The sequence below is a fragment of the Allobosea sp. P1_A7 genome, from assembly GCF_056406775.1.
On the sequence record NZ_JBFTZN010000014.1, the window covers coordinates 1 to 57,671 of the forward strand.

At 65.3% G+C, this 57,671-nt stretch carries 43 protein-coding genes and 2 pseudogenes; 30 read left to right on the plus strand and 15 right to left on the minus strand.

Annotated elements, in window-relative coordinates; translation table 11 throughout:
- The 5 genes from AC1D34_RS03630 to AC1D34_RS03650 all read right to left on the minus strand — a co-directional run.
- A partial coding sequence (locus tag AC1D34_RS03630; RefSeq protein WP_476823512.1) for a class I SAM-dependent methyltransferase occupies positions 1–630 on the minus strand: 630 nt, incomplete at its 3' end.
- Positions 627–2,903 (minus strand): glycosyltransferase, encoded by a 2,277-nt coding sequence (locus AC1D34_RS03635; protein ID WP_476823513.1) that lies wholly within the window; start codon positions 2,901–2,903, stop codon positions 627–629. The genes AC1D34_RS03630 and AC1D34_RS03635, both read right to left, overlap by 4 nt.
- Before the next feature lie 62 nt (positions 2,904–2,965).
- On the minus strand, positions 2,966–3,760 hold the full coding sequence (locus tag AC1D34_RS03640; protein ID WP_113517019.1) for a calcium-binding protein: 795 nt from the start codon (positions 3,758–3,760) through the stop codon (positions 2,966–2,968).
- Between the two features lie 313 nt (positions 3,761–4,073).
- Positions 4,074–5,429: an HlyD family type I secretion periplasmic adaptor subunit gene (locus AC1D34_RS03645; RefSeq protein ID WP_476775026.1), complete on the minus strand. Its 1,356-nt coding sequence runs from the start codon at positions 5,427–5,429 to the stop codon at positions 4,074–4,076.
- A complete protein-coding gene (locus AC1D34_RS03650; RefSeq protein WP_441490757.1) occupies positions 5,426–7,174 on the minus strand; it encodes a type I secretion system permease/ATPase in 1,749 nt (582 codons plus the stop codon). Before AC1D34_RS03650 ends, AC1D34_RS03645 begins: the two co-directional genes overlap by 4 nt.
- Positions 7,175–7,514: 340 nt before the next feature.
- Here AC1D34_RS03650 and AC1D34_RS03655 point away from each other — a divergent pair, with 340 nt between their 5' ends.
- A complete protein-coding gene (locus AC1D34_RS03655) occupies positions 7,515–8,135 on the plus strand; it encodes a MarR family winged helix-turn-helix transcriptional regulator (protein ID WP_441490756.1) in 621 nt (206 codons plus the stop codon).
- 29 nt (positions 8,136–8,164) lie between these two features.
- Complete coding sequence (locus AC1D34_RS03660; RefSeq protein ID WP_476823514.1) at positions 8,165–9,322, plus strand: glycosyltransferase; 1,158 nt, start codon at positions 8,165–8,167, stop codon at positions 9,320–9,322.
- Positions 9,323–9,329: 7 nt separating this feature from the next.
- On the opposite strand, the gene AC1D34_RS03665 is transcribed toward AC1D34_RS03660, so the two are convergent.
- Together AC1D34_RS03665 and AC1D34_RS03670 are read right to left on the minus strand one after the other, a co-directional pair.
- Positions 9,330–9,638, minus strand: coding sequence for a hypothetical protein (locus tag AC1D34_RS03665; protein ID WP_441490754.1), 309 nt, complete (start codon positions 9,636–9,638; stop codon positions 9,330–9,332).
- Positions 9,639–9,921: 283 nt separating this feature from the next.
- Positions 9,922–11,073, minus strand: a complete 1,152-nt coding sequence (locus AC1D34_RS03670; RefSeq protein WP_476823515.1) for an amidohydrolase/deacetylase family metallohydrolase — start codon at positions 11,071–11,073, stop codon at positions 9,922–9,924.
- Positions 11,074–11,253: 180 nt separating this feature from the next.
- On the opposite strand from AC1D34_RS03670, the gene AC1D34_RS03675 reads away from it, so the two are divergent.
- From AC1D34_RS03675 to AC1D34_RS03700, 6 genes are all read left to right on the plus strand, one after another.
- Complete coding sequence (locus tag AC1D34_RS03675; RefSeq protein WP_476823516.1) at positions 11,254–12,819, plus strand: ABC transporter substrate-binding protein; 1,566 nt, start codon at positions 11,254–11,256, stop codon at positions 12,817–12,819.
- 79 nt (positions 12,820–12,898) lie between these two features.
- Positions 12,899–13,840, plus strand: a complete 942-nt coding sequence (locus AC1D34_RS03680; RefSeq protein WP_069878112.1) for an ABC transporter permease — start codon at positions 12,899–12,901, stop codon at positions 13,838–13,840.
- Entirely contained in the window at positions 13,837–14,697 is an 861-nt protein-coding gene (locus AC1D34_RS03685) for an ABC transporter permease (RefSeq protein ID WP_476823517.1), read from the plus strand. The genes AC1D34_RS03680 and AC1D34_RS03685 overlap by 4 nt, the downstream gene beginning before the upstream one ends.
- 1 nt (position 14,698) lies before the next feature.
- Complete coding sequence (locus AC1D34_RS03690; RefSeq protein ID WP_476823518.1) at positions 14,699–15,691, plus strand: ABC transporter ATP-binding protein; 993 nt, start codon at positions 14,699–14,701, stop codon at positions 15,689–15,691.
- Positions 15,688–16,656, plus strand: coding sequence for an ABC transporter ATP-binding protein (locus AC1D34_RS03695; RefSeq protein ID WP_441490749.1), 969 nt, complete (start codon positions 15,688–15,690; stop codon positions 16,654–16,656). The genes AC1D34_RS03690 and AC1D34_RS03695 overlap by 4 nt, the downstream gene beginning before the upstream one ends.
- A 71-nt stretch (positions 16,657–16,727) precedes the next feature.
- Positions 16,728–17,636 carry a MurR/RpiR family transcriptional regulator gene (locus AC1D34_RS03700; RefSeq protein WP_441490748.1) on the plus strand — a complete coding sequence of 303 codons (909 nt, stop codon included), beginning with the start codon at positions 16,728–16,730 and terminating at the stop codon, positions 17,634–17,636.
- 130 nt (positions 17,637–17,766) lie between these two features.
- On the opposite strand, the gene AC1D34_RS03705 is transcribed toward AC1D34_RS03700, so the two are convergent.
- Entirely contained in the window at positions 17,767–18,051 is a 285-nt protein-coding gene (locus AC1D34_RS03705) for an acylphosphatase (RefSeq protein ID WP_441490747.1), read from the minus strand.
- Between the two features lie 208 nt (positions 18,052–18,259).
- On the opposite strand from AC1D34_RS03705, the gene AC1D34_RS03710 reads away from it, so the two are divergent.
- Genes AC1D34_RS03710 through AC1D34_RS03735 form a run of 6 tightly spaced genes read left to right on the plus strand, consistent with a single transcriptional unit; the run spans position 18,260 to position 24,256 of the window.
- Positions 18,260–19,048 (plus strand): FadR/GntR family transcriptional regulator, encoded by a 789-nt coding sequence (locus AC1D34_RS03710; RefSeq protein WP_441490746.1) that lies wholly within the window; start codon positions 18,260–18,262, stop codon positions 19,046–19,048.
- Positions 19,008–19,553 carry a TRAP transporter small permease gene (locus AC1D34_RS03715; protein ID WP_441490745.1) on the plus strand — a complete coding sequence of 182 codons (546 nt, stop codon included), beginning with the start codon at positions 19,008–19,010 and terminating at the stop codon, positions 19,551–19,553. Before AC1D34_RS03710 ends, AC1D34_RS03715 begins: the two co-directional genes overlap by 41 nt.
- Positions 19,550–20,833 (plus strand): TRAP transporter large permease, encoded by a 1,284-nt coding sequence (locus tag AC1D34_RS03720; protein WP_441490744.1) that lies wholly within the window; start codon positions 19,550–19,552, stop codon positions 20,831–20,833. Before AC1D34_RS03715 ends, AC1D34_RS03720 begins: the two co-directional genes overlap by 4 nt.
- Before the next feature lie 32 nt (positions 20,834–20,865).
- Complete coding sequence (locus AC1D34_RS03725) at positions 20,866–21,879, plus strand: TRAP transporter substrate-binding protein (protein WP_441490743.1); 1,014 nt, start codon at positions 20,866–20,868, stop codon at positions 21,877–21,879.
- 44 nt (positions 21,880–21,923) lie between these two features.
- On the plus strand, positions 21,924–23,042 hold the full coding sequence (locus AC1D34_RS03730; RefSeq protein ID WP_476823519.1) for a mandelate racemase/muconate lactonizing enzyme family protein: 1,119 nt from the start codon (positions 21,924–21,926) through the stop codon (positions 23,040–23,042).
- An 8-nt stretch (positions 23,043–23,050) separates the two neighbouring features.
- Positions 23,051–24,256 carry a mandelate racemase/muconate lactonizing enzyme family protein gene (locus AC1D34_RS03735; protein ID WP_441506397.1) on the plus strand — a complete coding sequence of 402 codons (1,206 nt, stop codon included), beginning with the start codon at positions 23,051–23,053 and terminating at the stop codon, positions 24,254–24,256.
- A 94-nt stretch (positions 24,257–24,350) separates the two neighbouring features.
- Here the strand turns inward: AC1D34_RS03735 and AC1D34_RS03740 are convergent, their stop codons facing one another.
- Complete coding sequence (locus AC1D34_RS03740) at positions 24,351–25,127, minus strand: SDR family oxidoreductase (protein ID WP_441490740.1); 777 nt, start codon at positions 25,125–25,127, stop codon at positions 24,351–24,353.
- Between the two features lie 57 nt (positions 25,128–25,184).
- Entirely contained in the window at positions 25,185–25,949 is a 765-nt protein-coding gene (locus AC1D34_RS03745) for a GntR family transcriptional regulator (RefSeq protein ID WP_441490739.1), read from the minus strand.
- A gap of 118 nt (positions 25,950–26,067) precedes the next feature.
- Between AC1D34_RS03745 and AC1D34_RS03750 the strand changes: the two genes are divergently transcribed.
- From AC1D34_RS03750 to kce, 5 genes are all read left to right on the plus strand, one after another.
- Positions 26,068–27,333, plus strand: coding sequence for an ABC transporter substrate-binding protein (locus AC1D34_RS03750; protein WP_441490738.1), 1,266 nt, complete (start codon positions 26,068–26,070; stop codon positions 27,331–27,333).
- Positions 27,334–27,535: 202 nt separating this feature from the next.
- Complete coding sequence (locus tag AC1D34_RS03755; RefSeq protein WP_476823520.1) at positions 27,536–28,411, plus strand: branched-chain amino acid ABC transporter permease; 876 nt, start codon at positions 27,536–27,538, stop codon at positions 28,409–28,411.
- A gap of 7 nt (positions 28,412–28,418) precedes the next feature.
- The gene (locus AC1D34_RS03760) at positions 28,419–30,944 is read left to right on the plus strand and encodes a branched-chain amino acid ABC transporter ATP-binding protein/permease (RefSeq protein WP_476823521.1); all 2,526 of its coding nucleotides are present in this window, start codon (positions 28,419–28,421) and stop codon (positions 30,942–30,944) included.
- 55 nt (positions 30,945–30,999) lie between these two features.
- The gene (locus tag AC1D34_RS03765; protein WP_476823522.1) at positions 31,000–31,938 is read left to right on the plus strand and encodes a 3-hydroxyacyl-CoA dehydrogenase; all 939 of its coding nucleotides are present in this window, start codon (positions 31,000–31,002) and stop codon (positions 31,936–31,938) included.
- A gap of 33 nt (positions 31,939–31,971) precedes the next feature.
- Complete coding sequence (gene kce / locus AC1D34_RS03770) at positions 31,972–32,904, plus strand: 3,5-dioxohexanoate:acetyl-CoA acetone transferase (protein WP_441490734.1); 933 nt, start codon at positions 31,972–31,974, stop codon at positions 32,902–32,904.
- 226 nt (positions 32,905–33,130) lie between these two features.
- Here kce and AC1D34_RS03775 read toward each other — a convergent pair whose 3' ends face one another.
- From AC1D34_RS03775 to AC1D34_RS03790, 4 genes and pseudogenes are all read right to left on the minus strand, one after another.
- Entirely contained in the window at positions 33,131–34,348 is a 1,218-nt protein-coding gene (locus AC1D34_RS03775; RefSeq protein ID WP_476823523.1) for an MFS transporter, read from the minus strand.
- Between the two features lie 941 nt (positions 34,349–35,289).
- Complete coding sequence (locus AC1D34_RS03780; RefSeq protein ID WP_441490732.1) at positions 35,290–37,125, minus strand: SLC13 family permease; 1,836 nt, start codon at positions 37,123–37,125, stop codon at positions 35,290–35,292.
- 100 nt (positions 37,126–37,225) lie between these two features.
- Positions 37,226–38,379: pseudogene (locus tag AC1D34_RS03785) on the minus strand (M20/M25/M40 family metallo-hydrolase).
- A 54-nt stretch (positions 38,380–38,433) separates the two neighbouring features.
- Positions 38,434–39,984, minus strand: coding sequence for an AbgT family transporter (locus AC1D34_RS03790; RefSeq protein ID WP_476823524.1), 1,551 nt, complete (start codon positions 39,982–39,984; stop codon positions 38,434–38,436).
- Positions 39,985–40,339: 355 nt separating this feature from the next.
- On the opposite strand from AC1D34_RS03790, the gene AC1D34_RS03795 reads away from it, so the two are divergent.
- The 11 genes and pseudogenes from AC1D34_RS03795 to AC1D34_RS03845 all read left to right on the plus strand — a co-directional run bounded on the left by AC1D34_RS03795 (position 40,340) and on the right by AC1D34_RS03845 (position 55,563).
- Entirely contained in the window at positions 40,340–41,491 is a 1,152-nt protein-coding gene (locus AC1D34_RS03795; RefSeq protein WP_476823525.1) for an alpha/beta hydrolase, read from the plus strand.
- A gap of 178 nt (positions 41,492–41,669) precedes the next feature.
- The gene (locus AC1D34_RS03800; protein WP_476823526.1) at positions 41,670–42,752 is read left to right on the plus strand and encodes a helix-turn-helix transcriptional regulator; all 1,083 of its coding nucleotides are present in this window, start codon (positions 41,670–41,672) and stop codon (positions 42,750–42,752) included.
- Positions 42,753–42,775: 23 nt separating this feature from the next.
- Positions 42,776–43,984, plus strand: coding sequence for an MFS transporter (locus tag AC1D34_RS03805; RefSeq protein ID WP_441490727.1), 1,209 nt, complete (start codon positions 42,776–42,778; stop codon positions 43,982–43,984).
- 251 nt (positions 43,985–44,235) lie between these two features.
- Positions 44,236–45,342 (plus strand): efflux RND transporter periplasmic adaptor subunit, encoded by a 1,107-nt coding sequence (locus AC1D34_RS03810; protein ID WP_476823527.1) that lies wholly within the window; start codon positions 44,236–44,238, stop codon positions 45,340–45,342.
- Positions 45,339–48,234 (plus strand): annotated as a pseudogene (locus AC1D34_RS03815) (efflux RND transporter permease subunit). The gene AC1D34_RS03810 and the pseudogene AC1D34_RS03815 overlap by 4 nt, the downstream one beginning before the upstream one ends.
- Positions 48,231–49,403, plus strand: coding sequence for an efflux RND transporter periplasmic adaptor subunit (locus AC1D34_RS03820; RefSeq protein ID WP_476823528.1), 1,173 nt, complete (start codon positions 48,231–48,233; stop codon positions 49,401–49,403). Before AC1D34_RS03815 ends, AC1D34_RS03820 begins: the two are co-directional and overlap by 4 nt.
- Positions 49,404–49,516: 113 nt before the next feature.
- Complete coding sequence (locus AC1D34_RS03825) at positions 49,517–51,070, plus strand: leucyl aminopeptidase (RefSeq protein WP_476823529.1); 1,554 nt, start codon at positions 49,517–49,519, stop codon at positions 51,068–51,070.
- On the plus strand, positions 51,067–51,591 hold the full coding sequence (locus tag AC1D34_RS03830) for a DUF1269 domain-containing protein (RefSeq protein WP_441490722.1): 525 nt from the start codon (positions 51,067–51,069) through the stop codon (positions 51,589–51,591). The genes AC1D34_RS03825 and AC1D34_RS03830 overlap by 4 nt, the downstream gene beginning before the upstream one ends.
- Positions 51,588–53,324, plus strand: a complete 1,737-nt coding sequence (locus tag AC1D34_RS03835; RefSeq protein ID WP_441490721.1) for a hypothetical protein — start codon at positions 51,588–51,590, stop codon at positions 53,322–53,324. Before AC1D34_RS03830 ends, AC1D34_RS03835 begins: the two co-directional genes overlap by 4 nt.
- 37 nt (positions 53,325–53,361) lie before the next feature.
- Positions 53,362–54,432 carry a patatin-like phospholipase family protein gene (locus AC1D34_RS03840; protein WP_476823530.1) on the plus strand — a complete coding sequence of 357 codons (1,071 nt, stop codon included), beginning with the start codon at positions 53,362–53,364 and terminating at the stop codon, positions 54,430–54,432.
- Positions 54,433–54,495: 63 nt separating this feature from the next.
- Positions 54,496–55,563, plus strand: coding sequence for an AI-2E family transporter (locus AC1D34_RS03845; RefSeq protein WP_441490720.1), 1,068 nt, complete (start codon positions 54,496–54,498; stop codon positions 55,561–55,563).
- On the opposite strand, the gene AC1D34_RS03850 is transcribed toward AC1D34_RS03845, so the two are convergent.
- On the minus strand, positions 55,553–57,304 hold the full coding sequence (locus AC1D34_RS03850; RefSeq protein WP_476823531.1) for a metallophosphoesterase family protein: 1,752 nt from the start codon (positions 57,302–57,304) through the stop codon (positions 55,553–55,555). The genes AC1D34_RS03845 and AC1D34_RS03850 overlap by 11 nt on opposite strands.
- Positions 57,305–57,671 lie beyond the last annotated feature (367 nt).

A 57,671-nucleotide genomic window follows, 5' to 3' on the forward strand; every position in this document is an offset into this window, starting at 1 on the left:
GAACTTCAGGCGCTCCTGCCCCGTCGGCTGCCCGTCAATGGCGAAGGCGGTCAGGAACAGGCGTCCGCCTGGCGCAAGCAGGCGGCAGGCCTCCTTCAGGTAGACCGTCAGTTCTTCCGGCGGCAGATGCGTCGCCACAGAGACCATCGTGATGAAATCGAAGCTCTGGTTCGCGAAGCCGAAAGCGACTTCGGTGCCGGGCAGCGAACCCTGCGGATTGTAGAGGGGATGGGCGATGTCGAGCCGCTGAAAGCGGAAGCTCGGATAGACCGGCGTGATCGTCTGGGCACACCAGAGGATGCCGTCCATCACGGGGTCGACGCCGTCATAGCTCGCTTTCGACGGATCGAGATACTGCGTCAGCGGCACCGCCATGCGGCCGATGCCGCAGCCGATGTCGAAGACCCGCTCCGTCGGCTTCAGGCGGCCGATCCGGACGTAATGGCCCAGGAATTCCGCGCCGATCTCGCGGTAGTCGCCGTCACCGACAAAAATGTTCTCGGCCGGGGGATGCGGCAGGAAGCGATTGGTACGGATWTGGTCGAGCAGCCAGTCGAATTCCTTGCCGGGGGGGCTGAGGATCGTGCCCGGGCTGGGCTCTATGGGACGCAGTGCCAGGGTCGCCGTCATGCAGCGCTTGCCCTCCTGAGGACGGTACGGGGAAGAATGTCGGCGTCGCGCGCGGGCGCGGCCTTGCGCGGCAGAGCCGATTCATCGGCCATCAGCGCTTCGATCTGGGCGTCCCAGCGGCCCGTCTGCAGCCAGGCATTGTGCTGCGAGGCAACGCCGCGGGTGTAATCCAGGCTCTTGGAGATCGACTGGCGCTCGAGATGGTAGAGCGCGACGGACGGCACATACTTGATACCGAAGCCGGCCTGCCGGATCTTCAGGCAGAGGTCGCTATCCTCGTAGTCGCCGATGACATAGCTGTCGTCGAAGCCACCGACCTCGTTGAAGAGCGCACGCGGCAGCACGATGCAGGCACCGGTGACGCCGGGTACGAGCCGCTCGACATTGGCGGGCCGATAGCTGCCCGGCATGCCCTTGAAGTAATGATGGTTGAGCCAGACGCCGTGACGGTCCCGCTTGAAATGGAGGCCGGCATGCTGCAGCGAGCCGTCGTCATAGAGCAGTTTCGGCCCGACTGCACCGACACGCCCGCGCCGGTCGAGCTTGCGCGCCAGCGCGGGCAGCCACCCGGCCTCGCTCGGGATCACATCCGAATTGACCATGGCGAGCACATCGCCACGCGCCGCCTCGGCCCCGGCATTGCAGGCGGCCGAGAAACCGCCATTGCGGCCCATCACCACGAGCTGGATCGGCAGGCCATAGGCAAGGTGCAGGCCGCCGAGCAGATGCGCGACCTCAGCCTCATGCTCGGGGGAATCGAGCACATAGATCAGCTCGGCCTTCTCGACGAACCAGGGATCGGCCGCAAAGGCTGACACCTGGATCCGCAGAAAGTCATAGACCCGGTAGAGCGGGACCACGACCGAGACGCTCGGCCGGTCCGGCAAGGAGCCGATCGTCCGCACACGTGGCTCCGGCAGGCTGTCGCGCAGCGCGGACTGGCACGCAGCAAGCACGGGAGCGAGGCTCTGCTGCAGGATTTCAGCAGTGAGATGCTGCGGCGGAATCGAGGCCAGGGCCCGGGCGCGGATGGTCGCAATATCGGCGGGCTGCGGCGCCGGGCGCAGGAAAAGCGTGGTACCCGATCGCAGCTTCAGCTCGCACCGCGGCTGCAGGACAGGGGCGCCGCCGGCATAGTCGGGCACGAGACCGAGGAAACCGGTAACTGCTCGGTTGTCGCCACCGGGCTCTGCCATCACGGCCGGGAACCGCGCGATCCGGTCACCGATCGGGCTCGGCGCGCCGGTGCTGCGGTGAATGAGGACCTGATCGAGCAAGCCGTCCAGGTCGCGGTACCAACCACCGAGCAGCAGGCCGGCAGAGGTCGAGACGGCGAGATCGAGCTCGGCCGAGGGCAGGTCGTCGTGACGACGGACGCTCTGGACCGGCAAGGGCAGTCGCCTCTGCATCTCGATCGCGAGCAGGCGCCCCTGTTCGGACTGGCCGGCCAGTTGCTCGACGAGCCAGCTGCGCAGATCGTCGCGCTCACTGGCCTTCCCGGCCCACCAGCGGCCAAGCGTCGGCGCCGTGGCGCGCTCGGGAAGGGCCCGGACGATCAACCCGACATCGCTTTGCAGGACGAGCAGCCCTGCTCCGCGCGGCTGGGGCTCATCAAGGACCAGGTGCAGCGAGCGGCGGGCACTCCGGTCAGGTTTGCCGAGCCTCGGATTCGCAGCGATACGCGTCAGGCTTGCGGGGCCGAGCCAGTATGCCACCTTGATCGCGTCGAGGCGCCCGGGCACCGAGGATTCAAGAAGGATCTTGCCGTCGGGCAGCGCAGCGACCGGCAACACAGGCGTCGGTTTGCGGGAAAGTGCGAGCAGGAACTGGCGCAGGAAGGCGAGATAGGCGGTCGTCTCCCGCAGGTTGAACAGGGTTGGCCAGGTCGCGATCAGGGCGTTTGCCAGCGCAATCCTCGCGGCCGGCGTCAGCTCGCGCAGAATCTCGGGCGCCTCCGCCATTGCATGCACGAATTCGGGATCGAAGGAGACGGCCTGATCCGGACCGAGATTGCCACCGGACAAGGTCGCGACGATCTCGTCATGGCCGGAATGCCGGAAGACAGAGGCGATCCGGGTGCGCCCGTCGCCTAGACCCAGCGTCAGCGAGGCGGAGGAAACGCGCCGCTCCCGGCTTGCCAGCGATACGACCTGCCGATCAGCGAGCGGTCCGTCGAGGCTCCAGCTCAGCAGGAACACGGAACCACAGAGCCGCAGCAACTCGGGATTGGAGTTTTGGTCTCCGACCAACTGGGTCGTCGTGATCGTCAACATGGCTCAACTTCCGACGTGTCAGGGTGCGACGCCGGCCGGGAGTAGCCGGCGTCGCGAGGTCGTTACGCGACGGTGAAGTAGGAGTTCGGATCGCTCTGGACGTCCTCGGCGGTGACGCCGACGAGAGTGAGCGAATCGCCGTTGCCGAGATCGACAACCGCATTGCCGTTGACCGTCGTCGTCCGCGCGGCGAGGTCGTCTGCCGAGGTAACGCCAGTGCCGTTGATGTCGGAGGCGATCTGCAACATGTCGTGACCGGCATCGAAATCGAGCACGAGATCGTTGCCGCCGCCCCCTTCGAAGACGAAGACGTCGTTGCCGGCACCGCCGGACAGGATGTCGTTGCCCTCGCCGCCGAAGAGCAGGTCGTCGCCCGAACCACCCTGGAGGATGTCGTTACCCTCGCCGCCCATCAGGACATCGTTGCCCGAGCCGCCCTGGAGCAGGTCGTTGCCGAGACCACCCTCGAGCACGTCATTGCCGGAGCCGCCCTGGAGGATATCGTTCCCTTCGCCACCGATGAGAACGTCGTTGCCGGAGTCGCCCTGCAGCAGGTCGTTCCCCTCGCCACCCATGAGCACGTCATCCCCCTGGCCGCCGGAGAGCAGATCATTGCCCTCGTCGCCGGAAAGGACATCGTCGCCTTGACCGCCGAAGAGGATATCGCGCCCCTCGCCACCGAAGATGACGTCATCGCCTTGGTCGCCGAAGAGGACATCGTCGCCGTCTTCGCCGAACAGGACGTCTGCTCCATGGCCGCCCTTGACGACGTCGTCGCCGGCACCGGCATGAATCACATCGCTGAACCGTGTCCCGATCAAGAAGTCGTCGAACGCGCTGCCTTCTATCGTGGCCATAGTCACCTCCTGGAAATGAACTGAGGCGCCCCGAGGGTCTCGGCGCGCATTCGCCAAAACACCTCGCAAAACGGCGCCGCCCCAATGACGATCAGATGACTCGTCATTGCTCAACGGAGCTAAGCCTACCGAATATGTGCGATGCAGCAAGAGATTTGTTGTGACAATATTATGGCACGAAAAGATTTACTGGCGTTAATTCTCTAATTGCCAGACGTTATACATTGAATGAATTTCAAAATTCGAAATATAAATCGAAACGTATTCTTACTTTCCTGAATTCACTGCGAAAATTCGCACCGACCGCCCCTGTTCAGTCCTCCCGGAATGCCCGGTTGAAGCTCTCGGCGAAGGGGGCCAGCAGATAGTCCACGGCGCGCCGCGAGCCGTTCACGATCAGGACCTCTGCGGCCATGCCGGCATGAAGGGTGACCTTGTTCTGGGCGAGACTCTCTGGCGTGATCTCGGCCCGGACAATGAAATAGGCGACGCCGGACTTCTCATCGACAAGCTGGTCGGCAGCGACATAGGTCACCTTCGAGATCAGCGGCGGCATCAGCCGCGCATTGAAGGCGGTCAGCCGCACCCGCGTCTCGGCACCGAGCTTGACCGAGTCGATGTCGCGCGGATCGACCTTGGCCTCGACGATCAGGGGCTCGCGCTCGGGCACGATGTCGAGAATGGCCTCCCCGGCGGCAATCGCACTTCCGGCGGTCCGCGCCCGGATATTGGCGACGATACCCTCCTGCGGGGACATGACCACGAGGCGGCGCAGCACGTCCTCAGCCTGGACGATGCGCTCGACCACCTCGGACAAGGCGAGCTGGCTATCCTGCAGATCCTTGGCGATCTCGTTCTGCCGTTCGAGGCCGAGCGAGGTGATCTCGAGCTGCGCGCCTGCGACCGCCTGCTCCGCCTTGGCCTTGCGGGCCGCGGCCTCGCCACTGCGTCCGGCAAGCTCGCTCTGCTTGGTCTGGAGTTCGACAAGCTGGCTGCGCTTGGCATAGCGCTTCTCGTAGAGGTCCCCGACCACGCGGACCTCCTCGTCGATCAGGCTACGCTGAAAGCGCGTCGCCTCGATCTGGGCCTGAAGCGCCTCGGTCTCGGCCTGATGCTGCTCGATGACACGCTTCTGGATGCTGATGCGCCCGTCATAGACCTGGGTGCGCGCCTGGAAGAGCTTGCGTTCCGCTCTGATCACCTCCTGCGCAATCGGCGTTCCGGCCATCTTGAGATCATCGGGAAAGTCGATCTCCGTCGCGTTGTTCTGCTCGGCGCGCAGCCGGGCCAGCCTGGCCTCGAAGCCGACGCGCTTGCCGTGGAGCTGCTGCAGCTCGGCGCGGGCACGTGCATCCTCGAGCCTCAGCAGGGGCTCATCCTTGACGACGCGGTCCCCTTCAAGCTTGAGCAGCATCTTCAGGACGCCGCCTTCGAGATGGCTGACGGTCTTGCGCTTGCTGTCGACCACGACGGTACCGACCGCGACGGCGGCATTGTCGAGCCTTGCCGTCACCGCCCAGGCCCCGAAGCCGCCGAAGCCGATCGCGATCGCGCTGACACCGGCCAGCACGAGATTGCGCAGCGAGGGCATCCGCTCCTCCGGCTCCTCGACGGGAGTGACCGGGATGAGCGCGCGGCTCGTGCTCATGGGGGCTGGGAGCTTGCTCACGCCGTCACCTCGCGGGGCTTGCTCGCACCGGCCTGCGGCTTGGGTTCGATCTCGACGAGGCCACCAGGCGTGATCATGCCGGCGATCGCGGAACGCGGTCCGAACTGGGCGATCCTGCCCTCGCGCAGCACCAGGATCTTGTCGACGATCTGCATCACCGAGGGGCGATGCGCGATCAGGATGACCATGGCACCGCCCTCGCGCGCGGCATTGATGGCGCGGATCAGGCTCTGTTCGCCTTCCGCATCAAGATTGGCATTGGGCTCGTCCAGCACCAGCAGGCGCGGCGCGCCGTATAGCGCCCGGGCAAGGCCGATACGCTGGCGCTGGCCGCCCGAGAGCTTGAAGTCCCCGTCATTGACGTTCGTGTCGTAGCCGAGCGGCATGCGCCCGATCAGCTCATGCACGCCGGCAGTCCGAGCGGCCTCGAGAATGGCCTGCGGCTCCGGAATGCGCATCCGGGCGATATTGTCGGCGATGGTACCGTTCAGCAGCGAAACCGATTGCGGCAGATAGCCCACCATGGCGCCGAAGGACGCGCGCTCCCAGAGATAGACATTGTGACCGTCGAGATAGACGCCGCCGACATTCGGCTTCAGAACTCCGACGAGCAGCCGCGCCAGAGTCGATTTGCCGGCTCCGGACGGGCCGACGATGCCGAGCACTTCGCCCGGCGACAATGAGAACGAGACACTCTTGATGACGGTCTGCTCTGCCCCGGTCGGCGCGTAAACGACGCGGTCGATCACCAGATCGCCCTGGGTCGGTGGATTGGCGGTGGTCTGGCGCCGTGACGAGCCGAGCAGCAGCAGATCGCGCACGCGCTTCCACGCGGCGGCCGCGAGCACCCATTGCCGCCAGTCGGAGATCATCGAATCGAAAGGCGCCAGCAGGCGGCCGAGCAGGATGCTCGCCGCCATCAGCGTGCCCACCGAGACTTCGTTCCTGATGATCAGCGTGGCACCGGTCGCATAGATCGCGAGCTGCATCGTCATGCGCGAGGCGCGGGTCACCGCTGCAATCAGCTTGCCGCGGCGCGTGCCGAGATCGAGCAGCTCGATCATCGCCACCTGTTTGCCGCGCCAGCGCCTGGCCAAAGCCGGCAGCATACCCATGGCCTCGATCGTCTCGGCGTGGCGCAGACTGGCGCCGACATCGTTGATGCTGGCGACGCCTTCTTCGTTGGCCTCCTTCAGCACACGGCGCGTCAGCACGTCGGAGAGCACGCCGAGCATCAGCAATATGATCAGCGAGATCGCGCCGACGAGCCCATAAACCGGGTGGAAGGCAAAGAGCACGGCAAGGAAGATCGGCGACCAGGCCGCCTCAAGCGGCGTCGCAATGGCCGAGCTCGCGATGAAATAACGGATATCGTTCAGGTCGCGAATCGCCTGGGTGGCCTGGGCCGAGCCCTGTTCGAGCGAAGCACTGACCGCCGCTTCCAGCGCCGGCAGATTGAGGCGCCGGGCGAAGCCGCTCGCCATGGTCTGGAAGGTCAGGGAGCGAATGAACTCGATGACACCGTAGAGAACGAGACCAGCGATCGCGATCACCAGCAGCATGGTGAGCGTGTCGAAGCTGCGGCTGACGATGACGCGGTCCTGCACCTGCACCATGAACATCGGCACTGTCAGCAGCAGGATGTTGACGCAGAAACTCAGGAAGGCCGCATAGGCAAGGCCACCGGCAAAGGAGCGCTGCAGTTCACGGATCAAACCATCGGGCGCCGAAGCTGCGACCTTCATTCATATCTCCGTTGCAGAGGGGTCCGGATCGGCCAGGGTGACGGCCAACCATCAACCACAAARTATCGCTAGAAGGGGACACGATCGATTACTAGCATGTTGCGCTAGGAGTGTCGTTATGATGACAGACTAAGAATCGAATATCTTCGATTATTAAAGAGGAATATGGCCAAAAAACGCAATACTTTGAATTTTGAAACAGTTTATACATATCAAAAAATTGCTACAATCTTAGTTTCCACATATCGTCGATGGCATGTGCTTTGCGTATAGGCTATTCCACTCCAGAAGGGGTTTTCTTCGGGCGGGGTGCCCAATTTCAAACCAGGCGGAGTAGAGAATGCATTCGAAACCGCAATACGGCGCCCAGTTTTTGGGTGCCGCAGTCAACGGCCAGCCCGGCCGACCAGAGCGGAAAACTGATTCGGACAATGGAATTTCGAGGAACACCGTCACCCAGCTCGACCTCGCCCGTCTGATCGACAGGGTCCACCGGCGCTTTCTCGACTACCTGCGCCTGGAGTTGACCCGGCTGGGCGTCGATGATGTTTCGCCCTCGCAGGTGATGGTGCTGCTGACGATCGGCACTGGGGAGATCGCGGTGCGCGACCTGCTCGACCGTGGCTATTATCTCGGCTCGAACGCCTCCTATAACCTCAAGCAGCTGGTCGAGAGCGGCTACCTCGAGCGCGGCGCCTCGCCGCGTGACCGGCGGCTAGCCCGAATCTCGCTGTCTCCCAAGGGCCAGCTTCTGGTCGAGCGCCTCAAGCAGCTCGATGAGAGCAATCAGTTCGGCCCGAGCCAGGATCTCGATGTCGAACCGGACATGCGGACGGCCTACGACACCTTGCGGCGTCTCGAGCAACTCTGGAGCGACGCCCTGCGCTATGGAGGGGTTCTGCTGGCGTCATGYGCGTCTTATTCGTTCATCGTTCAGGATCTGGTCAATTCGCTCACCTGATCGGGCGCCTCCTCGGCGACGGCGCCGAGGTGACGCTGGTCACGGAACATGCGGAAGCCGTCCGTCCCGGGCTGCGCCAGATTCTCTACACCGTCAGCGGACCCGTAACGGCGAGCCCCAGCCTCGCCGCGACGGAATATCACGTCAGGACAGGCGAAGCCGTGGCCTCCGTCCTGCGGCGACTGCCGCGCAATGAACGACCCGACGTCATCATCGGTCATACCGGCTGGGGTGGGCTGCTCTTCGCGAAGGACGCGCTGCCAGCCACGCCGGTGATCGGCTATTGCGAGTACTATTACAACGATCGGGACTCGGATTTCGATTTCGAACCCGCGGACGAAGCGACGGACGCGGAGCGCATGCGGCTGAGAATGCGCAATGCCGCGCAACTCCTCACTCTGCAGGCCATCGACGCCGCCTATACCCCGACGCGCTGGCAGCACCGGCAATACCCTGCCAGCATCCGCGACCGGATCGCGATCTGCCATGACGGCATCGATACGCAGCTATGCCGGCCGAATGCGGAGGCCAGTTTCACGCTGCCCGATGGCGAGGTGATTCGCGCCGGCGACAAGATCGTCACCTTCGCCGCCCGTGACCTTGATCCCTATCGCGGCTATCCGCAATTCATGCGCGCCGCCGCGCTGGTCGCACAGGCAAGACCCGATGCCCGCTTCATTGTCGTCGGCGGGGATGGCGCAGGTTATGGCCGGCCGCGTCCGGATGGGCAGCTCTGGCGAGATGCGATGCTGCAGGAAACCCGGCTTGGCGAGCGCCTCGTTCACATTTCCTGGCTGGCACATCAGGAGCTTCGGCGACTGTTCCAGGTCTCCGCGGTTCATGTCTATCTGACTGTGCCCTTCGTGCTCTCCTGGTCCCTGCTGGAAGCGATGGCCTGCGGCTGTCTGGTCGTCGGCTCACGCACACCGCCGGTCCAGGAGGTGATTACCGACCGCCGCAACGGGCTGCTCGCTCCGTTTCACGACGTGCCGGCCCTGGCAGCCACGATCGTGCAGGCACTCGAACGGCGGGGCGAGCTCGAGGGCCTGCGCTGCGCGGCACGGGCGACAGTGCAGGCGAGATTCGAACTGGAAAGCTGCCTCGACCGACATATGCGCCTGATCGAGAGAGTGGCGGCACAGGGCGATCCCACGGGGACGGAGATGCCCTGGGTCGAGGCCGGCTGAAGCCGCGCTATTGCACCATTTGATCAGGGCCGCGCTGGAAGGTCATGGCCTCGGTGATCAGGCGTCCGCGCCGCATCGGCTTCACGCCGGCCTCCTGCCAGCCATCGGCCATCATCAGCCGCGCCACCATCCTGTGAATGCGCTTGAGATGGGTAGCGGGATCGCAGGATAACCAAGTTCCGCAGGTTTCTTCGATGAGTGTGACCAAAGGCTCGAGAGGAGGATCCCCCTGCTCGGCTGCGTATTGCAGGGCCGCATAGCCGGCCGGGGAGGAAATGATCTCCCAGACTTCGAGCGGTTCAGTTCCCCTCATCATGGTTGCCGGCCTTTCCGTCTGCCCGGCAGAACCGGACCTATTACTACCGCGAGTAGAAAATCCTGCGTCCGGCCGCCATCGGATGCAGAATGCAGAACTATACTACCGTTTCATTGAGGAAGGAAAGTGCCGGGCGTCGTTCCGCGAGCTCTTGGGCCGACGAATCCGGAGGGAATGGACCGCCGCGGGCGCGTCGTCCGCGGCATCAGGCCGCCGTCACAGCCGCGCAACAGCATCAAACTCCCCGGAAGCGAGGCCGTGCCGCATCTCGAGGCGTAATGCGTCAGCCCACCTGCCTCGTCTCTTGGCATGCCTCCCAGAGGCGGCCGCCGATCACGATCCCCGCCGCCGTCAGGCGCTCGGCCCCCTGCAGGATCGCGCCGGTCGAATCGACATAGTCGAAGGCCCCGGCCTCAAGCGACAGGATCGAGATGTCGGCGATCGCCCCAGGGGCAAGCGTGCCCAGCTCCGGACGCTCGATCGCCTGCGCTGCATTGACCGTCGTGCGCCTGATCACCTCGTCCAGCGGCATGCCGAGGCAGAGAAACTTTGACATCGTCGTCGTCAGATCAAAGGCCGGCCCCTCGATGCACAAGGCATGGACGTCGCTGGAGATCGTGTCCGGAGCAAAGCCGTTGGCGAGCATGGTGCGGGCGACGTCGAAGGAGAACGAGCCCATGCCATGGCCGATATCGAAGATGATGCCGCGCTCGCGCGCCTCATTGACGGCCGGCAGCACGCCGCCATCGCGCGTCACGGGCGAGTTCGGGAACGGCCGGAAGCAATGGGTCAGCACATCGCCGGGGCGCATCAGGGCGAGCACCTGCTCGAGCGTCGGAGGCGGGTGATCGATATGCACCATCATGCGCATGTCGAGCCGCTCCGCCGTCTGGCGCGCGATTTCGAGCGGGACGAGACCGGCAGTACCTGACGCGTGATGGCCGACGCGCACCTTCAGACCGGCGAGCACATCGCGATTGGCCTCGGCGACCGCGAGGGTGTCGATCGGCGCCAGCAGGCGCTGGTCACCGCTCTCGCCGACCATGATGGTCTTCGAGAACGCATAGATGCCGGCAAAGGAGATGTTGAGATAGGCAACGATTCGCACGGGGCAGGTGTCGATGACATGCCGGCGGAAGCCATCGAAATTTCCGGCACCGGCACTGCCGGTATCGACGAGCGTGGTGCAGCCGCGGCGCGCGAGGATCAGCGGGTCGACACCCAGCGACGTCCCGCCCCAATAGACATGAGTGTGCAGGTCGATCAGGCCGGGCGTGACGATCCTGCCGGAAACATCGTGGATCTGCGGAGCGTCCAGGCGCGGCGCCAGGGCTGCAATGCGTCCGTCCGCGACACCGACATCAAGAACCGCATCGATGCCCTGGCCGGGGTCGACAACCCGCCCGCCGCGCAGAACCAGATCGAGAGAGGACATTGGTTACCCCTGGGTCATATGGAATTTAATTACAGAGCCAGATAGAAATATCAATCACTTCGGCGCAAATTCACCCTTATATTGCTATGCAGCATGAAATTTGGCCATTGACAGATGCCATTTGCGTAATAAATTTTCATCACCCTCACAATAGGCAACGCGAACGGCAGGGAGAGGCCAATGCGGAACCGCGATCACAATCAGAATTCTGTCACCCGGCGCGGACTGGGCGTCCTAGCAGCGGCCCTTGGCGCCTCGGCTGCGCTGATGCCGATGGCGGCCATGGCGCAGAGCGCATCCAGCGCCAATCTTGCCATGGTCGGCGAGCCGCAGTCGCTCGATCCGATGGCGTCGACCGCAGATCTGGTCGGAACGATCATGCAGCACGTCTACGAGCCGCTGTTCACCTTCGATGCGAACTGGGCGACGCAGCCGATGCTGGCGGCAGCACTGCCGACGGTGTCCGCGGACGGCAAGACCTACACGATCGAGCTACGCAAGGGCGTGAAGCTGCATAACGGCCGGGACCTCGATTCCGAGGACGTCGTCGCCTCGCTGAAGCGCTGGCTCGAGATGACGCCGCGCGGCAAGGGTCTGGCGAAGAGCATTACGAGCCTGACCGCCAAGAGCCCGTCGACCGTCGAGATCCAGCTCAGCAAGGTCGAGCCGGCGCTGCTCGCCCATCTGGCGCTGCCCTCCGGCTTCGCCGCGATCATGGCAAAGGAATCGATCGCCACCCCGCTGACCGAATTCGTCGGCACCGGCCCCTACAAGTTCCGCGAGCGCAAGCCGGACCAGTTTGTCGTGCTGGTGAAGCATGATGGCTACGCCTCGCGCAGCGAGCCCGCCTCCGGCTATGCCGGCAAGCGCGAAGCCAAGATCGACGAGCTGCGCTTCATCCCGGTGCCGAGCGCCAATACCCGCGTCGAAGGCGCCATCGCCGGCCAGTATCAATTCGCCGACCAGCTGCCGGTCGAGAGCTACAAGAAGGTCTCCGCCGCGAGCGGCACGCGCCCCGTGCTGACCATGCCCTTCGGCTTCCCGTATTTCCCGACCAACACCAAGCAGGGGTCGATGGCCGACCTGAAGGTCCGTCAGGCCTTCCAGATGGCCCTCGACCTCGAAGAGGTGATGATGGCCGGCTTCGGCGAGCCGAAGTTCTTCGCACTGGCGGCCGAGCATTTCCCGAAGGGCTCGCCGTTCTATTCGGAGGCCGGCAAGGACAAGTACAGCAAGCCGGACGTCGCCGGCGCCAAGAAGCTGCTGGCCGAGGCCAAATATGACGGAGCGCCGATCCGTATCCTCAACTCGAAGCAGTATGATTTCCATCACCGCATGGCGCTGGTGATGGCCGAACAGCTCAAGGCCGCCGGCTTCAAGGTCCAGCTCGATGTCGTCGACTGGGCCACCCTGGTCCAGCGTCGCGGCGACCCGGCGCTGTGGGACATCTACATCACCCACTCGGCCTTCCTTCCCGAGCCGATGCTGTCTCCGCCGCAACTCGGCGAAGGCGCTCCGGGCTGGTGGTCGAGCCCGGCCAAGGAGGCCGCGCTCAGCGCCTTCAACAACGAGCCCGACCCGGCGAAGCGCGGCGCGCTCTGGGGCAAGGTCCAGCAGGTCGTCTATGACGAGGTGCCCTATATCCGCGCCGGCAACTTCGCCGCACTGGCGGGCGCCTCGCCGAAGCTGTCCGGCTATGCGGCAATGCCGTGGCCGTCCTTCTGGAACGTCGCTCTCGCCAAGTAAGGCGCAAGCTTGATGTGGCGGGGTGCGTTCGCGCGCCCCGCCACAGTCGTATCCGCTTCCCGCGAAAGGAGCGCATCCGGTGCTCGCACATATCGGACGTCGCCTCGCCGGCCTGCTGCTGGTCCTCTTCCTCGTTGCCGCGCTGGTCTTCTTCCTGACGCGGCTGGCGCCCGGCGACCCCGCGGCCCTGATGCTCGGCGACCAGGCGACGCCGGAGGATGTGGCGCGCCTGCGCGAGGCTTACGGGCTCGACAAGCCGCTCCTGCTGCAATTCGTGCTCTGGCTGAAGGAATGCGCGACCGGCAATCTCGGCCAGTCGATCTTCCTGCAGCAGCCTGTGACCCAGGCGCTGCTGCAGCGCGCCGAGCCGACCTTCTTCCTCGCGATGTTCTCGCTCGCCATTGCCGCGGCGATCGGCATCCCGGCCGGCATCGCCTCCGCGGTCTGGCGCGGCCGCCCGATCGACCAGGCGGTGAGCGGGCTCGCCATGCTCGCGGCCAATATCCCGAGCTTCTGGCTCGGCCTGATCTTCATCCAGCTCTTTGCCGTGCGTTTCGGCTGGTTCCCCGTCGCTGGCTATGGCGCGCCCGACGCCTCCTTCTTCGAGCGGCTCCAGCACCTGTTTCTGCCATCCGCCGTGCTCGGCGTCGTCAACTCCGCTCTCATCACGCGCTTCACCCGCGCCAGCATGCTCGATGTGCTCGATGCCGATTTCGTACGGACGGCACGGGCGAAGGGCATCTCGGAACTGCGCGTGGTGCTGCGCCACGCCTTCGGCAATGCGCTCGTCCCGATCATCACCGTGCTCGGCCTGACGCTCGCCCTGCTGATCGGCGGCGCGATCGTGACCGAGACCGTGTTCGGCCTGCCCGGCGTCGGCAATCTTGTCGTGTCGGCGGTGCTGCGCCGCGATTATCCCGTGATCCAGGGCGCGCTTCTGGCGGTCGCGGCCATCTACGCACTGATCAACCTGGCGATCGATGTGATCTACACCCTCGTCGACCCACGGGTGCGCCAATGAGCTCCGCCGTGACTTCAGCTCCGACACTTCTGTTCTTGCGCCGGCTCTTCCGCCGCAAGCTGGTGCTCCTTGCAGCCGTGATCCTTGTGATTGCCTTCGCACTCGCCCTGCTGGCGCCCTGGCTCTCCCCGTTCGATCCTGCCTCGATGCGCATGGCAAGGCGCTTGCGCCCGCCCGGCGAGGTGAACTGGTTCGGTACGGACGAACTCGGCCGCGACGTCTTCTCCCGGGTGATCTGGGGAGCCCGCGCCTCGCTGGGAATCGGGCTTGCCRTCGTCGTGATCTCGATCTCGATCGGGGCTGCGCTCGGCCTCGTCGCCGGCTATTTCAAGCGCGCCGACGCCGTGATCATGCGCCTGGTCGATGCGCTGATGTCACTGCCCGATATCCTGCTCGCCATCTTCCTCGTCGCGGTGCTCGGCGCCTCCGCGGGCAATGTCGTGCTGGCGCTCGCCATCGTCTACACGCCGCGAGTCRTCCGCGTGATCCGCGCCTCGACGCTGGTGGTGCGGGAACTGCCCTTCGTCGAGGCGGCACGCGCGCTCGGCGTCTCGATCTGGCGCATCCTCTTCGTGCATGTGCTGCTCAACGTCGCCTCGCCCCTCCTGGTGCAGGCGACCTTCATCTTCGCCTACGCGGTCCTTGSCGAAGCCGGGCTGTCCTTCCTCGGCGCGGGTGTGCCGCCGGAGACGCCGACCTGGRGCACGATGATCGCGTCCGGCCAGCAATATGCCGAGGACGCATTCTGGGTCGTCGGATTTCCCGGTGTCGCGATCGTGCTGGTCGCGCTCTCGCTGCAGATCGTCGGCGATGGCCTGCGCGACATGCTCGACCCCAAGCTCAGAAAGGCGCTGTGAGATGACCGCGCCCCTTCTCGCCATCGAAGATCTCGCCGTTTCCTTCCGCACCGAAGAAGGTGAGGTGACGCCGGTGCGCGGCGTCTCACTGCGGATCTCGGAGAACGAAACCGTCGCGGTGGTTGGCGAGTCCGGCTCCGGCAAGTCAGTGACGAGTTTCGCCACCATGGGCCTGCTGCCACGCCCGTCGGGGCGGGTCTCGCAGGGCCGCATCCTGTTCCGTCGCCGTTCCGGCGATACGATCGACCTCGCCACCGCGCCCCGGGCCACCATGCAGGCGCTGCGCGGCGCCGAGATCGCGATGATCTTCCAGGAGCCGATGACCAGCCTGAACCCCGTGCTGACCGTCGGCGAGCAGATCGCCGAGGCGGTGCGGCTGCATCTCGGCTATGACCGGCGCAAGGCCTGGGCGCACGCCGTCGAGATGCTTGGCCTCGTCGAAATCCCCGATGCGGCGCGCCGCGCCTCGGACTATCCGCATCACATGTCGGGCGGCATGCGTCAGCGCGTCATGATCGCGCTGGCGCTCTCCTGCCGGCCGGCCCTGCTGATCGCCGACGAGCCGACCACGGCGCTCGACGTCACGATCCAGGCGCAGGTGCTGACGCTGCTTGACCGGCTGCGGCGCGAGCTTGGAATGGGCGTGCTCTTCATCACCCATAATCTCGGCGTCGTCGCCGAGATCGCCGACCGCGTGACGGTGATGTATGCGGGCGAGGTGGTCGAAAGCGCGCCGGTTCGGGACCTCTTCAACGCACCGCGCCACCCCTATACGCGCGCCCTGCTGGAGTGCATGCCGTCGCGCGCAATCCAGGACTCAAGCGGTCGGCGCGTCGTGCGCTCGATCCCGGGGCAGGTTTCGCGCGTCGAGCGCGGTTGCGCCTTTGCGCCGCGCTGCGCTGATGCAACGCCTRCCTGCTCCATCGAGGCCCCCATGCTGGAGAATGATGCGGGGCGGCAGACACGCTGCCTGCGCTGGAGGGAACTTGCATGAGCACGGAACCGCTCCTCACGATTGCAGGCCTTTCCAAGAGCTTTGGCAAGGCACCCCACCTGGTGCGCGCCGTCAACGACGTCAGCTTCTCGCTGGCGCGCGGCGAAGCGCTCGGGCTGGTCGGCGAATCCGGATCGGGCAAGAGCACGATCGGCCGGCTTGCGCTGCGCCTGATCGATGCGTCGGCAGGTCAGATCCGTTTCGAAGGACAGGACATCACGGCAGCGCCGGAACGCCGGTTGAGGCTGTTCCGTCGCCAGGCGCAGATGGTGTTCCAGGACCCCTATGCTAGCCTCAATCCGCGGCTGCGCGTCAGCAGCATCGTCGGCGAGGCGCTCGATGCCCATGGCCTTGCGCGCGGGGCGGCACGCAAGGCGCGGATCGCCGAACTGCTCGAACTCGTCGGCCTTCCCGCCGCACATATGGAGCGCTACCCCCATGAGTTCTCCGGCGGTCAGCGGCAACGCATCGGCATCGCGCGGGCTCTCGCCGTCGAACCGAGACTGATCATCGCCGACGAGCCGGTCTCGGCCCTCGATGTCTCGGTGCAGGCACAGGTGCTGAACCTGATGCAGGACCTGCGGCGGCGGCTCGGCCTGGCGATGCTGTTCATCTCGCATGACCTCGATGTCGTCGAGCTGATGTGTGACCGGATCGCCGTGCTCTATCTCGGCCGCATCATGGAGATCGGCTCGACGGAGCAGGTCGCCCGCCATCCGCGCCATCCCTATACGCGGGCGCTGATCGCCGCATCGCCGAGGCCTGACCCGGACGCGCCGCCGCGCGAGCGCATGCTGACCGGCGACATCCCGTCTCCGCTCGCTCCGCCCTCGGGCTGCGTTTTCCGCACCCGCTGCCTGCACGCGACGGAGCGTTGCGCCAAGGAGGCTCCGGTCTTGCGCGGGACGGGATCGGAACATCAGTTTGCCTGTCATTTCGATATCAGCCACAGTCCGAGCGCATGACAGACATCGTCCCTGCTGACGCAGCCGGCCGCCCCAGCGGCCCCGACGATTCGATTGGCGCCTCCGACATCATGAGCTCCATCAGGCAGGGGCTCGGCGCGATGTCCGAGAGCCAGCAGAGGGTGGCGCGCCTGTTCCTCGACGAAGTCGAATGGGTGGTGAAGGCGAATGTCGAGGATATCGCGGCGCGCGCCGGGGTCAGCGCGCCGACAATCGTACGCTTCGCCCGGCTGGTCGGTTGCCAGGGCCTGAGGGACCTCAAGCTGAAGCTCGCCGGAGCGGTGGCGCTCGGCGCGCCGTTCCTGCACCGTTCCGTGCGGATGGGGGAGACCGCGAGCGACGTGCTGCGCAACGTCACGGGCAGCATCACGACCGTGCTCGCCGAATGGCAACGCCGCATCGATCCGCTCGATCTCGATCGCGCCGCGGCTGCGATCAGCAAGGCAAGGCGGATCGATTGCCTCGGCACCGGCGCGACATCGCATTTCCTGGCGCAGGATCTGCAGGCGCGGCTGTTCCGCCTCGGCCTGAACGCCAATGCCTTTTCCGATGCGCATTTTCAGCTCGTCGCAGCGGCAACGCTGACCTCGGAGGATGTGCTGGTCGCGATCTCCTTCGTCGGCCGCATGCCGGCACTGCTGCGCGCCGTCGAGGTCGGCAAGGCCCGTGGTGCGACGATCATCGCGCTGGCCCAGGGCGGAACGCCGCTTGCGCAGCTTGCCGACGTCGCGCTGCCGCTGGATGTTCCGCACGACACCGCAATGCTGGTCGGGACGGATGCATATGTGGTCCAGCTCATCGCCATCGAAGTGCTGATGATCCTTGTCGGCCTGCGTCAGGGCCCGCAGCTGATCGGCCGCATGAACGATGTTCAGCACGTCCTGCGCCATTACAGCGTCGACCGTGAAGACCCGTCGGTGCTGCATGCGGGCTGGCGCCAGATGCTGGACTCCGACCCGAACGCCGATCCAAAGGACTGATCGTGGGGGCCGGTGCGGCTCCGCACAGGCCAACCTCTTCGTGTCCGATCGCGCCACGATGGCGGACAACGCGGGAGACCGGCCCGTCGCGGGACCTCGTTCTCTTCCTGTCGCCGTGCCCATCACCCGTTCAGACGCTGGGCGCGATGACGAAGCCCCGGCCCGGAGCGCCGACGAGCGAGCCATCAACCTCGCTCCGATCGATGTCTTGGACGCCGGCCCCAGGCGGCCCATCGAAGGCATCCGCGGCTAGCGTCTCAATGATGTCGGACGGCCCCGAGACCACGGCCTCCACCGTGCCGTCGGCCCGGTTTCTCACCCAGCCCGCCACGCCTGCAGCGCGTGCGCGCGCACAGAACCACTGCCGATAGCCAACGCCCTGCACGCGGCCCGAGATGATCAGGTGAAGGTTCATGCTCCTTCCCGTCCCTTGGGCACCCGCGAAAACCGCACGCGCACCGCATCGYTCAACGGTCGCTCCCTCGGGCTGGCCATCGCAGCCGGGCGWACGGACATCCCCATACTACCGGACACCCTTCGACGACGCATCCCCGGCAATGCCGATGCGGGCGCGTGACCGACGGCTTGTGCGCCAATCAATCATATGATGATATGATCATACAATGGCGCGCCCCTCCAATTTCCATTCGCATCTGGTCGACCGCCTTGGCCGCATGATCGTCGGAGGCCAGATCGGCAACGACGGCGCATTGCCGCGGGAAGACGAGCTCGCCACCCAATTCGCCGTCAGCCGCACGGTGATCCGCGAAGCGACGAAGACCCTTCAGGCGCTCGGGCTGATCACGACGGGGCCCCGCGTAGGCTCGCGCATCCAGCCGATGTCATCGTGGCGGCTGCTCGACCCTCAGGTGATGGACTGGATCACCGATGCCGGCATGGCGAGCGGGTTCGAACGCGATCTTCTCGAACTGCGCAACATGATCGAGCCCGCGGCAGCAGCCTTCGCCGCCGAGCGCGGCACGCCCGCTCAGATCGGCGCCGTCGCGGCGGCGCTGGAAGGGATGGCCGACGCTCCGGGCAAAGCGGAACACGAGGCGGCGGATTTTCGCTTCCATGAGGCGATTCTGGAGGCGTCCGGGAACAGTCTTCTGCTCCAGCTCAAGCCGATCCTGCACGCCGTGCTGAAAGCCTCGTTCCGGTTGTCGATGCACGACCACGAGCGGGCCCAGGCGTCCGTTGCGATCCACCGCCATGTCGCATCAGCGATCACCGCGCGCAGGCCCGAGCAGGCTCGCGAGAGCATGATCGCGCTTCTGAAAGTGGCCCAGGCCGATATCGACCTCGCCCCCGGACGGACGACCTCCGTCGCGGAAAGGAGCGAGGGAACAAGAAACTCACAGGAAACGCACCATGCTCGCAAAAGCCGAAAGATGGATCCTACGAGGGCTTGAGGCTGTCCTGGTCATCCTGCTCGCCGGGATGGTCGTGATGGTCTTCGGCAATGTCGTCCTGCGCTATGCCTTCAACTCCGGCCTCGATCTGTCCGAGGAGCTGTCGCGCTATTTCTTCGTCTGGCTGACCTATATCGGCGCCGTCGTGGTGATGCGCGAAAACGGGCATCTCGGCGTCGACACGCTGGTTGGCGCGCTTGGCCGCCAAGGCCGTTTGATCTGCATGATCATCAGCGACGCCTTCATCCTGGCCTGCTGCGTGATGCTGCTCGACGGAACCTGGAAGCAGCACGAGATCAACGCCACCGCGGTCGCGCCGGTCACCGGGCTGAGCATGGGCTATGTCTATGGTGTGCTGTACTTCGCCGGGATTGGCATCGGCTTCATCACGCTTGCCCGGCTCGTTCGCGCCCTGACGGGAAAACTCGGCGAATTCGAACTGGCCGAGTTTGCCGGCGACTACAGCGGCAATCCTTCACATGACCTGAAGGGCCACCTCGAATGACGATCACCATCTTCCTCCTCTCGCTCTGCGGGGCGATGGCGCTCGGCATGCCGATCGCGTTTGCGCTGATCGTCTGCGCGGTCGCGTTGATGCTCTGGCTCGGCGTCTTCGACACCCAGATCATCGCCCAGAACATGATCATCGGCGCGGATTCGTTCCAGCTCCTGGCGATCCCGTTCTTCCTGCTCGCCGGCGAGCTGATGAATGCCGGCGGCCTGTCCAAGCGCATCGTCAACTTCGCGCTCTCGCTGGTCGGCCATCTCCATGGCGGCCTAGGTTACGTCGCGATCTTCGCCTCCATCATCATGGCCTCGCTGTCAGGCTCTGCTGCGGCCGATACCGCTGCGCTCGCCTCGATCCTGCTGCCGATGATGCGCCAGGCCGGCTACGATACCGGTCGCTCGGCCGGCCTGATCGCATCCGGCGGCATCATCGCCCCGATCATCCCGCCTTCGATCGGCTTCATCGTCTTCGGCGTCGCCGCCAATCTCTCGATCACCAAGCTCTTTCTCGCGGGTGTCTTTCCCGGGCTGCTCATTGGCCTGTCGCTGGTGATCGCCTGGTTCATCGTCTGCCGCCACGACAAGATCACGGTCCTGCCGCGGCGCAGCGGCGCCGAGCGTTTGAAGGCGACCTGGGACGGTTCGCTTGCCCTGCTGATGCCGCTCGCAATCCTCGGCGGCATCCGCTTCGGCATCGTCACGCCGACCGAAGCGGCCGTGGTCGCGACCGTCTACGCGCTCGTCGTCGGCATGTTCGTCTATCGCGAGCTCAAGCCGCGCGACCTCTACAAGGTGGCGTTGACCGCCGCCAAGACGACGAGCGCAGTCATGCTGCTGGTCGCCGCGGCCGTCGTCTCGGCCTGGCTCATCACCCAGGCCAATATCCCGGCCGAGCTGTCGAGCGTGCTCGAGCCCTTCATGGACAACAAGACGGTCCTGATGATCGTCATCATGCTGCTGGTCATGGTCGTCGGCACTGCGCTCGACTTCACACCGACAGTGCTGATCCTGACACCGGTATTGATGCCGGTGATCAAGCAGGCGGGCATCGACCCGATCTATTTCGGCGTGCTCTTCATCATCAACAACGCCATCGGCCTGATCACGCCGCCGGTCGGTATCGTGCTCAACGTGGTCTGTGGCGTGGCCCGCATCCCGATGTCTCTGGTGATCCGCGGCGTCTGGCCATTCCTCGTCGCCCAGACCGTCGCGATGTTCCTGCTGATCCTGTTCCCGCAGCTCGTGACCGTTCCGCTTGCCTGGCTGAGCGGCCGCTAATCCAAAAACCAAGGCAATCAAGGAGAAAGCCCATGCTGAGCTCACGTCTCGTCTCCATCCTCGCCGGCGTCGCGCTTGCGGCGCTTGCAGGGTCCGCCCAGGCGCAGATCAAGGAACGCAATATCCGCGTTTCCAACGGCATCAACGAGGACCACCCGGTCGGCAACGGCGTCGCCAAGATGCGCGCCTGCATGACTGAAAAGTCCGGCGGCAAGCTGAAGCTCCAGGGTTTCTGGGGCGGCGCGCTCGGCGGCGACCTGCAGGCGACGCAGGCGCTGCGTGCCGGCACGCAGGAGATGGTGATCACCTCCTCCTCGCCGCTGGTCGGCATCATGCCTGCGCTCGGCGTCTTCGACCTGCCCTTCCTCTTCACCAACGAGAAGGAAGCCGATGCAGTCCTCGACGGAGCCTTCGGCAAGTACATCTCCGACAAGCTTCCCGCCTTCGGCGTCGTCAACCTCTCCTACTGGGAAAACGGCTTCCGCAACCTGACCAACTCGAAGCGCGCCGTCTCCAAGGCTGAAGAGCTCACCGGTCTCAAGGTCCGCGTGATGCAGAACAACATCTTCCTCGACAGCTTCAAGAGCATGGGCGCCAATGCCACGCCGATGGCGTTCGGCGAGGTTTTCGCGGCGCTCGAGACGCACGCGATCGACGGCCAGGAGAACCCGCTCGTCACCATCGACACCTCGAAGCTCTACGAGGTGCAGAAGTACCTGACGATGACACGCCACGCCTATACCCCGTTCCTGGTGCTCTATTCCAAGAAGCTCTGGGACCAGCTCTCCAGCGAAGAACAGGCGATCCTGAACGAGTGCTCGACCGTCGGCCGCGATGAGGAGCGCCGCGTCTCGCGCACGCTCAACGACACGTCGATGGCGAACCTGAAGAAGCAGGGCATGCAGGTTTCGGACGTCTCGGCCGACGAACTGACCAAGATGCGCGAGGCCACCGCGGCCGTTTACCAGCGCCACGAGGCCTCGATCGGCAAGGAGACGATCGACCGCCTCAAGGCCGATCTCGCCAAGATCCGCGGCACCAACTGAACAGGAGAGCCCCGGAGCCGCACGACAGCTCCGGGGCTACCGCCATGCGCATCACCCGCATCGAACCCTTCATCCTGCATATCCCGGTGACGGGCGGCTCGATTGCCGACTCGACCCACCGCATCAGCCATTGGGGCGTCGTCGGCGCCAAGATCGTCACCGAGGACGGCCTCGAAGGCTACGGTTTCACCGGCACTCATGCCGACATCGCCTCCGACCGGCTGATCACCTCCTGCATCCGCGACTGCTATGCCCCGTTGCTGATCGGCGAGGATGCTTCCGAGATCACGCGGCTCTGGCTGAAGCTCGCCCGCCACCCGGCCCTGCAATGGGTCGGACGCGCCGGTATCACTCAGCTCGCTCTCGCCGCGGTCGATGTCGCGCTCTGGGACCTCAAGGCGAAGGCGGCCGGGGTACCGCTCTGGCACCTGCTCGGCGGCGCAACCAAGCCGAAGCTCGAAGCCTACAACACCGATATCGGCTGGCTTTCGATCCCGCGGGACGAACTTGTCGAAGGCTGCCGCATGGCGGTCGAACGCGACGGCTTCCGGCGCCTCAAGGTCAAGGTCGGCCATGCCGACCCCGGGATCGACATCGCCCGGCTGGAAGCCGTGCGCCGTGCCATTGGTGACCACGTCTCCCTCGCCATTGACGGCAACGGCAAATGGGATCTGCCGACCTGCAAGCGCTTCTGCGCGCGGGCCGAGGCGCTCGACATTTTCTGGTTCGAGGAGCCGCTCTGGTATGACGATGTCGGCTCGCATGCCGCGCTGGCGAAGGCGACTTCGATACCGATTGCGCTCGGGGAACAGCTCTATTCGCTCGACGCCTTCCGCGCCTTCGTCGCGGCCGACGCCATCCACTACGTCCAGCCCGACGTGACCCGCCTCGGCGGCATCACCGAGTACATCCAGGTCGCGGAGCTTGCACTCGCCAGCCGCCTGCCGGTCGCGCCCCATGCTGGCGAGATGAGCCAGGTCCATGTCCATCTCGCCTATTGGCATCAGGCGACGCCGATCCTCGAATACATTCCCTGGATCAAGGATGCCTTCGTCGAGCCCGCCAATGTCGCCGATGGCTATTTCCTAAGACCCCAGCAACCCGGTGCCGGCACGACGCCGACCGCTGGGGCCCTCACCCGCTACGCCAAGCCTCTCGCTTGAGAAACCTCATGAAAATCACTGCTGTTGAAACCATCCGCCTGACCGAGTTCGGCAACATCATCTGGGTGCGGCTCCACACCGATGCGGGCCTGGTCGGTCTCGGCGAGACCTTCATGGGCGCCGCCGCGGTCGAAGCCTATCTGCACGAGACCGTGGCGCCGAAGCTGCTCGGCAAGGACCCGCTCCAGATCGAGGCGCGCAATGCCAGCCTGAACAACTATCTCGGCTGGCGCGGCTCGGGCGTCGAAACGCGCGGCAACTCGGCCGTCGACATCGCGCTCTGGGACATCTACGGCAAGGCGATCGGCCAGCCGGTCAGCGTCGCGCTCGGCGGCAAGACGCGCGACACGATTCGCACCTACAACACCTGTGCCGGCTACAAATATATTCGCGATGCGCGCTCGCAGGCTGTCGCCAACTGGCATGTCGGCGAGCAAGGCGGCCCCTATGAGGATCTCGAAGGCTTCCTCTATCGCGCCGACGAACTCGCCCATTCCCTGCTCGAGCAGGGCATCACCGGCATGAAGATCTGGCCCTTCGATATCGCGGCAGAACGCGCGGCCGGCTGGGACATCACGCCTCAGGAACTGAACACCGCGCTGGAGCCGTTCCGCAAGATCCGCAAGGCGGTCGGCGACAAGATGGACATCATGGTCGAGTTCCACTCGCTCTGGAGCCTGCCCATGGCGAAGAAGCTGGCGGAGCGCCTGGCCGAATTCGACACCTACTGGCACGAGGACCCGTTCCGGCTCGACAATGTCCACGATCTCGGCGAGTACGCCCGCCACTCCAAGGCCTGGGTCTGCGCCTCGGAAACGCTGGCCTATACCCATTCCTTCCGAGATTATCTCGAGACCGGTGCCGCCGGGGTCGTCATGCTCGACCTGTCATGGTGTGGCGGCCTGTCGGAAGCCCGCAAGATCGCAGGCATGGCCGAGGCCTGGCACACGCCGGTCGCCCCGCATGACTGCACAGGCCCGGTCGTCTACGCGGCATCGTGCCATTTCTCGATGCATGCCCGGAACACGCTGATCCAGGAATCGGTCCGCGCCTTCTATACCGGCTGGTACACCGAGCTGGTCACCGACCTGCCCAAGGCCGAGAACGGGATGATCACCGTATCGGACGCGCCCGGCCTCGGCCTCGAGCTGCTCCCTGGGCTGGAGAAGCGCGCCGACGCTATCGTGCGCTTCAGCCGCCTCTCCGACCTCTGAACTTCGGTATCGGCGCCCGCCGTCGCATTTCCGACCCGGCCTCCGAGCGAAGCCGGGTCGCTGCAAGGATCTCGCGCCCTGCTCTGCTCCCCGCTCAGCTGAGCATGCGCGTGTCGCCGCAGACCGAGATTTCCTGACCGGAGATTGTCTTGGCGAAGGGGGACGCCAGGAAGACGATCTGCTTGGCGATGTCGTTCGGGTCGACGAACTGCTTGATCGAGACGCCCGCGAACAGGCGCTGGGTCATCTCCTCATGCGAGATGTTGAAGCTGCGCGCCTTGTTGGCGATCACGCTCTGGATACGGGCACCGTCGACCAGGCCGGGGCAGATCGCATTGGCCCTGATTCCGAACTCGCCGAGCTCCGCCGAGATCGCCTTGGTGAAGCCGATGACCCCCCATTTCGCCGCGCCATAGGGCGAGCGCAGCGGAAAGCCGTGCTTGCCGGCCTGGCTCGACAGATTGACGATGCTGGCATTGGCGGATTGCTTGAGATGCTGCACGGCGAGCCGGGTGCAGTTGTACTGACCGGTCAGATCGACTGCGACACAGGCATCCCAGTCCGCGGGATCGATTTCGTCGACGCGGCCGGTCGGCCCGGCTATGCCGGCATTGTTGACGAGGCAGTCGAGCCCGCCGAGCGCCGCCAGCGCCTCATTGAACAGATTGGCCACCGCGTCGCGGTCAGAGACGTCGCAGACCGATTGCGTGATCGCCGGATCGCTGGACGCCATCGCTGCCAGGGCCTCGCGATCGACGTCGCAGATATGGACCCTGGCGCCTTCCGCCGCAAAGGCGCGTGCCGTCGCCCGGCCAATGCCGTTGGCGCCCGCCGTAACCAGAACGCGCAATCCCTTGATCTGCAAATCCATTGTCGTCTCCCCCCGATGCCCGCGCCGTAGCGCCTCTCAGATTGCGGCGAACCCTGACTATGGCGCCAGGCCACCGGTGCTTTCGATATGGGCGGCGGCTGCAGCGATATCGGCTTCCAGCGCGGCCCTTGCAGCCTGCGGATCCCGGCGCCGCAGGGCATCGAGCAGGGCGGCATGGGAAACCACGGCGCTGCCACCGTCGAGGCGGCGCGGTTCGTGGCGCATATCGAGATTGAGGATGGGGCCGGCCTTGAGCCAGAGCCGCTCGATCATCTCGACCAAGGTCGGCATGCGCGCCGCCTCATAGAGCGTGAAATGCAGATTGCGGTTGGCTGCGACTGCGCCAGCGGCGTCTGGGGGATCGGCGCTCGCCGCCTGTCGGAACGCGGCCTCGTGCCGGGCAATCTCCTCGATCTCGGCTTCGTTTGCCGCCTTCGCCGCCTCTTCGGCCGCAAAGCCCTCGACGACCAGGCGCAGGCGCGTCAATTCGCGAAACTGTGCCAATCGCAGCAGCGGAACGCGTACGGCACGTCCGGGCAGAACCTCCAACGCGCCATCCGCGGCGAGCCGGCTGACCGCCTCGCGCACCGGCATCATCGAGACACCAAGAGCCTCCGCGACACGCCGCAGCGAGAGCTTCTCACCCGGAGCAAGCCGGCCGGCGACGAGCAGCGCCCGCAATTCCCCGGTGACCCTCTCCCCCAGGGTCTCGCGCGTCAGCGCCCCGACCTCGTCGAGCGCGGATGCATCGCGACCAGCCGAGACATCACCGATCCCATCGTCGGCAGCCGGATTCGCGAAGGACTGGACAGGGGCAACCATGTCTGCCAACCTAACTGTGATCACAGATCACGACAAGTGGATATCAAGCCGCCAGCAGAGCAGACAGCAGGTCGACAATCTCCAGCGCAAAGCGCGGAACCGTTCTGGGAGGAACGCAATGGCAGACCATCAGCAGTCGAAATTTCGTTTGTCACGACGTCAGGCCCTTGCCGGGCTTGGAGCCGGTGCCGCTACCGGATTGATTGCAAGTCCGTCGCTGATCCTGGCGCAGACGCCGGATGCCATCCGCTTCGGCCACCTGACGCCGCGCACCGGTTTCCTCGGTCCGCTCGGCGAGTACGGCGTCATGGCCGTCGACCTCGCCGTCGAGGAGATCAATGCTGCGGGCGGCATCAATGGCCGCAAGCTCGAGGCCCTGAAGGAGGATTCGGTCAATCCGCAGACCGCCTCGACCAAGGCCGAGCGCATGATCGAGCGCGACAAGGTCGCGTGCATTCTCGGCGAGATTTCCTCGGCCTCCTGCCTGACGATCTCGCAGGTCGCAGCGCGCAACAAGATCCTCTTCGTCAACACCGGCGGCAACTCCGATGCCTTGCGCGGCGAAAGCTGCAACCGCTACATGTTCCATGTCGAGCACCAGAACTCGATGTATGTGAAGAGCTGCGGCCGCTCGCTGATGGCGCAGGGGCTGGTCAAGGGCAAGAAGTGGTTCTCGCTGACCGCCGACTACGCCTTCGGCCATGACCTGCTCAAGGTCGCCAAGCGCTTCATGGAGGCCAATGGCGGCCAATTCGCCGCCGACAAGCTGGTGCCGACCGACGCAACCGACTTCTCGGCGCTCCTGATCGAAATCCGCGCCGCCAAGCCCGACATCGTGATCTCGAACCTTGCCGGCAACCAGATCACCAATTTCCTCAAGCAGTATTCCGAATTCGGCCTGACCTTCCCGGTCGCCGGATTCGGCTTCGACACGGCGCTCGCCTGGGCTGCCGGCAAGGACAATTTTGGCGGCGTCTGGCCCTGCGTGTGGCACCACCTGATCGATACGCCGGCGAGCAAGACCTTCGTCTCCGCCTTCACCAAGAAATACGGCAAGCCGCCGGAGAACCAGGCCTGGGGCGATTACATGGCCGTGAAGATCATGGCCCAGTCGATGAACGAGCTGAAGAGCACCGATACCGCCAAGATCCTCGAGCATTGGGAGAAGGGCGCGAAATTCGACGTCATGAAGACGCGCGAAGGCTATTTCCGCGCCTCGGACCACCAGCTGATGAGCGAAATGTACACGATCACGGCGCTGCCGGCAGCGCAGGTCAAGAACCAGTGGGATCTCTTCACCTCCTCGCCGCCCGTGCCGGGACCGAACGAAAGCCTCGAAGTGATCGCGACGACGGGGGACGAGGCGGTCTGCAAGATGAGCTGAGGCGCTCCCCCCCTTGCCAGATCCGCGCCGTCATTCCGGATCGGCCGCGCCAGCGGCGCCGATCCGGAAGCCATCGTAGAGCCCAGCGCCCTGGGATGGTCCCGGCACTCCGCTTCGTTGCGGCTGGGATGAACGAGCCTCCCGAACCTCTCGGGCGCGCCGCGCCCCTGCCCGACCCTGTCGATCAAGCAAAGGCGTCCCCTTGCTCATTCTCTTCATCCAGCAGGTTCTGAACGGACTGCTCGACGGCGTCTATTACCTTCTGATCGCCCTCGGCCTGTCGCTGATCTTCTCGCTCGGCGGCATCGTCAATCTCGCGCATGGCGCCTTCTATGCGATCGGCGCCTATCTCACGATCGTGCTCGCGCCCCATATCGGCTTCGGCGGCGCGATCATCGCGTCGCCGGTGCTGGTGGCGCTGATCGGCATCGTCGTCGAGCGCGGCCTGTTCCAGCGCTTCTACCGCTCGGACCCGATCCTTTCGCTGCTGCTGACCTTCGGGCTCGCGATGGTGGCGGAGCAATCCCTGCGCATGATCTTCGGCGCGCCGCCGCTCTCGTTCTCGATCCCGCCGGCGCTGCGCGGCCAGATCTTCCTCGGCGAGTTCATCTATTCGCGCTATCGCGCGCTTCTGCTCCTGATTGCAGCAGCTTGCGTACTCGGGCTCTGGTTCCTGCTCCAGCGCACGGCCTTTGGTCGCGTCGTCCGGGCCGGCGTGCAGAACCCCGACATGGTCGGTGCGCTCGGCATTTCGCTGCAGCCCTACATGATGGCTGTAGCCGGCATCGGCATCGGGCTTGCCGGCCTGGCCGGCGTCCTGCTCGCGCCGATCTACTCGATCCATCCCGCCATGGGGCAGGAGATCATCACCCCGGCCTTCGTCGTCGTCGTCATCGGCGGCCTCGGCTCCTTCTGGGGCGTGGTCGTGGCGGCGCTGATGGTCGGCGTGGTCAAGGGCATCACCATCGGCCTCGGCTTCACGCAATGGTCGACCGCGGTGATCTACCTGATGATGCTGCTCGTCCTGCTGTTCCGGCYGCGCGGCCTGTTCGGCGAACGCATCCAGCGCTTCGAGTGAGGGCGAAATGACAGCCTCTCAGCGCGACCGCGCGCCTCTCCTGATTGCCGCCATCGGCCTCGCCGCCCTGCCCTTCCTGATGCATTTCATTGGGCTCGGCACCACCTCGGCGACCGAGATCGTCGTCTTCGCCATTGCCTGCATGGCCCTGAACATTCTCGTCGGCACGACCGGACTCGTCTCCTTCGGCCATGGCGCCTGGTTCGGGCTCGCCGCCTATGCCGCGGGCTTGATCCAGCGCAACTGGCTGCCCGGCCAGTTCGCCCTGCCGATCCTGCTCGCGGTGCTCTTCGTGGGCGTGCTCGCCTTCGCGTTCGGCGCCCTGATCCTGCGCCGCAAGGGCGTGTATTTCTCGCTCCTGACCCTGGCGCTCGCCGCCATGACCTATTCGATCGCCTTCCGCTGGACCGCCGTGACCGGCGGGRAGGACGGCCTCGGCGGCATCAGGCGCCCGCTCTTCGCTGGCGTCGATTTCGATCAGGCGCTGCCGTTCTACATCCTCGTCGGGCTGATCGGCATGGCAGTGGTCTACGGGCTCTGGCGCTTCCAGCGCTCTCCGGTCGGCACCGTTCTGGTCGCGATCCGCGAGAACGAACAGCGCGCCCGGTTTCTCGGCTACCAGACGAACCGCTACAAGCTCGTCGCCTTCACCATCTCGGCGGCCCTGACCGGGCTCGCCGGCACGCTGCTGCTGTTCAACAACCGCATGACCTCGGCCGAGCCGATCTCGGTCGCCTTCTCCGGCGAATTGCTGGCGATGGTCGTGATCGGCGGCATGCGCTCCTTCCTGGGCCCGGCTCTCGGCGCGCTCTTCTTCGTGATCTTCCGCGACTATCTCTCCAGCCTCACGCCGAATTGGCTGTTCTGGTTCGGGCTGCTCTTCGTCGGCTTCATCGTCTTCTCACCCATGGGGCTCGTTGGCGTCGGCGAGCGCCTGCTGCGGCCCTTCCGCAAGCAGGCAGCCGAGGACGCGGCAATGTCGGCGCGCAAGGTCGGTGCGGTCACGCTCCCGGATTTCATGAAGCCGCAGAACTGGGTCGAGGGCGCAATCCTTACCGCGACCGGCCTCGCCAAGAGCTTTGGCGGCATCAAGGCGGTCGAGGGTGTCACTCTCGCGATACGCGACCGGTCGCTGCATGCGCTGATCGGCCCGAACGGTGCCGGCAAGACGACCGCCTTCAACCTGATCTCAGGCCAGTTTCGGCCGGATCATGGCGAGGTTCGCCTGCGCGAGCGCGAGATCACGGGGCTCTCGCCCGAAGCGATCACCCGCGCCGGCATCGGCCGCGCCTTCCAGATCACCAATCTGTTCCCGTCGCTTACCGTCGCCGAGAATGTCCGTCTCGCCGTGCAGGCGCGCGCTCCGGAGCGCTTCGGCTTCTGGCGGGCGGCGGAGTCGCTGGGACAGGTTTCGGACGAGACGCGGCAGGTCATCGAGACCATGGGCCTGCGCGGCATCGAGAGCGCCGAGGCGGGCTCGCTCAGCTATGGCGGCCAGCGTCTGCTCGACATGAGTCTCGCCCTTGCCACCAAGCCGCGTGTCCTGCTCCTGGACGAACCACTCGCCGGTCTCGCAGCAGCCGAGCGCGAACGCGTCGGCAACCTGATCAAGTCGATCTCGGCCGACCTGCCGGTGCTGCTGGTCGAGCACGATATCGACCGCGTCTTCCAGATCGCGGACCATGTCACGGTGATGAACGAGGGCAGCGTGCTGGTCGACGGCACGGTCGAGGATGCACGCTCCTCCCCGCAGGTTCAGGCGGTCTATATCGGCTCGGGCGCGCATGCGCTGGCCGAGAAGCCACGCCCCAGTGCGGCAGGGGAGACGGTTCTGCTCGGGCTTTCCGGCGTGGACACCTATTACGGCAAGAGCCACATTCTCCGCGACGTCAGCTTCGACGTCCACGTGAACGAGATCGTGGCGCTGCTCGGCCGCAACGGCGCCGGCAAATCGACCTTGCTGAAGACGATCACCGGCATTGCACCGCCCGCCACGGGAACGATCAATCTTGCCGGTGCCGACATCGCACGCCTGCTGCCGGCCGTGATCGCGCGCGCCGGCCTCGCCTATGTGCCGCAGGGGCGCGGTCTCTTCGCCGGCATGAGCGTCAAGGACAATATGGAGCTCGGCCGCCTCAAGCGCCTGACCGGCAACGGCACGCGCTGGGAGGACGACAAGATCTTCGCCTTCTTCCCACGCATCAAGCAGCGCTGGCATTCCCCGGCCGACTACCTCTCCGGTGGCGAGCAGCAGATGGTGGCCGTGGCGCGGGCGCTCTCCGGTGACACACGTGTCTTGCTGCTGGACGAGCCCTTCGAGGGCCTCGCCCCGGCTGTGGTCGAGGAACTTTTCGAGGCCTTCGACAAGCTGAGACAGGAGATCGCGATCGTGATCGTGGACCACCATCTCGACCTTGCGCTGGCACTTTCGGACCGCACGGTCGTGCTTGAGCGCGGCCAGGTCACTCATGTCGGCCCGTCGAAGGCTCTCAGCCAGGACCTGGCGCTACGCCGGCAGGTGCTCTGGCTGTGAGCGCCCTGCCTCAACCCTATCCCGACCTTCGTCGCTTCCCGCAGGATCAACACGCATGACCAAGATCGCGATCATAGGCTCCGGACTGATCGGCCGTGCCTGGGCCACCATCTTCGCCAGCCATGGTTTCGACGTCGCACTGCATGATGTCGCGCCCGGAGCGGCCGAGGCCGCCCGCACCCATATCGGCAGCAATCTTGAGGAACTCGCCGGCCACGGCCTCGTCGAGGACCCAAGGGGCTCGCTCGCGCGTATCCGCGTCGCCTCGGGCCTGGCGGATGCCTTGAACGGCGCCGACCTCGTGCAGGAGAACGGGCCGGAGGCCGTGGAAACCAAGCGCGCCCTCTTCGCCGAGATGGACAGGCTTGCCGCGCCGGAGACGATTCTCGCCTCCTCGACCTCGTTCATCATGGCCTCGGTGTTCAGCGAGACGCTCCCGGGGCGGGCCCGCTGTGTCGTCGCCCATCCCGTCAATCCTCCGCATCTCGTACCCATCGTCGAACTTGCACCGGCGCCCTGGACGGATCCGGCCGTCCTCGCCCGGGCCAAGGCGATCTATGAACAGGCCGGGCAGGTTCCGATCGTGCTGCGCAAGGAGAAGCCGGGCTTCGTCCTCAACCGCCTGCAGGCCGTGCTGCTGGCGGAAGCCTTTCGCCTCGTCGGCGAGGGCGTCGCGAGTGCGGAAGACGTCGACAAGACGATCCGCGACGGGCTCGGCCTGCGCTGGTCCTTCATGGGGCCGTTCGAGACGATCGAGCTCAACGCGCCCGGCGGTATTCCCGATTACTGCGCCCGTTACGGCGCCTCCATCGCGACCATGGCGGCACAAGCCGTTGGCGGCGACCCGTTTGGCGCGGAAACCGTCGCCACGGTCATGAGCGAATGGCCCGGAACGCAATCGGCCGAGCGGGTGAAGCGCCTGAGCGACTGGCGCKACACGCGGCTGGCCGCACTGCAGGCCCATAAGCGCGCGGCCGCGCGCAAACCCGTCTGAAATCCTTCATCCTGACCGCTGATGGGAGCCGCCATGGCCAAGAACCGCAAAGTCATGATCACCTGCGCCGTGACCGGTGCGATCCACACCCCCTCGATGTCGCCTTACCTGCCGGTGACCGCCGATGAAATCATCGACGCTGCGGTCGGTGCCGCCGAAGCGGGAGCGGCGCTCGTGCATGTCCATGCTCGCGATCCCGTCACCGGCAAGCCGGACCAGTCCCCCGAGGCCTTCGAGCCCTTCCTGAAGGTGATCAAGCAGCGCAGCGATTGCGTCATCAACATCACCACGGGCGGTGCGCCGACCATGGGTATCGAGGAGCGTCTGCGACCCTGCGCCTATTTCAAGCCCGAAGTCGCTTCGCTCAACATGGGCTCGATGAATTTCGGTCTGTATCCGATGCTGAGCCGCTTCAAGGCGTTCAAGCATGATTGGGAGCAGCCCTATCTCGAAGGCTCGAAGGACCGCATCTTCAAGAACACGTTCCAGGACATCGAGAACATCCTGACGACCTGCGCCGAGAACGGCACGCGCTTCGAGATCGAGTGCTACGATATCGGACATCTCTACACGCTGGCGCATTTCGTCGATCGCGGGCTGGTGAAGCCGCCCTTCTTCGTCCAGTCGGTCTTCGGCCTGCTCGGCGGCATCGGGCCGCACCCGGAAGATGTCGCGCATATGAAGCGCACGGCCGATCGGCTCTTCGGCGACCAGTACCATTGGTCGGTGCTTGGCGCCGGGCGTCACCAGCTTCCGATCGCCGCAATGGCTGTCGCGATGGGTGGCAACCTGCGCGTCGGTCTGGAGGATTCGCTCTGGATCGGGCCGGGACAGTTGGCAAAATCCAATGCCGAACAGGTCCGGGCGGCGCGGAAGATCATCGAAGGTCTCGGACTGGAGCTGGCGACTCCGGACGATGCGCGCGAACTGCTGCAGCTCAAGGGGGCAGACAAGGTCGCCTTTTGAACGGCGCCGCTACTAAAGCATCGGCCCGAAAAGTGGATTGCGGTTTTCGGGAAAGCCGACGCAAGGACAAAGGGTTAAATCATCGGACTGGATACGATATCCGGTCCGTTGATCTAACTCCGCCTCGAAATCGCGGCCGACCTACTGCCGGTCATCATGACGGTGCGGAACGCCTCGATCTGCGCGGCAGAAGATGCATCGTCCCTCGCGCCCCCGACGATTCTGTTCAACGGCAGCGTTTGCTGGAATGCATAATTGAGGCGACCGCCGCGGCGCAGAGGCCGAGCAGACATGCCGAGACAAGCAGGGTCGGCATGATACCGGCCCTGTCGAACCCTGCCGCATAGATCAGCGGCATGGCCGACTGCCCGAGCATGGCCGCCATCGAGTGCAACGCCATCATCGCGCCCTGCGTATGCGGGGTGAGCGTCGCCAGATAGGTCTGAAGTGGAATGGCTGCACTGCGATAGGCGAAGCCGAATGCCAGCAATGCGCCGAACTGCAAAGGCCAGGGAAGATGGGCACTCAGACTTGCCATGGCGAGCGTCATGACCAGCCCGCCGGCCAGGGTGAAATGGACTGGCGTTATCCAGCGCAGGGTGCGGCGCAGGCTGACCCCATAGGCAATGCTGCCGATCATGAAGCCTGAGAGCACGATGCCGACGGTGGACGCACTGGCTCCGACGAGAAAGGCAATGTGCGGGAACAAGCCCTGTGTCAGTCCGGTCAGGGCAAGCTGCAGCCCAAGACCGCGGCGGGCGCTCGCCAGCCCGAGAATCCTGCGATAGGCAGAGAACGCCGAGCCGAACCCGGCGCGCGATGACGAGACTTCGCGGGTATCGCGCAGCGCCGCCGTGACGATAGCGAAACAGGTCAGGCCGATCAGGCCGGCCACGAGCAGGCTGCCGCGCCAGCCGAGCGCATCGGCAATGAAGCCGGACCCAACGGCCCCGGCCAGCGACCCTGTGACCGAGGCCGCACTGGCCTTGCCGAAAGCCTCCTGATGCCCCTCAGGCGCGATCCGCTCCGCCAGGATGGCAAAGCACAGCGGGAATGTGCCGGCCGTGAAGAAGCCGACGACGAGCCGGGTGGCGAGCAGCAGCTCGAAACTGGAGGCAAGGCTGCCGAGCAATGTGCCAAGCGCGCTCACCCCGAGGCAGACGCGCATCACCCGCAATTTGCCGAGTTGGTCGCCGAGAGCACCGGCAATCGGCTGTGCCAGGGCATAGGCGAGCGCAAACGCCGTCGCCATGGCCACAACCTGGCTGCGAGGCACCGCAAAATCCCGGCTGAGCATGGGCAGCACCGGGTCGAACAGGAACACACCAAGAGAAGAGCCGAAGCAGGCGAGGCCGAGAATACGCAGCAATGCATGCTGTTGGTCGGGCGGTGGCTTCTGGCATGGGGCGTGTCCCCCTGGCGTGCCGACGGGCAGATTGGTCATCGGCTTGCGCAGACCCCTTTCATCGTCATCGGCTGCCCAAGTTGGCGATAGACCGTCCCGGGCACCGCGAGTAGCAGCACGGGGGCTATGTGATTTGACCCCGCGCCGACCGAACAAGATGCTCGATATCGCCCAATTCCGAGCAGATCAGCCGTTCTGGCCGCTCTTTCGGCAGCATCATTCAGGGAGGGACGTGGCTTAGAAGAGCGGGGTGATGTCTGCTTGGGTTATCGGTGCATCCATCGCGACATCGCTCTCAATGCAAGAGAGCCGGCGACACTGTCATCACACGCGACCGTCTCGGAGGATCGAGCGACGCCCGAAGGCCGGAGGATCCTGGATCGGTGTGGTTCGGAGTTTGAGTCCGGGGTAGCGGCAGCTCCTGCCGATCAGATGTGGTGTGCCGAGAAGCGTGGGAGTTCTTGGCGCTTCTCGGCGTCTGCATCCTGGCCCCAAGGCCAGCTGGACATACGTCACTACGCGGCGTCATCCCTGCGCGGCGACCGCCCGCACTGGTCCGGGGCGCGCCCCGGATTGCCCGGTCAGCGGCGGCAGACTTGCACGCGGCGGACGACCCAGCGGCCACGATGGTCGCGCACGCGACGGTTTTCCCACCAGCAGCGGCCATGGCGTGGCGCGACATGCCGCGGGGGCGAACGGTGCCATTGTGCGAGTTCGACGCCGGGATTGGTGGCAACGCTACCAGCCGATGATACCGGGGCAGCAAAGGCAGTGCCCGAACACAGTGCTCCGATAACCATCCCAGCAGCGAGCGCTGCTCCGCGAATATCAACCAATTGATCCTCCTTGGCCTCAAGCCAAATGTTGACCCGGCGCATCACCACGCCAGGCAATCGATCGGCCGCTGTCACGGCCGATCGTTCCTGCTCCGCCCGCTTTGACCGCGAGCTCGGCGAAAACTCTCGGCAGTCGGACAGAATTCAGAAGCGCCAGATGAGCGGAACGATGAAGACGGCCACCACGAAGAACCAGATCAGCAGCGGCAGGCCGAGCTTCCAGTAATCGCTGAAGGCATAGCCGCCTGGCCCCATCACCATCAGATTGGTCGGCGTCGCGATCGGGGTGAGGAAAGCTCCGGCGGCGGCAACGGCCGTGCTCATCAAGACCGGCCGCGGCGAAATCCCCATGCTGGCGGCAGCGGCCACCCCGATCGGGATGACGATCAGCGCGGTCGCGGTATTGCTGATCAACTGCCCCATGACGGCAGTCAGCACGAACAGACCCGCAAGCAAGGCGACTGGGCCGGCATCGCCAACCATGTAGACGAGCCGCTCCGCCATCAGCTTCGCCGCCCCGGTTTCGACCATCGCGGTCGAGAGCGGCATCATCGCGCCGACGAGGATCACGGTGGTCCAGCCGATCGCGCGGTAGGACTGCTCGACATTCATGATGCCCGACAGGATGATCGCGCCTGCAGCCAGCAAACCTGCGACGGCGGGCGGGACGACGCCTGTGGCAAGCAGCAGAACCATCGCGACGAGAATGATGACAGCCTGCTTCGCGCCGGGGCCCATCGGCACGGCCTGACGGCGCACCAGTTCGGGCGAGCTCACGACGAGGACATCGGGATCGTCGAGATGGACGTCGAGCGCCTTCCAGGTGCCCTGCAGCAGCATGGTATCGCCGGCTTGCAGCACGATGCCACCGGAATCCTTGGTTGCATTCGCGGCGGCGAGTTCCGCCCCCGCGCGCTGCACGGCCAGAACGATCAGATCGCCACTGTCGGTGACCATCCCCGGGAAAACGGTCTGGCCGATCAGGCCGGAGCGCGGCGGGATCACGACTTCGGCCAGACCGGAGCGCTGGTTGAACAGCGTCTCCGCGCCCTGCCCCTGCTTTGCCTCCTCACGGAAGGCGAGATGCATCTCCGCCGCCAGTGTCGCGGCCGCGTCAACCTCACCGCGAACCAAAAGATGATCGCCATCGGCAATGACCGAGCGGCGGATGGGGCTTGCGGTTTCGCCCTCCTGAATGGCGACCAGCTGCAGCCCCGGATAGGCCGACAGGTCGATGCTGGCGGGCGCAGCGCCGAGATAAGGCGAACTGGCACGCACGCGCATCTGATAGATGCCGCTGGCAAGGCCGTATTGCTCGACCAGCGTCTTGGCATGCCGGCTGAAATCGGCGGGCATGGTCGCGCCATTGCGCTCAGGCAGCAGGCGCTGGCCGAACAGGATGATGATCGCCATCGTGCCCGCCAGCAGCGGCACGCCGACCAGAGCGAATTCGAAGAAACCGAAGCTGCCCATCCCTGCATCGCTACTGGCCTCGGAGACCAGCACGTTCACGGGAGTTCCCGTCAGCGCCAGCATCGAACCCGCATGCGCGGCGAAGACCAGCGGCATCAGCAGTTGCGAAGAATTGCGCTTGAGCCGAACCGCGATGACGACAACAACCGGCAGCAATGCAGCGACGGCGCCGTTGAGGCTGATCACCGCGGTCAGCAGCGAAACGAGAATCATGGTGAGAATCAGAAGGCGGGTTCGACTTTCCTCCCCCGCTCCCTTGATCAGGAGTTGGCCTGCCCAGGCGGTGACGCCGGTGACCTCGAGCCCGGAGCTGACGACGAAGAGCGAGGCGATGAAGATGACGGCGGGGTCGCCGAAACCGCCCAGAGCCTGCGGCAGGGTCAGGACCCCGGTCGCCCAAAGGGCAAGCGCTACTCCCATCGCGACCAGAACGACGGGAATCTTGTTCCAGATGAACAAGACCACGGCAACGGCGATGATGGTGCCGGTATAGGCTATCGGGCTCAATCGCTCAGCTCCCTATTGGGCCCTGCCAGGCCGCAGAAATGCGTAGGGCGCAGCATGCCGGCGCAGGCTACGCCCCGGCACACCGCACCCAGCCAAGGCCTCAGTCTTCCAGGGTCGCCATCAGGATACCGATGCGGCAACCCTTTTCGTACTCAGTGAGATTCACATACTCCTTGATGGTATGGATCTCGGCCTGCCCGGCGCCGATGGTGATGGTCGGAACGCCATGCTTGTCAAACCAGTTGGCGTCGAGACCACCATTGGAGAACAGATAGGTCGGCTCGATGCCCAGCAGCTTGAGCGCCTTGGTGGCACGCTTCACGACCGGAGCATCCTGGCCCAGTTCGAAGGGGGGGTAAGCCGGCTTCTGGCTGAACTTCACCTCGGCAGTGTTGCCCTCGTGATCCTTCACCTCGCCCTGCGCCTTGGCGAAGGCCTCCTTGTAGCCGTTCGCGATCTTGGTCGCGAAGGCAGCCTCCGGGCTGCGCGCCTCGCCGCGGATATAGACGTAGTCGGTGACGACATTGGTCGCATCGCCGGCCGCGACCGTGCCGCCCTTGCCGCCGAAAATGCCGACATTGCTGGTGCCGTGGCCGTCGGATTTAACGACCTTGCCGAACCAGCCGCTACGTTGTGCCTCGGCGATCGCGATGGCGCCGACCAGCGTCGCCGAAATGCCCCTTTCCGGCGCGACGCCGGCATGGGATGCCTTGCCCTTGATCTCGACTTCCCAGTTCTCCTGGCCGACTGCACCGACGAGCAGCTCCGAGGCGAGCTGGCCATCGACATTGATGCACATCGCAGCCCCGCCGAGATCGGCCGGGTTGAGTTCACGGGCACCATGCAGGCCGCTCTCCTCGCGGACGGTGAAGAGCAGGGTGATCGGCGGATGCGGCAGCTTGTGCTTGATCAGCGTCTCGGCGAGCACGACCAGGAGCGCGACGCCGGTGCGGGCATCGCCGCCGAGCGCGGTCGTCCCGTCGGAGACGATGCGGTCGCCCTCACGCCGGGGTTTGGCGCCGGCCGCGTGCCCGGGAGATCGACGAAGAGATTGCCGGTCTCCGTCGGCACCGGGATGCGCTTGTTGGCATCGTCGAAGCGGATCGCGGATGCCGGCACCCCGACCTTCTTCAGCGCCTCGCTGACCGCAGCCCCGATCTTGGCTTCCTGACCGGTCACGCCTTCGACCGAGAGGAAATTCATCAGGTGGTCGATGGCACTGGCGACGTCGAGGGGGATTGAGGGGCTGCTCATGATGTCCATCCGATCAGGTCAGGGTTATTTCGTTTCGGGCTGCGCGACCGGCCGTCACAGGCCCCAGGGCAGGCCGAGCATCTTCCAGACCGCGAAGAGCGCCGTCCACAACACGAACATCCAGACGACATAGGGCAGCATCAGGGAGACGATCGTGCCGACACCCGCGGTCTTGTCGTATTTCTGGGCGAAGCCCACGACGAGGGCGAAATAGGCGTTGAGCGGAGTGATCGCGTTCATCGGGGAATCGCCGACGCGATAGGCGGCCAGCACCGCTTCCGGCTCGACGCCGAGCTTCATCAGCAGCGGCACGAAGACGGGCGCGAAGATCGCCCATTTTGCAATCGCGCCGGTCAGCAGGAGGTCGATGATCGCGACCACGACGATGAAGCCGAGCAGCAGCGGCAGCGCGCCGATATTGGCCGACTGCAGGACGCCCGACAGGCTGAGCGCCATGACGGTGCCCATGTTGGTATAGGTGAAATAGGCGACGAACTGGCTCAGCACGAAGAACAGGAAGATTGTGCCGCCCAGATTCTTGATCGACTTCTCGATCGCCGCGATCACCTCCGGCAGCGTCCGCAAGGTCCCGGCTCCGATGCCATAGGCCCAGCCCGTGGTGAGGAACATCAGCATGATCAGTGCGATCAGCCCGTTCATGAAGGGCGAGTTGCCGATCAGCTCGCCGGTTGTCGGATTGCGCAGCGGCGCCCCCGACGGCAGTGTCAACAGACAGAACACCGCAACCAGCGCGAGCAGGCCGAGCCCCGCGAAGCGCAGTCCACGCGTTTCCTGATCGGACAGCGAAGCGCCCTGCTCCGTCGTGGTGCCTTCGGCCGCCAGCTTCGGATCGTAGGCGCCAAGGCGCGGTGCGATCATCCGGTCGGTGATGAAGGCGATGACGACGGTGAGGAACAGCACCGAGGCGATCGAGAACCAGACATTGGAAGCCAGGCCGATCGAGCGGTTCGGATCGACGAGATGGGCGGCGTCATTGGTGAACTCGACGAGAACGGCGTCGAGCGGCTTGATCAGCATATTGACCGTGAAAGCTCCGGCCACGGCAGCAAAGCCGAGCGCGAGACCGGCGAGCGGATGCCGCCCAACGGCGAGATAGGCAATGCCGGCGAGCGGGATCAGGACCAGATAGCCCGCATCCGCGGCAATGCTGGCGAGGATGCCGACGAAGGCCAGGATATAGGTCAGCGCCCAACCCGGCGACACGATGACGAGCTTCCGGATCAGGGCCGTCACCAGGCCGGATTCCTCGGCCACGCCGGCCCCGATCATCGCGACGATCATCAGCCCCACGGCGGTGAAGCTCATGAAGTTCGGAATCAGCGACGAATAGATGAAGCGAATGCCTTCGACGTTGAGCAGGCTGCGTATCGCCGTGCTCGCCATCTCGACCTTATGGGTGTCGGGATTGATGCGCTCGAAGGTGACCGCCGCGCCGAACAGGCTGAGCACGGCCGACAGCACCATGACGATGGCGATGAGGATGAGGAAGATGACGACGGGATGGGGAACCATGTTCCCCACTTTCTCGACCGCATCGAGAAATCTCTGCATCGTGGTCTTTGACGCGACGTTCCCGGTAGACATGTCTTGCCCTCCCCTAAGCCTTGGACTTCGGCCCCACGGGGGGTCGCGATGAGCAGGTGTGCCGCCGGAATCGTTGCCGAGGCGGTCATACCGGCAACTTAATTCCCTGCGCGCCGAGGGCATCGGCACAGAATCCCAAAGCTTGGACCGCCTGTCCCAAAGTTGACGGCAAGCTTGCTGCCTCCGGATGGGTTCTTTATCCTGACACAGCCGCTCGAGATCCTCCGATCTCCTATTTGCAGATTGGGGACGTCGACGTGACACCGACGCACGGTAAGGCATGCAAGAGCAATTCGGTAAGCCCGTTACTGCGTGCAATGCTTGGTGCGCGCCCGAATCCTGGGGCTCTTTGACCATGGGCCACCGCCTCGACACCTTGCGGATGAGCCTGGCGGGACTTGCCGTCGCGTTCGGCCTCAGTGCTTGCGCTTCGGCGCCACGCGGATTGCTTCAACCCGTCGAGCCCGTTGCCGGTACCGACCGCGTGAACATGCTTGCCGCGACGACGCGCGCTCCCTCGGCGGAAACGGGGGTTTTGTTCAGCGGCGAGCGCGGAGATACAGTCTCGTTCAGCAATATCGTCGTCTCGATCCCGAAGGATCGGGAGGTCGGTACCATCCAGCTGCCGCGCACGGCTCCCGGCAATGCGGCAACGGATTTTGTCGTCACCTCGACCGCGCCGGTCGCCAAGGCGGACCTCGTCAAATGGTTCAAGTCGACGGGCGGGCGCAAGCGCCGGGTCTTCGTCTTCGTCCACGGCTTCAACACGCCGTTCGACCGCGCCGTCTTTCGTTTCGCGCAGTTGACCCATGACGCCGATGCCGATGCGTCCCCGGTCCTGTTCTCGTGGCCGTCGCGCGGCCATCTGCTCGACTACAGCCGGGATTTCGACAATGCATCGTATTCCCGCTCGGATCTCGCTTATCTGCTGAAGGCGGCTGCAAGCAGCCCCTCTGTCGGCGAAATCGTCATCCTCGCCCATTCCATGGGGAGCTGGCCTGCCGTCGAGGCCGTCAGGCAGATCGCTCTCGAGCAGGGCGGCGTCCCCCGGAAGATCAACAATCTCATTCTGGCCTCGCCCGATCTCGATGTCGGCGTGTTTCGCCGGCAAGTCGAGGACATGGGCTCCCAGCGTCCGCAGATCACGCTTTTCGTCTCGCAGAACGACAGGGCGCTGCAGCTCTCCCGCTTCATTTCCCGCGGAGCGACGCGCCTCGGCGGCATTGACCTGACGCGCGACGAGTACCAGCAGCAGCTGGCGGGGTTGTCAGGCATCACGGTGCTGGATCTCAGCGCCATCAATGCCGGCGACCGCATCAATCACGACCTCTTTGCCGCCAGCCCCGATGCGGTCCGCCTGATCGGAGGCCGGCTGCTCCAAGGCCAGGTCATCACCGATTCCGACGTTTCCACTCCGCTGATGGCTGCGGATGCGCTCGGTTCGGCCGCCAGCCTGATCGTTACCGCGCCGATTCGCGTCTTCGACGCAGCGTCCCCGCGCCAGTAGCGAGCCAAGTGCCGCAAGAGGACCACCTGCTTCCTCCTGATAACGACAATTCTCGGCGGTTTATTGCTTGCCATTGCTAGCTCCGAGCGTCACAGTTTCTTCACGGAACTGAGAAACATTGACCTCCCGTTGGTACGCGGGGCCAAGATTAACGTAACGCTATCGCGAGGAGAATGCCGTGTCGGCTCTCTCTAGTACCAATTCAGGGATCCCGGGCGGAGCGGTCTTCGTTCAGAACTTCTCGACCAAGGGACTGCCCGCGGAGGATCAGTTCGACGCGTGGCGTTCTCTGCTCTCCGAGACGATCGATCTCTTGCCTACGCCGAACGCGTCCGAGCCATTCGACGCCGAGTTCTCGTCGTGGAGCTTCGGCGACGTCGTTCTGACCAGGACGCTCTACGCCGACGCCCCCGCTCGCCATTGGCGGCACAGGCCGCGGTCCTTCATGGATCATTGGTGCGTCGTGCTCGCGCATTCCTGTTCGCCTGAGTGCAACCTGCTTTCCCTGAGCCCCCCCGAGCGGCAAGGCAATCTCAGCTTCCGCTCGCTCGCCATGCCGTTCGAAGGCCAGGCCGAGGACACGGAAGTCCTGACGCTGTTCCTGCCTCGTAACTTTTGCCAGGAGGAACTCGTCGATTTCGAGCGGGCGCACGATCTGGAAATCAATCCCGAACYCGGGGCGCTGCTCACGGGCTATATGGAGAACCTCGCCCGACAACTGCCGCATATCTCGGTGGAGCATGCGCAGGGCCTCGCCACCGCGACGCGTTCRCTGGTCGCGGCCTGCATCGCGCCGCGGGTCGAACGTTCCGAGGCTGCGGAGGTGCCGCTGACCTCCCTTCTGATCGATCGTGCCCGGCGCGTCGTCCGGCAGAACATGGCCTCCCCCGAGTTTGGTCCCGAGCGGCTGGCGCGCCTCATGGCGATGTCCCGCTCCAAGCTCTACCGGCTGTTCGAGAGCACGGGTGGCGTGGCTCATTTCATCAATCGCGAAAGGCTTCGCGAGGCGCATCGCCGACTCGCATCGACTCGCGATGCCCTGTCGATCCACGGCATCGGCAATGAAGTGGGCTTTATCGATCATTCGACCTTCAGCCGGGCGTTCCGACGTGAGTTCGGCTACAGCCCCACCGAGGCGCGCGAACGGCACCTGACCAAATTCTCCTCGCTCCCATCTGGACTTGCCCAGCAGGATGCGGCGCTGGACGATGCAGCGGGAGGGAGCGGAGATGAACGCGCCGCACACAGCCTTGCCGACTAGCCGAAGAGCATGAGGTTCTCGGCATGAAGGGGGCGACGGGGCGCCTCTCCTTTCTCTACGCGGCCCTTTTCTTCGAGCTCGGCGTCAATCTGCCGTTCTTTCCGCTCTGGCTGCGCGCGCAATCGCTTGGTGACGATGCGATCGGCATCGTGCTTGCCGCACCGCTGCTGACCCGCATCATCGCAAATCCGGTCGTTGGCGTCCTCGCGGACCGGAGCGTGCGCATGACCATTGCGCTGGTTGCCTGCTCGGTGGCTGTCGTCATCGGCACAGGTTTTCTCGCCTTTGCCGCGGGCTTCCTGCCAATCCTGCTGCTGGTGATTGCGATCGCGCTCGCCCAGGGTCCACTGATCGCCCTCACCGATGCCGTAACCCTGCGCAGCCTCGAGGGCTTGCGCTCGGCAGAGCTGCGCTACGGGCGGATTCGCCTGTGGGGCTCGGCGGGCTTTGCGCTCGCCAATCTCTCGGCGGGCTGGATGCTCGACTGGCTGCCGATCTCGTCCATCATCGGWATGTTGCTGCTGTCGGCGCTTGCCACCGCGCTTGCCACGGTCGCCGTCGCAACCATTCGCCTGCCGGAGAGATCAGCCGCTCCCCACGAGAGGGCCGGGTTGGTGGAGAGGCCGCATCTGCTGATCCTGACGATTGCCGGGGCGGCACTCGTCCAGGCGAGCCACGCCGCCGTCTACGGGTTCAGCACGTTGCACTGGCAAAGCCTCGGCATTTCCGGGGGTACCATGGGAAGCCTCTGGGCGGCGGGCATCGCGTCGGAGATCACATTCTTCAGCCTGCTCGGATACGTCATCCGCGGCTCGGCCGGAGCAGGCGTCCTGCTCGCCGCCAGCGGCGCTGTCGCCACATTGCGCTGGGCCGGCATGGCTCTCGACCCGGATATCGCCTTCGTCGTCCTGCTGCAGCTGACGCATGGCCTGACCTTCGGCGCGACGCATCTGGGCAGCATCTTCCTGCTCGCGAAGTTCGCGCCGCGCAGCATGCTGGCCCAGGCTCAGGCCTGGCTTGCCGCCGGATGGGCCGGGGTGATGGCGGCTCTGACGACCCTTGCCGGCTATCTCTACGGCTCGTGGGGGGAGCATGTTTATGGCCTGATGGCGATCGCTTCCGGCATCGGCTTCCTCTTGCTGATCCCTGTCGCAGCCAGCCTGAGACGGGAGGATACGGCTCCGCAGCAAGGACCTCCGGACGCCGAGTACCCTGTCCCAAAATTGGGATGACCAGCGCAGAGTTGGGATTCTGAGCTAATCCGCGCTTCCCGGACTGTTGGTAGCGTCCGTCCCTGCCGCCCGAAGAGATTGGCGACGGACACTTGTCTTTCGCCCGAGGTTCCACGGCCTCTGCCTCGCGGTTGCCAGAGGAAGAACATGATGCTTTTGAACGGCTTGCGAGAGAACCCGTTCCCCGCGAATGGCAGGATCGTTGCAAGAACTCCGCCGTGTGCGAGGGCGGCGCTGCGAGGGCCGAAGGCATGAGCGTGCGTCGCGGCCCTGGTCCCTCCCGGTCTCTGCATGCAGCCGCGCTGACCGTCATTGCACTCGCCTCCGCAGCCTGCCAGCGCGAGGCCGACGAGGCCCCGCCGCCCGTGCGGATCGTCCGCACGATCACGGTCGACGAGCCCCGCCAGGCAGCGGACATCAATTTCACCGGCCATATCGAAGCGCAGGACCAGGCGTCGCTCTCCTTCCGCATCGGTGGCCGGCTGGCGGAGAGGCGCGTCGCGGTCGGCGCGACGGTACGCGAGGGAGAGGTCGTTGCCCGCCTCGACCCCGAGAACGAACTCAACGAACTGCGTTCGGCGCGGGCGGCACTCACGGCTGCTCAGGGCCTTCTGAGAAAGGCCGACAACCAGTTGCAGCGCCAGAGCCATCTGCTCCAGCGCAATGTCACGACGCAGGCTGATTTCGAGGCTGCCGAGCAGGGGCGCACGGCTGCCCGGGCTCAGGTCGACGCCGCACAAGCCCGCGTCAATTCCGCAGAAGATGTCGTCGGCTTCACCACCTTGAAGGCCGATGCACCAGGCGTCGTGACCAGGATCGGCGCAGAGCCGGGCGAGGTCGTCGCTGCCGGCCGGATGATCGTGCAACTCGCAAGGCGCGAGGGGCGCGATGCCGTATTCGAGGTGCCCGCCGCATTGATGCGCAGCCTGCCGGCCGATGCGCGCGTGTATGTCGCGCTCACCGGCGATCCCGGCACCACCGTCAGGCGCCGGGTACGCGAGGTCTCGCCCCAGGCCGACCCGGTGACGCGGACCTTCCGAGTCAGGGTCGGTCTCTCAGAGCCTCCGCAGTCCTACCGGCTCGGGACCGCGGTCCTCGGCACGATCCGCGGCAGCGAAGCCTCGGCCATTACCATACCGTCGACGGCGCTGGTGCGCCGCGAGCAGGATACCGGAGCCTGGGTCGTCGATCCCAAGACGCTCACCGTGTCGCTGCGCAAGCTCGACGTCCTCAGCGCCGACCCCGCGACGGCCCTGATCGGCAAGGGCCTGGCACTTGGCGATGTTATTGTCACGGCCGGCGCGAGCCTTTTGCAGGAAGGCCAGCATGTGCGGCTGACCGGGACGGAAACACGATGAGCTTCAACCTCTCGGAATGGGCCCTCAAGAACCGCTCGGTCGTGATCTATCTCATGATCGTCGCCGTCGCGGCCGGCGTGCTCGCCTTCGTGCGGCTTGGCCGCAATGAAGACCCCTCCTTCGTCATCAAGTCGATGGTCGTCTCGGCGGCCTGGCCGGGCGCGACCATGGAGGACACGCTGACGCAGATCACCGAGCGGCTCGAGCGCCAGCTCGAGGAAACGCCCGGCCTCGATTTCGTCCGCAGCTTCACGACGCCCGGCGTGACGACGATCTTCGTCAACCTGAAGCAGTCGGTCCCGGCGCGCCACGTGCAGGACACCTGGTACCGGGTCCGCAATCTCGTCGGGGACATCCGCCATACCCTGCCCCAGGGTGCGGTCGGGCCGTTCTTCAACGATCGCTTCGGCGACACTTTCGGCATCATCTACGGCTTCATCGCAGATGGCTTCACCAGCCGTGAGCTGCGCGACCATGTCGAAGCAGCCCGTTCGCGCCTGCTCCTCGTGCCAGACGTCTCGAAGATCGAGATCATCGGCGCCCAGGACGAGCGCATCTTCGTCGAATTCTCCGTCAGGGAACTCGCCAATCTCGGCATCGATCGCTCGGCCCTGCTCGGCGCCCTGCAGAGCCAACGGACGGGAAGCGATCGGACTGGGCATCGCGATGCGCGATGGCGGCGATATCCTGGCGCTTGGCAAGAATATCCAGCGTGCAATGGCGACCATCACCGCCAATCTGCCGCTCGGCATCGAGCCGCGCCTGGTCGCCGATCAGGCCGTGACGGTCGATCACGCGATCGACGATTTCATGACCTCGCTCTGGCAGTCGATCGCGATCATCATGGCGGTGAGCTTCATCAGCCTTGGCGTGCGCCCCGGCCTGGTCGTTGCGCTGTCCATTCCGCTGACGCTCGCGGTGGTCTTCGCCGTGATGCTCGTTGCCGGCATCGACATGCAGCGGATCTCGCTCGGTGCGCTGATCATCGCGCTCGCCCTGCTCGTCGACGACGCCATGACGACGACCGACGCGATGGTGACGCGTCTCGCCGCCGGCGAGGAGAAGGCAAAGGCGGCGACCTACGCCTTCAAGAAATATGCGATGGCGATGCTTGCCGGAACCCTGGTGACGATCGCCGGCTTCGTGCCGATCGGTTTTGCAGCAAGTTCGGCCGGCGAATACACATTCACCCTCTTTGCCGTGGTCAGCATCGCCCTGGTGGTGTCCTGGTTCGTGGCGGTGATCTTTGCACCGGTGCTTGGCGTCGCGATGCTGAAGGCGCCGGATCCGGCATCGAGCAATGCCGGCCCCGGCAGGGTCGAACGAACCTTCCGGCAGCTCCTGTCCGGGGCCATCAGGCTGCGCTGGGCGACCATCGCGGTGACGCTCGCATTGTTCGTCGCCTCCGTCCTCGCCCTGCCGCTGGTGCCCCGCCAGTTCTTCCCCGCCTCCGACCGGCCCGAGCTTCTGGTCGACCTGACACTGCCGCAGAACGCCTCGATCTATGCGAGCGAGCAGCTCGCGACCCGGTTCGACGCGGCACTCAAGGGCAACCCGGATGTCGATCGCTGGAGCACCTATGTCGGGCGCGGCGCAATCCGCTTCTATCTGCCGCTCAATGCGCAATTGCCCAACGAGTTCTTCAGCCAGGCCGTCATCGTCGCCAAGGACGTGCCGGCTCGCGACCGCCTGCAGGCCAAGCTGGAAGAGCTCCTGGCCAAGGAGTTTCCGAATGTCGTCGCGCGCGTCTATCCGCTCGAACTCGGGCCGCCGGTCGGCTGGCCCGTGCAGTACCGCGTCAGCGGGCCCGACATCGCCGAGGTGCGCTCGATCGCGATGAAGCTGGCTCAGGTCGTCGCGACGAGCCCCAAGACCGAGCAGATCAATTTCGATTGGATCGAGCCTGCGCGCGAGCTGCGCCTGCGCGTCGATCAGGATGAGGCACGCCGCCTCGGCCTGAGTTCGCAAGCGCTTGCGGCGATCCTGAACACCGTCGTTTCCGGCACAGTCGTGACCCAGGTGCGCGACGATATCTATCTCGTCGATGTCGTCGTGCGGGCCCAGGACGCCGACCGCGTCTCGCTGGATACGCTGCGGACCATGCAGGTCGCGTTGCCCGGTGGACGCTCCGTGCCGGTGTCGCAGTTCGTGACGTTCAGCTACGGGCTGGACGCGCCGCTGATCTGGCGGCGCGACCGGGTTCCGAACCTGACAGTCGCCGCGGACGTCAAGCCCGGAACGCTGCCGGAGACCGTCGTCTCCGCCTTGCAGCCCTCGATCGACGCGCTGCGGAAGACGTTGTCGCCCGCCTACAGCATCGCCGTCGGAGGAACCGTCGAGGAAAGCGCCAAGTCGCAATCCTCGGTCATTGCCGTCGTGCCGGTCATGCTGCTGATCATGTTCACCGTGCTGATGGCCCAGCTGCGGAGCTTCAGACTGTTCGCCATCGTGCTCAGCATCGCGCCTCTCGGCCTTATCGGCGTGGTCAGCGCACTGCTCGTGTCGGGCAAGCCACTGGGTTTCGTCGCCCTGCTCGGCATCCTGGCGCTGATCGGCATCATCACCAAGAACGCGGTGATCCTGGTCGGCCAGATCGAGGCCGAGCGGGCCAGCGGCAAGAGTGTCGTCGAGGCGGCGCTCGACGCCAGCAGCACGCGCTTCCGGCCTATCATGCTGACGGCGGTCTCGACCGTGCTCGGCATGATCCCGATCGCCCCAACGGTGTTCTGGGGCCCGATGGCCTTCGCCATCATGGGCGGCCTCCTGGTCGCGACCGTCCTCACTCTCATCCTGCTGCCCGTGCTTTATGTCGCCGTCTTCGGCGCAGGCTCGCCCACACCCAGCAAGACGAAAGCCCGGGCGACGGCCGCTGCGGGAGTTTCTTCGCGATGAGACCGATCTCAGCCATCCGGTTCCAGCCCTCGGCCACGCGCATTCTCCGCGCCGCTGCCGCCTCATTGTTCGTCCTGGCGCTCGCTGCCTGCCAGAACCAGGAGGCCGCCCCTTCGGAGGGCCGCCCCGTCCGCGTGGTCAAGGTCGAGGCCGGCAAACTCGCCAACGACATCAAGCTGAGCGGCGAGATCCAGGCCGAGAAGAATGTCGGACTCGGCTTCCGCATCGGCGGCCGTGTCGCCGAGCGGCCGGTCAATGTCGGAGATCGCGTCGCAGCCGGACAGATCGTTGCCCGCCTTGACCCCTCGCTCGAACGCAACGCTCTGACGGCCGCCAAGGCAACGCTCGAAGCGGCCCGCGGCGAGGTGAACACGACGCGAAACACGTTCGAGCGTCAGGAACGGCTGATGGCGCAGGGCTTCACCACCCGGCCTCGTTTCGATCAGTCGCTCAAGGCGCAAGAGGCCGCGCAGGCCCAGCTCGAGGACGCCGAAGCGCAAGTCGAGCTGGCACAGGACCGGCTTGGCTTCACCGAATTGCGCGCAGGCGTCTCGGGCGTCGTAACCGCGCGCAGCATCGAGCCCGGCGAAGTCGTGCAGGCTGGGCAAGTCGTGCTTCAACTGGCGCGCGAAGACGGCCGTGACGCCGTCTTCAACGTGCCCGCCACGCTGCTGGAAACGCTGGAAGGCGACACTCCGATCCGGGTCGCTCTCGCCGAGGCTCCGACAGTGCGCGCATTTGGCCGTGTCCGAGAGGTGGCCCCGCAAGCCGACCCCGTGACCCGGACCTTTGCGGTCAGGATCGGCCTGATCGATCCGCCGGAGGAGATGCGGCTGGGATCGACCGTGGTCGGGACCATGGAGCTCACCTCGGCCTCCATCGTCTCCGTTCCGGCCAGCGCCCTGACCCAGCAGGACCTGTCGCCGGCAGTCTGGATCGTCGACCCCGTGAAGTCGACGGTCTCGCTGCGCAATGTCGACGTCCTGCGCTTCGACCCCGGCCTCGTCATCGTCTCGCAGGGGCTCGAGCCCGGCGACGTCATCGTCTCCGGAGGTATTCAGGCGTTGCACCCAGGCCAACGCGTGCAGCCGCTTCCCGCCGCGCGCGAGGCCGGCCGCACTGCGGCGGCGGCCCGGCCGCCGGGAAGCCCGGCGCTCCCGCCTTCGTGACGCATGAGGCCCCTTCTCCGCCGCGGGCGGACCCCTGCAACCAGAGGGTATCCTGGCAGGATCACACCATTCACCAGTCAAGCGATGCCATGATGTCCTCTCGGAGACATTCTATGGAGATCATCCCCGCGGTCGGCGAGGCTGAAAGACTCAGAACCGAACTCCTCGTCGTCGGCGTATTCAGCGGCGGCGCATTGGTCGGGTCGGCGCGGCGTCTCGACGAACGGGCAGCCGGCAAGCTGTCCGCGATTGTCGGGCGCGGCGAACTTGGCGAGGCCGCCGGCGCAACCTTGCTGCTCCATCATTTGCCGGGCTCCGTCGCGACCCGCATCCTGCTCGTCAGCCTCGGCAAGCCCGAAGCCTTCTCCGACCGCGCCTATCTGCGGGCTCTTTCGGCAACGGCGAAGTTCATCGCGGAGAGCGTCGTCGCCGAAGCCGTCATCGCCCTGGCCGAACACGAGGTCCCCAAGCGCAGCTTGAACTGGCAGGTTCAACAGGCTGCGCAAATTCTGGCCGATGGCGGATACGTCTTCGTCCTGCCCGGAACCCATCCTCGCCGCCAGATCGCGCGGCCCCGCCCGGTGCGCAGCATCATGCTGCTCGTTCCGCAGACCCTCACCTCGGAACTCCTCGGCGCGCTGCGGCAGGGCATCGCGGTCGCCGAAGGCGTCGCCTTGGCGAAGGATCTTGGCAATCTGCCGGGCAATATCTGCACCCCCGCCTACCTCGCCAGCACCGCGAAGGAGATGGGGAGGGAGTTCGGCTTCAATGTCGAAGTCCTGGAGCGCGAGGATCTCGAAGCGCTCGGCATGGGCGCCTTTTTGGTCGTCGGCAGGGGCTCCGCCAATCCCTGCAAGCTCGTCGTGATGCAGTCCAATGGACGCAAGAGCCGGAGCCGGCCGATCGTCCTCGTCGGCAAGGGCATCACCTTCGATATCGGAGGCACGCCGCTGACCCCGGGAGGCGACCCCGACGAAATGAAGTTCAACATGAGCGGTGCCGGCTGCGTTCTGGGGGTGATGCGTACGGTCGCCCGACTGGAGCTGCCGATCAATGTCGTTGGACTGATCGCCGCGGCCGAGAACATGCCGGGCGGCAGCGCCAGCCGCCCCGGCGACATCGTCACCTCGATGTCGGGCCAGACCATCGAGATCCGGACCCACGAGGCCGAGGGGCGGCTTCTGCTGTGCGATGTCCTGACCTATGCCGAGCGCTTCTCGCCGGCCTGCGTCATCGATGTCGCGACCTTGACCGAGGCTTGCGTCGTGGCGCTGGGCTCGCATGCGAGCGGCCTCTTCGCCAATGACGATGCACTCGCCGCGGAACTCCTGAGATGCGGGGGGGTGTCGGGCGATCGTGTCTGGCAGCTCCCGATCTGGGACGACTATTTCGGCCAGCTCGGCAGCAGCTTTGCCGATACCAGCAATCTCGGGGGGCCTGCGGCCGGCGCGATCACCGCCGCCTGCTTTCTCGCCCGCTTCGCCAGGGCCTATCCCTGGGCCCATCTGGATATTGCCGGCACCGCGTCGATCTCCGGCGCCACCAAGGCCTCGACCGGCCGGCCGGTTCCACTGCYCGCCGAATTCCTCATCGGCCGCGCCGCGGAAGCAGCGTCGCCGAATGGCCTTTCCCTCCCCTCCCCCTCAGCAATGGAGCTGCACTCATGAGCGATCTGGTTTTCATCGGCTTCCCGACCGAACAAAAGGCCGAAGAGGTCCGTCAGAAGGTCCTTTCCCTCCAGCGCGAATATCTGATCGAGCTCGGCGACGCCGTTGTCGTCGTCAAGGACGAGAAGGGACAGGTCAAACTCAACCAGATGATGAACCTGACGGCGGCAGGCGCAGCGTCGGGCGCCCTCTGGGGCACCTTGATCGGCTTCATCTTCCTCGCCCCGCTGCTGGGCACGGCTCTCGGTGCGGCCTCAGGCGCATTGGGCGGAAAGCTCAGCGATGTCGGCATCAACGACCAGTTCATGAAGGACGCGGCCAGCGCCTTGCAGCCCAACACCGCCGGGCTCTTCCTGCTGATCCGCAAGATGACCACCGACAAGGTCCTTGCCGACCTGAAGGGCGTCGGCGGCACGCTGATGAGCACCTCCTTCGACGAGACCAAGGAGGCTGCGCTGCGTGAGGCGCTGGCAGCCAGCGCCAGCGCCAGTGCCGAAGCGGCTCCTCCGGCCGCCACATGACGCTGGACTGGGGCGCCGGAGCGGGAGCAGAACAGGCCCAATGGGCCATCGCGACGGCGCGCCTCGACGATTTCCGCCCCCTGCTGCCAGCAGAGGAGGAGGTCGTCGCCAAGCTTCTCAGCGGGACTTTCGACCGCCTGGGAGATGGCTCGCGCCCCGAGAAACCTGACCCGGCGCGGGTCATTCGCGCATCCTTCCTGCGCTTTCTCATGCTCGGAGGTGAGGAAGGCTGTCGGCCCCACGAAAAGGGCGTCAGGATCAGCGGCGCYTGGATCACGGATGTTCTCGATCTCGAAGCCTGTCGCGTCTTTCGCGACATCGGCCTGAACGATTGCCATTTCGAGGCCGCGCCGATCTTCAGGGCCGCGATCATCAACCGCCTGTTCCTGGACGGCTCCTCGCTTCCCGGGCTCCAGGCTGAGCGGCTCGAGGCGCGCGGCGGCGTTTATCTGCGCGGCGCGGAGGTCACTGGCGAGGTTGATCTCGTTCAGTCGCGTCTCGGCGGCAATCTTGAATGCGATGGCGCCACCATTCGCGCGCCAAGCGGCTACGCGCTGCTCGCCCCGAGCCTGGAGGCACGCAACGTCCTGCTGCGGGGGGCGACACTACGGGGCGGCATCAACCTGTCCGGTGCAGTGCTTGCCGCAGATCTCGACTGTGCCGGCGCCGCCGTCACCCGCACTGATGGCATTGCAATCGATGCCAACGAAATCGAGAACCGCGGTAGCGTCGTGCTGCGCAGCGCGCGCATCGAAGGCGAGATCCGGCTGATCGCCTCGCAGATCGGCGGCGACATCGACTGCTCAGGCGCCGTTCTCGCCGCCGCCGGCCAGACTGCGCTGGACATGAGCCGCAGTGCGATCAAGGGCGCGTTCTTCCTGCGCCGGGATGCCCAGGTGAACGGTGCGCTGGTGCTGACCGGCGCTTCGATCGGGACCATCCATGACGAGGCGGCCTGCTGGCCCAAGCAGGGCGATCTTCTCCTGAATCGCTGCCGCTATGGCGCCTTCATCGACGGGCCAGTCGATGCCGAGAGCCGGCTCGACTGGTTAGGGCGGCAGGCGCCCGAGCGCTGGGGCGAGGATTTCTGGCCCCAGCCCTATGAGCAACTGGCCTCCGTCTTCCGCGAGATGGGACATGGCGAAGATGCTCGCGCCGTGCTTGTCGTCAAGGAGCGGCTGCAACGCCAGGCCCGGCGCAAGCGGGCGGCCAATCCCGTGCTCCGCGGGCTTCTGACAGCAGCCGACGGTGTGCTTGGAATCACCCTTGCTTATGGTCGTCAGCCACTGCTGGCCTTCGTCTGGCTCCTGTTCTTCTGGTTTCTGGGCGTTGCCATCTTCGGTTATGCCGAGCACCGGGGGGCCGTGATGCCCAATAGCGCCGTGGTCCTGCGTTCGCCCGAATGGACCTTGTGCGGCATCGAACGATCCGAGCAGCGCTCCCTGATCGCCACCCAGCAGACGAGCGGCCTGGCCGAGCCCGGCCAGACCCAGCTCGCCTGCTTCCGCCAGCGCTGGGAGGCCTCGAGCTACCCGGCCTTCAGCCCCTGGATGTACTCGCTCGATACGCTGCTGCCGGTGCTCGACATGGGGCAAAGAACCTTCTGGCGGCCCAATCCGTCCAAGCCTGGCGGTCGTATCGCCATCAACTATTTCTACTTCCAGTCGATCGTCGGCTGGGCTTTGAGCCTGCTGGCAGTTGCCGGTTTTTCGGGATTGGTGAAGTCGCCGTGACCCGGCCGACCCGCCTCGCATTCAGGATGGGAACGACGTGAGCAAAGCCCCGACATCTGCGCGCGCCCCCCGCAGCGGCGATGACAACGCCAATCGCGAGCCCCTCTCAATCGACCTGGCGCTTCAGGGTGGCGGCGCTCATGGCGCCTTCACCTGGGGCGTGCTGTGCCGGATCCTCGAGGAGGACTGGCTCGAGATCGAGGCGATTTCGGGAACCTCGGCCGGCGCGATGAATGCGGCCGTGCTGGCCTCCGGCTATGCTAAGGGCGGCCGTGCTGGCGCACGCGAGGCACTCGAGCTCTTCTGGCGAAAGGTCTCGGAAGCGGCGCGCTTCAGCCCGTTCCAGCGCAGCCCGCTGGACATCCTGCTCGGGCGCTGGACGCTCGACAACTCGCCGCTCTTCGTCGCCATGGACATGATGTCGAGGGTGGTCTCGCCCTACAGCCTGAATCCCACCGGCTCGAACCCGCTGGCCGATATCCTCGCCGAGGTGATCGATTTCGGCAGCCTGGCGACAAGCCCGATCAAGCTCTTCATCACCGCCACAAATGTCCGCACAGGCCGGGGGCGGGTGTTCCGCAATGCCGAGATCACGCCCGACGTGCTGCTGGCCTCTGCCTGCCTGCCGACCCTGTTCCAGGCGGTCGAGATCGATGGCGAGAGCTACTGGGACGGCGGCTATTCCGGCAATCCGACGATGACACCGCTGATCAAGCACAGCGATGCGCTCGACACCATCCTGGTCCAGATCAACCCGGTCGAACGACCCGAGACACCGCGTACTGCGCGCGACATCCTGAACCGACTGAACGAGGTGTCGTTCAATGCGGTGCTGCTGAAGGAATTGCGGATGATGGCCCTGCTGCGGCAGAAGGCCAATCCCGAGAGCGGCGAGGGCGCGCGCTGGGCCCGCATGCGCCTCCATCGCATCACCAGCGACGCCATGACCGAGCTCGGCTACTCCTCCAAACTCAATGCCGAATGGGAGTTCCTGACCATGCTCCACAACGAGGGCAGGCGCTCGGCAGAGTCGTTCTATCGGGAGCATCGGGACGACATCGGCAAGACCTCGACGCTCGATCTCGACGAATTGACCGAGGGCATCTGAGGATAGCGAGCGGATCTGCCGCGCGCTTCAGCACCGACCTCCCGACACCAGGCCTGACCAGGAATGAAGATGACCTCCGGCAAGATCTATCAAGGCGCCCTGATTCTGATTGCGACGATCATGGCGGTCGCCGCGTTGTCGATCGCCAGCTCGGTCTTCGCGCCGGTCGCCTTCGCGCTCTTCATCATCGCGCTCGTCTGGCCGCTTCAGAAGAGCCTGCAGGCCTTCCTGCCCCGCCTGCTCGCGCTCGCGATCAGTGTCGTGGTCATGGTCGTCGCCTTCTTCGCCTTCGGGTCGCTGATCGTCTGGGCTTTCGGCCGTGTCGGCCGCTGGATCGTCAGCGACGCTGCGCGCTTCCAATCCTTCTACGACCAGATCACGGTCTGGCTGGAAGGGCATGGCGTGGCCGTGGCCGGCGTCTGGTCGGAGAACTTTAATGTCAGTTGGATGCTGCGCACCGCCCAGACCATCACCGGCCGCCTCAACAGCACGATGAGCTTCTGGCTCGTCGTCCTCGTCTACGTCATCCTCGGCCTGCTGGAAGTCGACGATTTCGGGCGCAAGGTGCGCACCATGCGCAACCGCGAAACCGGCCAGGTTCTGCTGCAGGGCAGCACGGCCACCGCCAGCAAGATCCGCCGCTACATGGTGGTCAGGACCCTGATGAGCCTCATCACCGGCCTGCTCGTCTGGGGCTTCGCCAAGGCTGTGGGCCTTCAGCTTGCGGAGGAATGGGGCTTCATCGCCTTTTCCTTGAATTACATTCCCTTCCTGGGTCCGCTCGTCGCCACGGTTTTCCCGACCTTGTTTGCGATGACGCAGTTCGGGTCCTGGCAGGCAGTGATTGCGGTCTTCGCTTGCCTCAACCTGATCCAGTTCATCGTCGGCAGCTATATCGAACCACGCGTCGCCGGCAGCGCGCTCTCGATCTCTCCGGCGACCGTACTGTTCTCCGTGTTCTTCTGGAGCTATCTCTGGGGCGTCTTCGGCGCCTTCATCGGCGTCCCGATCACGATCGCATTCCTGACCTTCTGCGCCCAGCATCCCTCGAGCCTATGGCTCGCGGAGCTCTTCGGCTCGCCGGAGAAGGATGCGCCTGCGATCCCGATCGACGCAGCCGTCAAGAGCTGAGGCCGGCGTCCGGCCTGGGCGCGACCTCGATCCGCTGCGGCGCGAGCAGCGCAAGCCCGCCATCCGTGGCGGCTGCGAGCGTGTGAATATAGAAGCCGGTTGCCTCGTCATCGGTCGCCTCCATCACGGGAGACGGCGCCGAGATGATCTTCAGCGGACCGCAGCGCCCGATCCAGTCGACATGGCGGTGGCCGTGCATCGCGACGAGCCGGTGCGACATCGGCTTGAGCTGGCGCACGAACCGGCTGCCATTGATCAACGCCGTGCCGATGCGCTCCGAGAAGGCCTTGGCTGGCTTCGGATATTCCACGGGATGGTGATGCAGCGCGATGACCCAGCGCGCCTTCGGGTATTGGCGCAGGATCGCGAGCATCGCCCGCATGTCCTCTTCCGAAACGAGGCCCAGCGCATTGGTGAAGGAGAAATGAGTTTCGGCGTTCGAGTTCAGCAGCACGAGCCCTAACCCGTCCGCTTCCGCCGGCGGCAGCAGCATCGGGAAGATATCGTCCCAGATATTGGCCAACCCAGCCGACAGGCGCAGCGAGCCCGCATCGGCGAAGGCGGCGATCGTCTTTCGATGGGGCTCCAGCGCCGCCGACAAGGTGCTGCCCAGTCCCGTCCGGTCCTGGTCGACGACCCGCACCCGGTCGCCCTGGATGGCGGCCATGGCCGACAGCGTCCGCATCTGTCTCAGGCGCTTCCCGGGACTCGTCGGCAATTCCAGCCGCGCCGGATTCGCGCGATCCACGATGTTCACGTCGTGGTTGCCGGGAAGGATGAAGCTCCTTTCAGCCAGCGCAGGATGCCGCGCCATCGCGTCCAGGAATTCCGCCCATTCCGCCGACCTGCCCGCATCCGTCATGTCACCGGTGATCAAAACGAAGTCGAGCGGTTCCTGGGCATGGATCTCGTCCAGTTTCTCGAGAACCTGGGCAAGCCGCTCGTTGCCACGCGGGCCGGCGCGCCCGCTTTCGATCCGAAAACCATAGCGCTCCCCGACGACATGGATGTCGGAGAGATGCACGACCCGCCATTTGCGGGCTGACGGCGGCGCCTCGTCATAGACCCCGAGATCGCGCGGCTGATCCATCAACCCATCGGCAAGGCCCCAGGCGAGCGAAGCAGCGGCGAGATATCCGCTCATGACGGTCACCGTATTGGCCAGCGCGGGAACGACCAGCCGCAAGGGATTGGCAAGATCGGCTATCTCGCCCGACCAGCGTGTCGCGGGCCAGGCTAGCGCGGCAATGCCCGCGGCCATGAGGAAGGCAGCAAGGCCGGCGCCAATGGCCGTCGCGGCCCGCAGGCCCGCGCGCTTGTCCTCGCTGGCCTCGGTCGTGAGAAAGCGCTCGGCCAGATGCCGCAGACCCTCGCGGCACAGGGCGTAGCCCGGTTGGACGGCGAGCGAATTCAACGACCAGAAGCTGCGTTCGGCGGCACGGAACAGGGGCCTGAAACCGAACCAGCCGAGGGCCGCGATCAGCGCCAGGAGAATGAGCGGCCCGATTCCTGCCAGCGCGTAGATCCGGCCCGACATCGAGGTGAACCAGGCCGTGGCGACAAGCGGGGCAAGTCCGAGCAGGACGCCCGGCAAGAGAGCGAGGATGATCCRGGCCAGCGCAAGCTTGGGCAGGTTGATTTCCCCCAGCATGCTTCCGGCGATGGCAATCAGGGAGCGCTTCTTGGTGCTGCTGGCGTCGTCCTCTGCGTCTCCAGCCCGCGGTTCGATGATCATCGGCATGGTCGGTCACGATCCAGGGAAACTGCGCTCGCCAGGACAGATCGGCGTCGAATGGTCATGCCTTGCCCCGCAGCAACATCAGGATGCACACAGCTCAGTTGCCTCGAAGGACATAGCCTTGATGCCAGAGTCATGCACGCTTTCACGGCCAATCTTTCATACCCAAACCGAGAATGGGACGCCGAGCACAGAAGTGAGACACGGGGCTGATGACCGGGGAAAGGGCAGATGCTACTTTAAAATCAGATACTTGTACAAATTGTAACGTGATTTCAATAGAATTGAACGCGCCACTTCAATGCATGAAAGACAAGATTACAGCGATATTTCAGCAATCATTCGCCAAAATCAGCGTTGGCGAGGCCTT

What these genes read in the sequence shown, in the direction of transcription:
- AC1D34_RS03635 (WP_476823513.1), bottom strand. Translation starts at nt 2,903, where the DNA reads ATGTTGACGATCACGACGACCCAGTTGGTCGGAGACCAAAACTCCAAT.
- AC1D34_RS03640 (WP_113517019.1), bottom strand. Translation starts at nt 3,760, where the DNA reads ATGGCCACGATAGAAGGCAGCGCGTTCGACGACTTCTTGATCGGGACA.
- AC1D34_RS03650 (WP_441490757.1), bottom strand. Translation starts at nt 7,174, where the DNA reads ATGAAGGTCGCAGCTTCGGCGCCCGATGGTTTGATCCGTGAACTGCAG.
- AC1D34_RS03665 (WP_441490754.1), bottom strand. Translation starts at nt 9,638, where the DNA reads ATGATGAGGGGAACTGAACCGCTCGAAGTCTGGGAGATCATTTCCTCC.
- AC1D34_RS03670 (WP_476823515.1), bottom strand. Translation starts at nt 11,073, where the DNA reads ATGTCCTCTCTCGATCTGGTTCTGCGCGGCGGGCGGGTTGTCGACCCC.
- AC1D34_RS03675 (WP_476823516.1), top strand. Translation starts at nt 11,254, where the DNA reads ATGCGGAACCGCGATCACAATCAGAATTCTGTCACCCGGCGCGGACTG.
- AC1D34_RS03695 (WP_441490749.1), top strand. Translation starts at nt 15,688, where the DNA reads ATGAGCACGGAACCGCTCCTCACGATTGCAGGCCTTTCCAAGAGCTTT.
- AC1D34_RS03700 (WP_441490748.1), top strand. Translation starts at nt 16,728, where the DNA reads ATGAGCTCCATCAGGCAGGGGCTCGGCGCGATGTCCGAGAGCCAGCAG.
- AC1D34_RS03705 (WP_441490747.1), bottom strand. Translation starts at nt 18,051, where the DNA reads ATGAACCTTCACCTGATCATCTCGGGCCGCGTGCAGGGCGTTGGCTAT.
- AC1D34_RS03710 (WP_441490746.1), top strand. Translation starts at nt 18,260, where the DNA reads ATGGCGCGCCCCTCCAATTTCCATTCGCATCTGGTCGACCGCCTTGGC.
- AC1D34_RS03715 (WP_441490745.1), top strand. Translation starts at nt 19,008, where the DNA reads ATGCTCGCAAAAGCCGAAAGATGGATCCTACGAGGGCTTGAGGCTGTC.
- AC1D34_RS03720 (WP_441490744.1), top strand. Translation starts at nt 19,550, where the DNA reads ATGACGATCACCATCTTCCTCCTCTCGCTCTGCGGGGCGATGGCGCTC.
- AC1D34_RS03725 (WP_441490743.1), top strand. Translation starts at nt 20,866, where the DNA reads ATGCTGAGCTCACGTCTCGTCTCCATCCTCGCCGGCGTCGCGCTTGCG.
- AC1D34_RS03730 (WP_476823519.1), top strand. Translation starts at nt 21,924, where the DNA reads ATGCGCATCACCCGCATCGAACCCTTCATCCTGCATATCCCGGTGACG.
- AC1D34_RS03735 (WP_441506397.1), top strand. Translation starts at nt 23,051, where the DNA reads ATGAAAATCACTGCTGTTGAAACCATCCGCCTGACCGAGTTCGGCAAC.
- AC1D34_RS03740 (WP_441490740.1), bottom strand. Translation starts at nt 25,127, where the DNA reads ATGGATTTGCAGATCAAGGGATTGCGCGTTCTGGTTACGGCGGGCGCC.
- AC1D34_RS03745 (WP_441490739.1), bottom strand. Translation starts at nt 25,949, where the DNA reads ATGGTTGCCCCTGTCCAGTCCTTCGCGAATCCGGCTGCCGACGATGGG.
- AC1D34_RS03750 (WP_441490738.1), top strand. Translation starts at nt 26,068, where the DNA reads ATGGCAGACCATCAGCAGTCGAAATTTCGTTTGTCACGACGTCAGGCC.
- kce (WP_441490734.1), top strand. Translation starts at nt 31,972, where the DNA reads ATGGCCAAGAACCGCAAAGTCATGATCACCTGCGCCGTGACCGGTGCG.
- AC1D34_RS03775 (WP_476823523.1), bottom strand. Translation starts at nt 34,348, where the DNA reads ATGACCAATCTGCCCGTCGGCACGCCAGGGGGACACGCCCCATGCCAG.
- AC1D34_RS03790 (WP_476823524.1), bottom strand. Translation starts at nt 39,984, where the DNA reads ATGTCTACCGGGAACGTCGCGTCAAAGACCACGATGCAGAGATTTCTC.
- AC1D34_RS03795 (WP_476823525.1), top strand. Translation starts at nt 40,340, where the DNA reads ATGGGCCACCGCCTCGACACCTTGCGGATGAGCCTGGCGGGACTTGCC.
- AC1D34_RS03810 (WP_476823527.1), top strand. Translation starts at nt 44,236, where the DNA reads ATGAGCGTGCGTCGCGGCCCTGGTCCCTCCCGGTCTCTGCATGCAGCC.
- AC1D34_RS03820 (WP_476823528.1), top strand. Translation starts at nt 48,231, where the DNA reads ATGAGACCGATCTCAGCCATCCGGTTCCAGCCCTCGGCCACGCGCATT.
- AC1D34_RS03830 (WP_441490722.1), top strand. Translation starts at nt 51,067, where the DNA reads ATGAGCGATCTGGTTTTCATCGGCTTCCCGACCGAACAAAAGGCCGAA.
- AC1D34_RS03845 (WP_441490720.1), top strand. Translation starts at nt 54,496, where the DNA reads ATGAAGATGACCTCCGGCAAGATCTATCAAGGCGCCCTGATTCTGATT.